Source organism: Azospirillum terrae, from assembly GCF_053470425.1.
In genome coordinates this window covers 443271-498707 of record NZ_JBPXMR010000003.1, presented here as the reverse complement: position 1 = coordinate 498707, position 55437 = coordinate 443271, and the positions used below count along the sequence as shown (strand labels likewise).

Sequence of the window (55437 nt, the reverse complement as noted above, 5' to 3'; positions counted from 1 at the left end):
TGGCGGTCACCCTTACGCCGAGGCCGCCGGAAAGCCCAAGCAAGATCGTTGGACTTCCGATGAAAAGGCGCTTGCAGAACTCCTGGTCCTTTGCGAGGAACGGGCTGCCGATCAAGAATCCCTTACGGCAGACGCAATTCGCAATCTCGGCAAATGGCCGTTGGAGCAGATTGCGGGCTTTCAGAACCTATTTGATTAGGCAGGGGAAAAGGGGGCGACTTCTCGGCTCTATTCCTGAGGACGCGGCTGAAGGCGGCGATGTGAAAGACATCTTCGGCTGAGGCCTCATCCTGCTCGAGGTTTCTGGCGAGGCGGCGGTAGCGGTTGGTCTGGGTGTCGAGGGTGGCCTCGACGCACCAGCGGATGGGCAGCGGCATAAAGCCGGAACTCTGCGGGGGCTTGCTGGACACCTGCACATCCATGCCATGACGGTGGGTGGCGGTTTCCATCCGCGGGCCAGCATAGATGCCGTCCACCTTGATGCGGTCGAAATCCCAACCATCCTCGGCCGCGCGCTCCAGCAAGATTCCGGCGCCCCCGGTGTCGTGAACGTTGGCGGCGACGACCAGTGCCGCCAGAACGAAACCGAATGAGCAGGTCAGGACATGGCTCTTGATGCCCGACCCGTTTGTTGTCGTCCACGCCGCAGTCAGATCCTCGCCGCCTTTGCCCACGAGGTCTGACCGGGGCGGACAAGCGCACCCTGCTGGTCCTCGATGGGGCGGGCTTTGGGGCCGCTGTGCTTTAATGTGGGTCAACGAAAGTGACAGAGGGATTCAGGGCAAAAAACCGATTCGCGCTGCAACCGACTGGCGAAAAAGGGTGCCCCGCAAGAAGGCTTGCGCCGATACACATGCCCGATACACACTGGGCCTGGACGCCGTTCCCGACGCCGGCTGACAGCGGCCAGAATCCTGGCTGAAAGATATATGGTGGAGGGAGAGGGAAGTTCAGCCGCGTCTTCGTCGTCCCTTTCTGGCGCCGTCAGAGCAGGCATGAACCCTGGAGTTTTGGGCCGTCTTGCGCTGAATTCAGTCAGTTTCCTTCAGAACATCGCCCCCGCCCGAGACTGCAGGATCGTCAGCGTCGGACTGATGCTCAGCCCGCTCCTGGCAACGATCGGGTCTCGCTTCGAGACGATGGCACAGGATCAGACATCCAGCCGTGCAACGTCGGCCAGATCCTGCCGGCGTTGCACTACCCGCCGATCGTAGCTGGCCTGATTCTTGATGGCGACCAAGCTATAGGGCCGGCCTCGCCGGTCGGTGGCGACGTCCAGATCGCTCCCCGCCCGCCGGATCGTCGCCTCGACATGGCTGCGCTGAGGCTCCGCCGCCTTGAAAACCCAGGTCTTCTGGATGGGGTCGGCAAGGAAGCTGCTGATCTCGCGGCATTGCGGACAGGAGCACGCCAGCACGGAGGTACGCCCCCAGTCCTGCGGCGGTTCCAGCGGTTCCGCGATGCGGGCGCGCAGATGCGCGACGCACGCGGTGCGCAGGCGTTCGACCGCCGGCAGGTAGCGGGTTGCTGCCGAGCCGACGAGTTGAATTGCGGCCGGAACAAGGACGCCGTCCAGATCGTACGTCGCAGGCCACGCCAGCAGATGCTCGGCGGCCCGCCCGGCCAGCGCCCCGTCGATCATCCCCAGCGCGGTCAGGAGACCGACCACGAAGCCCGATGACATGGCCGGCGACCGCCCCGTCCACGCATCGCCCGGCACCACACGGGCCGGTTCACCCGGAAGCGCTTCGAGCAGGACGCCGGCGGCACCGCGCAGACCGGACCGCAAGTCCGGGGGACGTGCGGCGGCGGCGCGCTCCAGCAAGGCACCGCACGCATCAAGCGACCGCCGCGCAGTCCCGGCGATGATGCCGGCGATCAGCGTTGCCGAGCGCTCCGGCGCCAACAGGCCCGCGGCGGCGACGACCGCCTCGGCGTCGTCGCGGGTGCAGGCGTCGCCCGCGGCGCTGCTTTCGAGAAAAGCGTCGATGCGCTCCCGGTCAGCGAGGCGGGTCAGCAGACCCAGCACCCGCGTGACGTCGCTCGCCTCCTTGTCCTGCCCCGGATACCAGCCCCAATGCGGCCACGTCGCCAGCATGTGACCGGCCAGATCGTGGGCCTGGAGCCAGAGCGGCGATTGGCGGTCGGCGCCAGCGGCGGCCCAGCGCTCCGTCAGATCCTCCAGGTACGGCAGGGTGGTCGGCAGCCCGGCCTGATTCAGCACCGCCAGGAGGCGGGCCTGCGGCCACAGCACCAGGGCGGCCCGCCGGTAGGTGCGCTCGAAGCTGGCCCCCTCGTTGCCGGTCGCTTCGCGGAAATGTTCCTCGTCCGGCTCCAGATCCTCCAGAGCCTCGGGCGGCGAAACCTCGTCCTCCTCGATCGGAATCTCGCCCAGCGGCGACGGCGTGCCGTCGGGCCGCCGCCAGTCGGTGAGGAGTTCGGACCGCTGGGTGACCTCGACCGCCTCGAACGCATCCTCGTCCGGCTCCGACCAGCGCCCGCCATAGCCGCCGCTGTATTCGGCGATCCCGATCTCCTCGATCGACAGGAGCGCCAGATGCAGTGCGCACCCGGCCTGCCGCGCCGCCGCAGCGGCCACGGCGGCCACCGCGGCGTCGGCCCCCTTGAGCGTCGCGAAGCCGAGTTCGGCCTGGGTGTAGGCGTGCTCCAGGGGATAGACGAGCTTTTCCGGGGTGTCGTCCTCCGGCCGGTCCTTGCCAGCCCCCCAGCCGTCCAGGAGCGCTGCGACGCGGGCGATCTCCTGGCCGTGGTCGGGTGGTTCGGGCGCGGGACCGGGCTCTCGGCGTGTCAGGTTGTAGATCAGCACCAGTCGATGGCCCGCGGTGACCGGCAGGACCTCATGGGGGCAGTCGGCGTAGAAGGCGGCGAACGCCACCTCCGCCGGGTCCTCGCAGCGCAGGTCGAACTCGGCCACGCGGTCCTTGTGCCGCACCACCAGCGCGCCGCCGGTCGACACCGACGGCAGGGCGATCACCAAGGTGGCGAACATGCCCGGCGCCTTCTCGGTGTCGCGATGGCTGACGAAGAAGTCGCCCTCACCGTAGAGCAGCAGCTTGTAAAGCTCCGCCGAGACCGGATCCACGACGCCCAGCCCCTCGGCTGCGCGCACCACGATGCCGTCCAGCATCCGCAGCCAATGCTGGCCGCCGATCCGAACCCGTTCGGCACCGATCTGCCAAGTCCGGCGCACCGCGGAGTCGTGCAGAGTCTCAGGCCCGCGGCCATAGGGCGCCCGTTCGGCGACGGCGATCAGCGCCGCGGCCTGGACGGGCAGCAGCGGCAACGCGAGAGGGCCGACGCCCTCGACCTCGAACTGCGGCACCGAGAGTTCGGTGGTGCCGAACGCGGCGAAGTCGCCGGGCCGGCGAACCGTGCCGAGCACGGTGGCGAGCTCCGTCGTGAGAAAGGCCATGCAATATCCCCAGGTTCCGGAGAACGATGCCTCATCGGCGCGCCGCAGGGAATGCCGCAAAGGCATCTTTGCCTCAGTCGCCGCGGCGGCGAGCCGTCAGGCGTTTGGAAACAACTTCGGGAACAGCGTCTCGACCGCGAGCACTGGGAACCGCAGAGAGACGGGACCCTTGGGCGTGTCGGAGCCGAGAATACCGTCGGCCAGCAGATCGGAGAGCAACGTGCGCGCCGTCCGCTCCTTGAGGCCGGACACCCGCGCGGCGTCGCCGCGCTGCAACTCGCCGCGCACCAGGACCTCGTCCAGGATGCGCACCGCCTCGGGTCGGAGGCGCCCGTTCAGCCGGACGTAAGCGTCGAGCCGGTCGGACAGCGCATCGAGGTCGAAGAGCGCCGACATGAAACGTACCTGATCCACCGAGACCTTCAGGAACCACGTCGCGAATGAGACGAGTGCACGCAACGACAGGTTCCCGCGACCGTCCAACGAGCCCTGACGCGGTTGATCGGCATGATCCATCATCATCTTGTATTCGCCGCGACTCTCCAACCCACGCGCCAGCCCGCGCGAGACCGACCACAGGCCATGCGCGCCGACTCCGGCCGCCAGCCCCATGGCGTGGCTCATGAGACGGCTGACGCGGCCATTTCCGTCCGGGAAGGGATGGATGTAGTTGAGCCGGTGGTGCGCCGTCGCCATGCTCAGGATCCGGACACCGCGCCCCATGCAAGCGAACCGGAAGCGGGCCTCGAAGTGGGCCATGAAGGCGGGAACCCGGTCGCTGGAGGGCGGCTGGTGCAAGCCGACCATCACGTCGTGACCGGGATCGCTGCGAAACGCGCCCGGCACCATGAGAAAGCTCCGGTCCCCCTGGCCGATCCGCAGCATCGCCTCGGGCGCATCGTGGTAGAACTCGCGGTGCAGCCAGCGGACGAAGTCGGTCGACGCCGGCTCCGGCAGGCCGCCTCCAGCGTGAAGATAGTCGAGTTTCTCCTGAAGCCGGACGTGAGCCGCGGCCTCGATCTGCAGGTTGCGTCGGCCTTCCTCGGCGTCGAGGTCGCGCTGGAGGGCCCGCTCGATGTCGCGGGGGCGGGTGTTGTGGCCTTCGATGAGGTTGCTGTAGTAGCAGTTCATGATCCGGACGAGGCCGGCGAGATTCGCCGCCGTGCGCGGGTGCAGACGGGCTCCGAGCGTCGCCGTCGCCGTCGACAGCTCCGCGATCAGGTCCGCCAACTCCTCGGTGGCCTCCTCGATGCGGCAGGGTTCGATCCGCCCCGGCGTCTCCAGCCTCTCATCCATGGCTTGCCGATCCAATCACACCCTAGAGTCTTGTCTTATATAATGAAATCCGGCATTCCGGCCAGAAGATTGCCGATCCCGCTGCCGATTGAGATGGTCTGCCCAAGCCTCTGAAATCACTGAGGAAACCGGGTGACAGCGGTCGATCATTGCCGATCCTCACCCCTGGCTATTTTCAACCAATCGCCTTTCCTCATCCTTGGCCCATCCCCGTTGGGACTGGCGCGGGCTTGGGAACGCCACGCCAAACCGGCTGCCTCCTTATCGAATCGTTAAATGTCCAGGAACACGACCACCCGGTCGGAAGCCGTGAACCCATCTCCGCCGTGCCGCGACATCGATCGGACATCCCGTCCGTTCGCCGGCGGACACGAGATCCTTCATGACGGTGCGGTTGGGCAGTGGCATCGGCGGCGCGAGCCAACAGACGCAAGGCATCTGTGGCGCTGGCGTGCATCGCCGGCTGACCCTGTCCGCTCAAGGCGCCCACGCCACCGCTCAGCGACTCCCCGCCGTTGAAGCCGCCGCTCATGGTCGGCGGTTCCGCCCCGCCTGCGCGAGGTTTGCGGCGTGAGGCACCTTTCCCCCTCGCGCCGACAACCCTCTGCCATTCAGGAGAACTCCTCCCCGAATGCGCCGACCGCTTCGCCGGAATCGCTTCTCGCCGATCTGATCCGAGCTCTTGCTCGTGCGGCGGCACGGGAAGATTATAGGAAGGAACAAAATGCCAGAAAAACGGGGGGCGTATGATGCGGGCCGCCATATACGCGAGATACTCGTCTGAGAACCAGCATGAGCGGTCCATCGAGGATCAGGTTCGCATCTGTCAGGACTTTGTGGAAAAGCAAGGCGGCACGGTTGTCGCCACCTATGCCGACTACGCGATTTCCGGCGCCAATCTGAAGACGCGCCCACAGACCCGGCAGCTCCTCGAAGACGCCAGGGGCGCTGTCTTCGACACGGTCGTTTCCGAGGGACTGGATCGACTGTCGCGCGACCAGGAGGACACCGCGGCAATCCACAAGCGCCTCACCTTCGCCGGCGTCCGCATCGTCACGGTTCAGGAAGGCGGCATCTCCGAGTTGCATGTCGGCCTCAAGGGCACGATGAACGCGCTGTTCCTGCGCGACCTTGCCGCCAAGGTCCGGCGCGGGCAAGCGGGGCGTGCCTTGGCCGGTAGCGTGCCGGCCGGCCTCTCCTACGGCTATGACATGGTGCGCGAACTCGACGCCCGCGGCGAACTCATCCGCGGCAAACGGCGCGTCAATCCCGAGCAAGCCGCGGTGATCCGGGAGATCTTCGACAAGGTCGCCATCGGCTTCAGCCCCCGTGCGATTGCAACCGACCTCAACCGCCGAGGCATTCCCGCGCCGGCCGGCGGCCAATGGAACGCCTCGACCATCAACGGCAACGCGGCACGGCGCAACGGCATTCTCTATAACGAAGCCTACATCGGGATCCTGATCTACAACCGTCTGGAGATGGTCAAGGATCCCGACACCGGCAAGCGGCTGCCCCGGTTGCGTCCTCCCTCTGACTGGATTGTGACCGAGGTGCCGACGCTCCGCATCGTCACCGACGAACAGTGGGACCGCGTACAGGCCATCAAGGCCGGCTTCGCCAACAAGCGCGGCCTGCACCATGCCCGCCGGCCGAAGCATCTGTTCTCCGGTCTCGTGCGCTGTAGCTGCTGCGGCGGAGCCTACACGGTCAAGTCCAAGGATCAACTTGCCTGTTCGACCCATCGCGAATCGAGCACCTGCTCGAACAACCGGACGATTCGGGTGACGGACCTCCAGGAAGGGGTGATCGCCGGCTTGAAGGCGCGCCTCCTGTCTCCGGAAGCGGTCGAGCTGTTCATCAAGACCTATGGCGAGGAACGCCATCGTCTTCGGTCCGAGGCCCGGCGTAAGCATGATGAAATCGAAAGCCGGTTGGCCAAGCTGACGCGCCAGATCTCCAACATCGTCGATGCCATCGCGGATGGCGCCGCGAGCCCGTCCATGCGGACGAAGCTGATGGAACTGGAAGCCGACAAGGCTGAGGCCGAACGCGAACTGGCGGCCGTCGTGGCGGCGGAAAGGGTGGACGATTCGGTGGTGGCTCTGCACCCGGCGGCGGTCGAAAGCTACCGCCGGCAGATCGAAGCGTTGCACAAGGGATTGTCGGACGACGACGAGGCACGCCAGGAATCCCAGAACGCCATGCGGGCGCTCATCGCGCGCATCGAGATCCACCCCGGCGAAGGCCGCGGCGAAACCCATGTCAAGGTGTTGGGGAAGATCGAGGAGCTGCTCGGCCTCACCCAGCCGAAACCGGGTGAGGCCTGCAGCACAGCCGCTAGGACTGTATCGATGGTAGCAGCGGAGGGATTTGAACCCCCGACCAAGGGATTATGATTCCCCTGCTCTACCACTGAGCTACGCTGCCGTCGTTCCCGTCCGTCTCCGGCCGGGGCCGCTTACATAGGCGATCAATTCGGAGGTGTCAACACCCTCCGCCATCAGGTTTCCGCTCCCGTGATCCAACCGCCGCCAAACACCCGGTCGCCCCGGTAGAACACACACGCCTGCCCCGGCGCCACGCCGTATTGCGGCTCCGCCAACTCCACCACCGCGCCGTCCCCAGCCAACCGCACGGTCGCCCCGGCGGGCGGCTGGGCGGAGCGCAGTTTGACCTCGGCTTCGATGCTCTCGCCCGGCGCCAACTCCGGCCCCAGCCAGTTCACCTCGCGCACGGCCACACGGGCACGCGCCAGATGGCGCCGCGGGCCGACCACCACGCGCCGCGTCGGCGCGTCGAGGCGGACGACGAACAGCGGCTCGTCCTCACCGCGGATGCCGCCGATGCCCAGGCCCTTCCGCTGGCCCACCGTGTAGTGGACAATGCCCTCGTGCCGGCCGAGCACGCGGCCGTCCACATGCACGATCTCGCCCGGCTCGATGGCGCCGGGCCGCAGCTTCGCCACCACGTCGGCGTAAGAGCCGTTCGGCACGAAGCAGATGTCCTGGCTGTCCGGCTTGGCCGCCACCTCCAAGCCAAAGCGCTCGGCCAAGGCTCGCGTCTCCGGCTTGGTCAGCCCGCCGAGGGGGAAGCGCAGGAAGTCCAGCTGCGCGCGCGTCGTGGCGAACAGGAAATAGCTCTGGTCGCGCGCCGGGTCGATGGCGCGGTGCAGCTCCGCACCGGTCTCACCGCCGACGCGGCGCACGTAGTGGCCGGTCGCCAGAGCCTCGGCTCCCAGGTCGCGGGCGGTGTTCAGCAGGTCGCGGAACTTGACGCGCTGGTTGCAGCGCACGCAGGGGATCGGCGTCTCGCCGCGCAGGTAGCTGTCGGCGAAATCGTCGATCACGTCCTGGCCGAAGCGGCTCTCGTAATCCAGCACGTAGTGCGGGATGCCGATGCGGTCGGCCACCTGGCGGGCGTCGTAGATGTCCTGCCCGGCGCAGCACGCACCCGGCTTCTGCACCGTCAGGCCGTGATCGTAGAGCTGCAAGGTGACGCCGACGACGTCGTAGCCCTCCTCGCGCAGCAGCGCGGCGGCGACCGACGAATCGACGCCGCCCGACATGGCGACGACCACGCGGGTGTCCTTGGCAGGCTTGGAAAAACCGAGGGAATTCATGGTGCCCCATATGGGCCGGCGGCGCCGGTACGGCAACGGGCCGCCGGGGCCAGATCAGCCCTTGTCCATCAGCCCTTGTCCATCAGCCCTTGTCCATCAGCCCTTCTGCGCGTTGCGCACACCGCCGGGGAGGCGCACGGTCAGGCCGTCCAGCTCCTCGGTGATGATGATCTGGCAGCCCAGGCGCGAGGTCTTGCTCAGGCCGAAGGCGAGGTCGAGCATGTCCTCCTCGTCCTCCGACGCCTCGTTCAGCACGTCGAACCAGTCCGGCTCGACGATGACGTGGCAGGTCGAGCAGGCCAGCGAGCCCTCGCACGCACCCTCCAGATCCAGGCCGTGCTTGTGCGCGACCTCCAGCACGGACAGGCCGAGCGGCGCGTCCACCTCCTTGCGGGTGCCATTGGGCTCGATGAAGGTCATCTTCGGCATGAAACGGAAACTCCTTGGGCGTCCTGGTGGTGGGCGTTTTTTTATTGGGTCGTGTCGGTGAAGCCGGCGCGGCGCTCGCGCGCGGCACCGGCGATGGCTTCCAGATCCTCCAGCCGGGCCAGCACGCGCGCGGCGTTGCCGGTCAGCCCGATGCGGAAGGCGATTGACAGGTCGCGGATGCAGGCCTCGATGCGGTGCACAACATCCAGCGCCACCCGGTCCACCGCGGCGGCGTCCGGGGCGGCGGCGAGATCGCCGCGCAGATCCATGGCGTCGGGGTCGTCGGCGGGCGAGACCTCGATCCGCTCGATGCCCAGCATGTCCAGCAGATAGCGCGCCCGGCGGACCGGATCGCGCAGCACCTCATAGGCCGCCGCCATCGCCTCGGTCTGGGCGCTGGCGTGCGCCTGCTGGCGCGCCCCGCGGGAGACGAAGCGCGCCGGGTCGAGCGCGCGGGTCAGCCCGGCGTGCTGGCGGCCGAGCTGCTCCAGGTCGATGTCGAAGCGGCATTCCAGGTTGAGGCGCGCGAAATGGTCCAGCTCCTGCGGCGGCAGGACCGCTCCGCAGCCATGGCAGAACAGCGCACGCGCCGACACCGAACCGCCGCACAGCCAGCACGGATGCATGTCGCCGGCAATGCTGCCGGCGATGCGAGGACCGTTGCCGTTGTCCGACTGGGTCATGCGGAACTTCCGTTGGACGCACAGGCACGGGCAACCGCCCGTTTCCGGCGCGTCATACCGACAACGGCGGCGCGACGCAACACCGCGATATGCATGGCGCGCGCGCAAGCCCCCGTACAGGCCATCGCAGCGCCTACTCCGCGGCCGGGCACAGGCGGCGCGCCATGGCGGTCCAGGCTGCGACGAAACGTTCCACGTCCCCGGCCGTGCTGCCCCAGCCGAGGCTGACGCGCACCGCCGACCCGGCCAGCGCCGGCCCCGCCCCCATGGCCGCCAGCACGTGCGACGCCTTGACCTTGCCGCTGGAGCACGCCGAGCCGGCGCTGACCGCGACGCCCGCAAGGTCGAGCGCCATCACCTGCGTCTCGCCGGGCACGCCGGGCAGCGCCAGACAGGTGACGTTGCCGACCCGCGGCGCCCCGGCGCCCATCACCCGCGCCTGGGGCATCGCGGCCAGCGCGCTGGCTTCCAGGCCGTCGCGCAGCGCGGCGAAGCCGCCAGCGGCGGGAAGGTCCGCCACGGCCAGCGCCGCCGCGGCGCCGAATCCGACGATGCCCAGCAGGTTCTCGGTGCCGGCGCGGCGCCGCCGCTCCTGCCCGCCGCCGCGCAGCAGCGGCTCCGGCTCGACGCCTTCGGCCAGAGCCAAGGCGCCGACGCCGGCCGGTCCGCCGATCTTGTGCGCCGACAGCGTCAGCAGGTCGGCCCCCAGCGCGCCCACATCAAGCGGCAGCCGCCCCGCCGCCTGCACCGCGTCACAATGCAGCAGCGCGCCGCGCGCGTGCGCCAGCCGCGCCGCTTCGGCCACAGGCTGCACCACGCCGGTCTCGTTGTTGACGAGCATCAGCGACACCAGCGCCGGCCCGCCCTCCGTCAGCAGCCGCTCCAGCGCCGCGAGGTCGGCGACGCCGTCCGGATCGACGGGGAGCCGCACCGCGTCGGGGGCGGCGGCCAGCACCGAGTCGTGCTCGATCGCCGAGACGATCACGCGCCGGCCGGGGAAGCCGCGGAGCGCCAGATTGTTGGCTTCGGTGCCGCCGGCCGTGAAGACCACGCGGGTCGGAGCGGCGCCAGCCAGGGCGGCGACCTTGGCGCGCGCCTCTTCCACCGCCCGCCGCACGGCGCGGCCGTTCCCGTGCACCGACGACGGGTTGCCGACGAGGTCGAGCGCTGCGGCGACGGCGTCCTTCACGCCCGGCTTGATCGGCGCGGAGGCGTTGTAGTCGAGATAGACGCGGCCGTCAGGCACGCTCACTCCGCCGCGACCGCCGGGTCGGAGCGTTCGGCGTGGGCGGTGATGCTGGTGCCGATGACGCGCTTCTCCACCACGTCGGCGATGGTGACCGAGCTGAGGTACATGTGGATCTGGTTGCCCAACTCCTCCCACAGATCGTGCGTCAGGCAGCGCGAACGGTTGGTGCGGCAGCCCTGCGGCGTGATGTTGGCGCAGCGCGTGGTGCGGATTGGCTCGTCCACCGCCAGGATGATGTCGGACACCCGCGTGTCGTCGGCGGTGTAAGCCAGCAGATAGCCGCCGCCGGGGCCGCGCACGCTCTTGACCAGCCCGCCCTTGCGCAGCTTGGCGAACAGCTGTTCCAGGTAGGAGAGCGAGATCTCCTGCCGCTCGGCGATATCCGCCAGGGCAACGGGGCTGCCGTTGCTGTTGGCCGCGAGGTCGACCATCGCCATCACGGCGTAACGCCCCTTGGTGCTCAGTCTCATCTCAAACTCTCCCTTTTTCTTCTTCCGGCGCGCCGTCAGCAGTCCAGCGGCCGGTTCTCAACAGGGCCCCGGTGGACCGGAGTCCACTGCGGCATGTTCACGCATCTTGACCTGCGCCTGGATCTGCGCTGGGGCATCCGCCCGCACCGGCCGGGGCTCCTCCGCCAAGGGCGTGTCGGCGTGCGTGCGCTCCAACTCCTCCACTCGCTGGCGCAAGGTGGCCACCTGATCCAGCAGACCGCTCAGCGCCCGCGCCACCGGGTCGGGAATGTCGCCGCACGGCGTGCCGTACGGCAGGAACTTGTCGGCCTCGGCCTTGTCGCGCGACACCACCACGCGGGCGGCGACGCCGACCATGCTGGCGCCCACCGGCACGTCCTTCACCACAACCGCGTTGGAGCCGATGCGCGCCCCCTTGCCCACAGTGATGGCGCCCAGAACCTTGGCGCCGGCGCCGACGACGACGCCGTCCTCCAGCGTCGGGTGGCGCTTGCCGTGGTGCAGCGCCGTGCCGCCCAGCGTGACGCCGTGGTAGAGCACCACATCGTCGCCGATCTCCGCCGTCTCGCCGATCACCACGCCCATGCCGTGGTCGATGAAGAAGCGCCGGCCGATGGTGGCGCCGGGATGGATCTCGATGCCGGTGAGCGCGCGGGCAGTCTGCGACAGAACCCGCGCCGACAGCTTCCACCCGCGGTCCCAGCAATAATGGGCGATGCGGTGCATGAGCAGGGCGTGCAGCCCCGGATAGCACAGCGCAACCTCCAACCGCGAACGCGCGGCCGGGTCGCGTGCCATGATCCCGTCGATCTCTTCGCGAAGATGCTTGAACACACTGTCACCCGCCGTGGTATAGTCCGCGCTCTTGCCGCATTCCTTCGGTCCGAGCTTCGCCGACGAGCGGGGCCGGTTGCGCGGGTTGCCCCGGACGATATATCGACGCATATATGATGACCAAGCAAAACGGTCAAGAATTGTGTTGGCGAAAAACGTGGCGTGCCGCGCGAGTCCACATTAGCTTGTCCAGCGCCGCCGGGACCAACCCCTGCGGTCGTTCGTACCATTCCGAGTTCGCGCCAGGATCGTCGCCCCAATGCCTGAAGTGATCATCAACGGTCCGGCCGGACGATTGGAAGGTCGCTACACCCACGGCAAGGCGCCGAACGCGCCGGTCGCCCTTTTGCTTCATCCGCACCCGCAGCATGGCGGGACGATGAACAACAAGGTGGTGTTCACGCTGTATCAGGCGTTCACCAAGCGCGGCTATTCGGCCTTGCGCTTCAATTTCCGCGGCGTCGGGCGCAGCCAGGGAACCTACGACAAGGGCGAGGGCGAACTGGCGGACGCCGCGGCGGCGCTCGACTGGTTGCAGACCTACAACCCCAACGCTTCGCTGTGCTGGATCGCCGGGGTGTCGTTCGGCTCGTGGATCGGCATGCAGCTTCTGATGCGTCGGCCGGAGATCGACGGCTTCGTCACGGTGTCGCCGCCGGCCAACCTGTTCGACTTCTCGTTCCTAGCGCCGTGCCCGTCGTCGGGCCTGATCATCAACGGCGAGAAGGACGAGCACGTGCCGCTGGTCGCGGTGACCAAGCTGGTGACCAAGCTGTCGCACCAGAAGGACATCCGCATCGACCACCGCGTGGTGCCCGGCGCCAATCACTTCTTCGTGAACCGCACCGACGACCTCGCCGTGCAGGTGGACGACTACCTCGACCGCGCGCTGGGCAACCCGCTGACCGCGGCGGCGGGGTAAGGACGGGCGGACCCGAGCCGACGGCCCAGGCCCGCCGAACAACCCGACCCCTCAGGCGATCTTCTGGACCGTGCCGTCCAGGGCCATCAGCAGCAGTTCGACCTCAAGATCGGGGTGCTTTTCCCGGATCTTCGCACCGAGCCTGCCAAGCACCTCGCCGTGCACGGCGGTCTCCTTGGGGGGATCGTCCTTCAGATCCTGGCCGAGGAAAACCTTGTAGGCGCCGCAATCGCGGTGATCCAACACGATCACCTTCTTGACGTGGTGCAGTGCCTTGGCGACCTCGACGTGCTTCCAGAAGGTCTCGCCCCAGGCCGGCTCCTTGTCGGTGATGGCGCCCAGGCTGGCGCCGGCCAGCACCACGTGGTCGTAATTGTTGGTCATGCCGCGGCCGTCCATGTAGCGAACGATGTCGTCCACCAGCCGGTAGTCCATGCAAGACAGCAGCAGCGCCTCGACGTTGCCGGCGGCGGCTGCGTGGCGCAACGGCGTGGCGCTGAGCAACATGGCGCCGCCGCCCAACGCGGCGAGCTTCAGGAACGAGCGACGATCACCGGTGGTTGGGCGGCGGCAAGAGCAACCGTGTTCATCATTGTGCATGGCGTCTTCGCGGATAGCGGTTATGGAACCGCCACGATACGCCAGCACCCTCCGTGAGCATTAATACTTTCGCGCGTTCCGCAGTGATGTCACGCCGCGTGGTACCGCCCGCCGGTCACCGGGGCCGGCACGCCGGTCGTCGTCGGCAGGCTGAGCGGCAGGCCGAGGCGGGAACGCACCGCCAAGTACGCAAACGCCTGCGCCTCCAGCGCGTCGCCGTCCCAGCCAACGCTCTCCACCGGTTCGACCGGGGCGCGCAGGCGGTCGGCCAGCATCTCCATCAGCGTCGCGTTGTGCCGCCCGCCACCGGTCACCAGCCAGCGCAAGGGCGGTGCCGGCAGGTGCGGCAGCACGCGCTCCACCGAAAAGGCGGTGAAGGCGGTCAGCGTCGCCGCCCCGTCCTCGGGCGACAGGTCGCGCACCGGGGCGGGGTTGAAGGCGTCGCGGTCCAGCGACTTGGGCGCCGGGCGGTCGAAATAGGGGTTGTCCAGCAATTCGGTCAGCTCCAGCGCGTGCACCCGGCCTGTGCGGGCAAGGCGGCCGCCCTCGTCATAGCGCGCCCCGGTCTTCGCCAGCACCCAGTCGTCCACCAGCGCGTTGGCCGGGCCGGTGTCGCAGGCGATCACGTCCGCTTCACCGGAGCCGATCCAGGTGACGTTGCCGACGCCGCCGAGGTTCAGCACCGCCAGCGGCTTCGGCAGGCCAGACGCCAGTGCCCGGTGGTACAGCGGCGCCAGGGGAGCACCCTGCCCGCCCGACGCCACGTCGGCGGTGCGGAAATCGTCCACCACGGCGATGCCCGTGCGTTGCGCCAGCAGCGCGCCGTTGCCGATCTGCCAGGTCCGGCGCTCCTCGGGGGCGTGCAGGATGGTGTGGCCGTGGAAGCCGATCAGGTCCACCGCGGCGGCCGGCACCCCGGCCTCGGCCAGGAGGCGCAGCACCGCGGCGGCGTGCGCCTCGGTCAGGTCGTGCTCGACGTCGGCCACGTCGCCCTTGCCACCCAGGCAAGCGCGCAGCCGGTCACGGAAAGCGTCGTCGTAGGGGGTCGAGAGGAAGGCCAGCGGCTCCACCCGGTTCACGCCGTCGGTGCGCACCAGCGCGGCGTCGATGCCGTCCATGGACGTGCCGCTCATCAGGCCGATGACCGTGTGCATGCAACCTCTCCCTGCAAGGACCGGGGGAGCATAGTCCCTGCCGCCGGAATTGTCCGCACCGGCGTTCCGTGCTAACAGACGCGGCCCTCCCCTCTGTCAGACGAAGACCGGCCATGACCACGCTGAAATCGGATTTCCTGCGCACCTTGCAGGAGCGCGGCTTCATCCACCAGTGCACCGACATGGAGGCCCTGGACAACAAGGCCGTGGCCGGGCCGGTCGTCGCCTACATCGGCTTCGACTGCACGGCCGACAGCCTGCACGTCGGCAGCCTGTTGCCGATCATGATGCTGCGCTGGCTCCAGCGCACCGGGCACAAGCCGATCGTGCTGATGGGTGGCGGCACCACCAAGATCGGCGACCCCTCGGGCAAGGACGAGAGCCGCCAGCTCCTCACCGAGGAGATCATCGGCCGCAACATGGACGGCATCAAACAGGTCTTCGCCAAGTACCTGACGTTCGGCGACGGTCCCACCGATGCGGTGATGGTGAACAACGCCGACTGGCTGGACAAGCTTCACTACATCCCGTTCCTCCGCGACATCGGCCGGCACTTCACCATCAACCGGATGCTGAGCTTCGAGTCCGTCAAGGTGCGCCTGGAGCGCGAGCAGCCGCTGACGTTCCTGGAATTCAACTACATGATCCTCCAGGCCTACGACTTCATGGAGCTGTCGCGGCGGCTCGGCTGCGTGTTGCAGATGGGCGGCTCCGACCAGTGGGGCAACATCGTCAACGGCGTCGAGCTGACCCGCCGGGTGGATGGCAAGGAGGTGTTCGGCCTGACCACGCCGCTCTTGACCACCGCGTCGGGCGCCAAAATGGGCAAGACGGCGGCGGGGGCGGTGTGGCTCAACGCCGACAAGTTCAGCGCCTACGAGTTCTGGCAGTACTGGCGCAACACCGAGGACGCCGACGTCGGCCGCTTCCTGCGTCTGTTCACCGAACTGCCGCTGGACGAGGTGGCGCGGCTCGAATCGCTGGAGGGTGCCGGCATCAACGAGGCCAAGAAGGTTCTGGCGACCGAGGTGACCGCGCTGGCGCATGGCCGCGCCGCCGCCGAGGAGGCCGCCGAGACCGCGCGCCGCACCTTCGAGCAGGGCGCCGCGGCCGAGGGCCTGCCGACCATCGAGGTGCCGCGCGCCGAGCTTGAGGCCGGTCTGCCGCTGCTCGACCTGTTCGTCACCGCCGGCCTGACGGCGTCGAAGGGCGAGACCAAGCGCAAGATCAAGGAAGCGGCGCTCAAGATCAACGACGCCACGGTAACCGACGAGGCCGCCAAGGCGACCGCGGCGGATCTCAACGCCGAGGGCGCGATCAAGCTGTCGTTCGGCAGGAAGAAGCACGCGCTGGTTCGCGCGGTGTGAATGCCTGAAGACCCTCCTCCGGCAGAGCCGGGGGAGGGATTGGATGCTTGCTCAATTCCTGTGCTGGTAATCCGGCGGCGTGGCTTGGCCATCGGTCTTCCCGTCCGTCATTCCCCGCCCCATGAAGAACAGGTTGCGCAGGAAGCCGGGGGCCAGCACGGCCAGCGGGTTGACCGACACGTTCGGGTCGGCGAACGGCCCCTGCACGTGCCACGTCGCGGCGAAGATGCCCTGCCCCGCCCCGCCGCTCAGCGCGTCGCCCAGCAGCGGGATCTGGCCGATGATACGGTTGATACCGTAGACCGGCACGATGGTGCCGCGCAGGTTCGCCGTGTCGGTCGCGATGTCCACCTCGCCCTCCGCCGTCAGGCCGAGCGCGCTGCCCGACGTGCGCAGCTCCTTCAGTGTCAGCAGCCGGCCTTCCTTGCGGAAATTGCCGGTCAGCCGGCCGAAATGGATGCCCGGACCGCCGCCCAGCAGTTCGGCGAAGCCGCTGGGTGAGATGGCGTTGAGGATGCGCGCCAGCGTCGGCGCGTTGACGAGGGTGTAGTCCAGCATCTCGACCTGGCCCTCGATGACCGCGTCCGGCCGCGGCTCGGTCGTCAAGCCGGTGATGTTCAGCTGGCCGCCCTGGACGCGGTCGGTGACGTCGAGCATGCGCAGCACCGTCCCGGCGTCTTCGCCGACGATGGCGAGTTGGTGGCGCTTGCCCGGCTGCGGCCCGTAGGTGACCGTCAGCGCGCCCTTCTCGCCGGCCTTCGCCTTGATGTCCAGCTTGCTCCACGCCGTGCCGTCGTTGCGCATGTCGGCGACCACCTGGGTGAGCTGGCGCCCCTCGCCGAACACCACGCGGCCCAGCTTGGCGTTAACCGCCAGCGGCGTGCGCTTGGGCTCCGCCGCATCGGAGCTGCCGCGGGTCTTTTTGAGGAACGCCTCGACGTCCAGGCTGTCGCCGGTGAGCGTCACCGCATAGCCGCCGTCGCGCGGCACCAGCTCGCCGCGGGCACGGGTGTTGCCGACCGACAGGTCGCCGACCAGGATGCGCGCCAGCGAGGTCGTCGCCGGCACCAGCTCGACGGTGCCGGCCGCCTTGAGGCCGCCGCCTTCAACCGTGATGCCGGTCACCTTGGCGACCTTGTCCTTCTGGAACTCCAGCGCGAAACGGCCGGTGGCGGCGGTGCCCGGCGGCTTGCTCCAGCCCAGCTCGGGGATGGCCAGCGTCGTCTTGGCCAAGTCCAGCGTGCCGCTGAGGCCGAGGCGCTTGCGCTGGTCCACGGTGAACAGGATGTCGGTGCCCACCGGCCCACCGGCGTAGCCGGCGGGGTTGGGGATGAAGCGGGCGAAGTCGGCGGCGTTCGGCGTCGCTTTCAGCGCGATCCGCGTTCGCGGGCCCTTGGCGTCGGAAACGAAGTTCTCCCGCCAGTCCACGCTGGCCGGAACGCCGTCCAGTTTGGCGGTGCCCTTCACCGCCATGCCCTTGACGTCCAGATTGAGGTCGAGGGTGCCATCGGTGGCGTCCAGCCCGGCCGCCACCTTCTCGATGCCGACACCGGTCAGCTTGGCGCCGACGCCCACCTCGATCTGATCGACCTTCAGGTCGACCAGCAGCGGGAAGTGCAGGCGCAGCCTGGCGTCGGCCATGCCGGTGGTGCGCCGCGGGTCCATGTCGAGACGCTTCGGGTACTCCAGCGGCGGGTTGTTCAGCACGGTCAGGATGGTGCGCACCGGCCCCTGGATCGGGAGGTCGATGTCGATCTTCTCCTTCCCGCCAAGGTCGTGGATGACGATGGTGCCGTCGCCCATCTTGGCATCCTCGACCCGGCCGCCCTGGGTGTGGATCGTCATGGTTCTGCCGGTATCGACCGTGGCGCGCACGCGGCTGACGCCGGTTACCGGCGGCAGCGGCCGGAAATATTCGACGTCCATGTCCGTCCCCTCCATCGCCACATCGACGAGGGTCGGCGTGAAGGCGTCGGGGTTATCGCGCGGCGCCGTCCCGGCAACGGTCGCCCGCGCCTCGTGGACGATGCCCTTCGTCAGATTGCTGCTCACCCAATTGCGGGCGTTGGGCGACATCTTGAGCGGCCAGAAGAGGTGCAGATCGCTAAGCGACACCCCGCGCGCCGTCGCCTCGGCGTTCAGGGTCAGGTCGTCGCCGCGCAGCCCGGCCTGAGCCGTCGCCTGAATCGTCGGCCCGCCGAGATCGACGGACAGCGCCTCCACCGCCAGCCGGTCGGCGTCGCGGTCGCCGGAGGCCCGCAACGCCACCGACGCCAGGGCCAGCGGCGCCTCGAACATGCCCGGCACATCGACGGTGCCGGCCCCGGCGGAGAGATCCACCCGGCCGCTGCGCGGGCGGAAATGGCGGTCCAGATCCACCTCCACCGAGCCGGCGATGGGCAGCGTCACCGCGGCGAACGGCGCCAGATCGGGCGCCAGCCCGGCCAGCGCCGCCGGCTCCAGGCCCTTGACGTCGGCCACCACGCGCGGCCCGCCATGGCCCGGCGTGGCGGTGGCGTGCAGCGCCGCGGTGCGCCCGCCGGCCGTCAGCGTCAGCTTCGCCTCACCGATGGGGCCGTCCGGCTCGTCCATCAGCGTGCCGTTGCCGCTCACCTGCGCCTCGGCCAGTGCCAGCGCGAGGTCGTCGAGGGTCAGGCGCCTGGCGCTCAGGTCCAGCTCGCCGCGGACATGGGCCGAGCGCACGGCGTAGGGCTCCGGCCGCACCGGCAGGCGCAGGCTGCCGACGCCGGCATTGAGGTCGAAGCGGACCCGCGACGGGCGGAAGTCAGGGTCGAGCACCGCCGCCAGCGAGCCGCCCACGGGCACCTCGGCGTCGCGCAACGGCTCCAGCACCGGCGCCACCTGCGCGAGGCTGGCGAGGTCCAGGCCGTCCACCCGCACCAGGGCGCTCGTCGTGCCGTCCTGTGTCCGGTAGGCGCCGGTGGCCTCCACCGCCGTGGGCCGGCCGCCGAGGTCCAGCGTCAGGCGCGCGCGGCCTTCGATGCCCTCGGCACCCCGGTGCAACGCGATGTCGGCGCGGGAGGCGTGCCACGCGAGGCCGAATTGCCGGTTGTCCACGCGCAGGTCGGCACCGACGACGGTGAGCCGCCGCAGCAGGCCGAGCGGGCGCTTGCGGTCCGGTGCCCGGCGCAGCGTGTCGAGGACGCCGCTGGCCACCTCGGAGCCGGACTCAGGCTCCGGCGCCACCTCGGCGTCGCGGATGTCGAAGCCGAGGTGGCCATCCTTGTGGCGGATCACCCTGAGCTGCGGGCGGATGAGGTCGAGCCGGGTCGGCGCCAGCCGGCCGAGCAGCAGTTCGCGCAGCGACAGGCCGATGCCCATCTCCGGCACCGCGGCGATGGGGGCGCCCTCGGCGCTGGAGGCGCGCACCTGCTGGGCGCGCAGGTCGAGGATGCTGCTGCCCGTCTCGGTCTCGTTGGTCCAGCTCAACACCAGCGAGCCGATGGAGACCGTCACGCGGCCATCGTCGCCGGCGAGTGCCTGTTCGATGTACGGCGTCAGCGGGTCGAGCGCGACCGGCCCCTGCCCCAGCCGCCAGACCAGCGCGCCGCCCGCGGCAAGCACCGCCGCGACGGCGAGGCTCACCGTCCAACTGAGGATTTTTGCCGTGCGGCGGATCATAAGCCCCTCTCCCGCCCCGGGAGAGGGTGGCCGGCGGCAGCCGGCCGGGTGAGGGTGCCGGCAAGGATCCTTGGATTTGCCCTCACCCTCCCGCTCTGCGAGCGGGCCCCTCCCTCTCCCGTCCCGGGAGAGGGGTAATCACCGTTGACCAAGGCTGCCGAGATGCGCAGTCTGCCAATCTGCACAATCCGTGAGCAAGCCCCCGCCATGCCCGTCGCGTTCTCCGCCCCGCTGCCGAAGCCCTTCGACCCCGCGCAGGCCCAGTTGGGCCGCGAGCGCTGGCGGGAGGAGGCGGCCCGCGGAGGGCCGGAACTGTCCGCCTGGGCCGAGGCGTTCGCCGCCGATCCACAGGGCGGGGCGCTGATCGACGCGGTGTGCGGCAACAGCCCGTACCTCGGCCAGTCGCTGACCCGCGAGCTGCCCTTCGTCCGAAGCGCCGTCGAGGAGGGCTTCGACGCCAGCTTTACCGCGCTGATGGCCAACCTGACGCGCGACTTCGCGGCCGAGCGCGACATGGACCGGCTGATGACCGGGCTGCGCATCGCCAAGCGCCGCGCCGCGCTGCTGATCGGCTTGGCCGACATCACGCAGGCGTGGACGCTGGAACAGGTGACGGGGGCGCTCAGCGACACCGCCGAGACAGCGCTCAGGCTCGCGGCCAACCATCTGCTGCGCAAGGCGGCGGAGGCTGGCACGCTGACGCTGCCCGATCCGGAGCGTCCGTGGGTTGGGTCTGGCCTGATCGTTCTGGGCATGGGGAAACTGGGCGCGCGCGAGCTCAACTATTCCAGCGATATAGACTTGATCGTGCTGTACGACGACGCCGTCGTGAAGACGGCCCAGCCGGACAACCTCGCCCGGACCTTCATCCGACTGGCGCGCGATCTGGTGCGCATTATGGATGAACGGACCAAGGACGGCTACGTATTCCGCACCGATCTGCGCCTGCGTCCCGACCCCGGCGCCACGCCGCTGGCGGTCTCCGTCACCGCGGCCGAAATTTACTACGGCAGCGTCGGCCAGAACTGGGAACGCGCCGCCATGATCAAGGCCCGCCCGGTGGCCGGCGACGCGGACGCGGGCGCCGCGTTCGTGCGGTTCCTGGAGCCGTTCGTCTGGCGCCGCCACTTGGACTTCGCGGCGATCCAGGACATCCACTCGATCAAGCGGCAGATCAACGCCCACAAGGGCCACCGCGAGGTGACCGTCAACGGCCACGACATCAAGGTCGGCCGCGGCGGCATCCGCGAGATCGAGTTCTTCGCGCAGACCCAGCAGCTGATTTTCGGCGGGCGCGACACCCGCGTGCGGCCCTCCCCCACCATCAAGGCGATCCAGGCGCTGTGCGACGTCGGCCGGGTGCCGCAGTCCACCGTGGACGAGCTGGCGGTGGCCTACCGCTTCCTGCGCCAGGTCGAGCACCGCATCCAGATGACCGAGGACCGGCAGACCCATCAGGTGCCGGCCGACGACCACGGGGTGGCCCACCTCGCCGCGTTCCTCGGCTACGACGACGCCGATGCCTTCCGCAGCACCCTGCTGGCCCAGCTCGGCCACGTGGAGGACCGCTACGCCGAGCTGTTCGAGGAGGCGCCGTCGCTGTCCTCCGGTGCCGGCGGCAATCTGGTCTTCACTGGCACCGACGACGACCCCGGCACCGTGAAGACACTGACGGAAATGGGCTACGAGGACCCCAGCCGGGTCATCGCCGTGGTGGCGGCGTGGCACCGCGGGCGCTACCGCGCCACCCGCTCCGGCCGGGCACGCGAACTGCTGACCGAACTGGTGCCGGGCCTGCTCCAGGCGCTCGCCAGGACGCCGCAGCCGGACGGCGCGCTGATGAACTTCGACGGCTTCCTGGGCAAGCTGCCGGCCGGCGTCGGCCTGTTCTCGCTGTTCTATTCCAACCCGGCGCTGCTCGGGCTGGTGGCGGAGATCATGGGCAACGCCCCGCACATGGCCGAGGTGCTGTCGCGCAACCCCTCGCTGCTGGACGCCGTGCTGTCGCCCGACTTCTTCGACCCGCTGCCGGGCCGCGACGTTCTGGCGCCGGAGTACGCCCGCGTCATCGCGGGCGCGCGCGACTTCGAGGATTCCCTGGTGCTGGCGCGGCGCTGGACCAACGACCAGCGCTTCCGCGCCGGGGTGCACATGCTGCGCAACATCACCGACGGCGACCGCTGCGGACCGTTCCTGGCCGATCTCGCCGACATCGTGGTGCCCGACATCGCCGCGCGCGTCGAGGAGGAGTTCGCCCGGCGCCACGGCACGGTGCCGGGGTCGGACTGGGTGATCGTCGCCATGGGCAAGCTGGGCAGCCGGCAGCTCACGCTCACCTCGGACATCGACCTGATCGTCATGTACGACGCGGCCGGCGCTGTGACGATGTCCGATGGCGCCAAGCCGCTGGCGGCGGGCGAGTACTACATCAAGCTGACGCAGCGCCTGACCAACGCCATCACCGCCCCGATGGGCGACGGGCGCCTCTACGAGGTCGACATGCGCCTGCGCCCGAGCGGCAACGCCGGGCCGCTGGCGACCTCGCTGGACAGCTTCGTCAAGTACCAGCAGCAGGACGCCTGGACCTGGGAGCACATGGCCCTGACCCGCGCCCGCGTGCTGGGCGAACGCACCCCGTTCGCCGAACGGGTCGGGGCGGCGATCCGCGCCGCGCTGGTGCGGCCGCGCGACCCGGACAAGCTGCTGTGGGACGTCGCCGACATGCGCCGCCGGATCGACAAGGAGTTCGGCACCGACAACCCGTGGAACGTCAAGTACGCCCGCGGCGGCCTGATCGACATCGAGTTCGTGGCGCAGTACCTCCAGCTCCGCCACGCCGCGGCGCACCCGGAGGTGCTGAGCATCGGCACCGCCGAGGCGCTGGAGAACACCGCGCGCGCCGGCCTGCTGGAGCCCGCCGTGGCGAAGGAGCTGGTGGACGCGCTGACGCTGTGGCGGCGGGTGCAGGGGTTCCTGCGGTTGACGACGGACGGCGTGGTCGATCCGCAGCAGGTGTCGGAGACACTGTTCGCCGGTCTGGCGCGAACCGCTTTCCCCAACGCCGAGCCGCCGGTTGACTTCCCGGCGCTGGACGCCAGAATCCGTGCCGTCGCCGCGCGGGCTCACGCCCACTTCCGCACCCTGGTGGAGGAGCCGGCGGCGACCCTCCCCCCGCCCGCCCAGAACGAGGAAGCGAAGATCCCATGAGCGTCGATGCCGGAACCCCCGCCCCCGACTTCACCATGCCGACCGACGGCGGCGGCAGCGTCACGCTGTCGGCGCTGCGCGGCAAGCCGGTGGTGCTGTACTTCTACCCGAAGGACGACACCTCGGGCTGCACGGCGCAGGCCTGCGGCTTCCGCGACCAGCTGCCGGACTTCCAGGGCGTGGACGCCACGGTGATCGGCGTGTCCAAGGACGGCGTCGCCAGCCACGACAAGTTCAAGGCCAAGTACGCCCTGCCCTTCACGCTGGCCTCCGACAAGGAGACCGGCGTGGCCGAAGCCTACGGCGTGTGGGTCGAGAAGAGCATGTACGGCCGCAAGTACATGGGGCTGGAGCGCTCCACCTTCCTGATCGACAAGGACGGCGTGGTGCAGAAAGTCTGGCGCAAGGTCAAGGTGCCCGGTCACGTCCAGCAGGTGCTTGAGGCGGTCAAGGCGCTGTAAGGCTCGCTCCACCGACAGGACATCGCCCTTCTGCGCGGAGGCGGCCCGCGGAGTCCCCGCCGGGATATTCCTCCGGCAGGAAGGACTAAGTCCGACGCACGCTTAGCGGGCCGACTATGATTTTTGTAAAGTCGGCTCGAAACACTTGCGGCTCACCCTTGCGTAACGGCGAGGAGCCATCCATGAACGTCGCCAACATTGCCCGGCGGCTCGCCGCCGGAGAGTTTCATTATGCGCTCGGCCGTTTCGGAACCGTGCGCCGTGGCTACAGCCTGATGCGAGGGCTGAGCCGCCGGGACGAGCCACCGTTGCCTCCGGCGTCTCCGCCCACGCTGTTCCCGAAAATCGACGCGAGCGAAGCGGCCAGGACCGTGCAGCGCGACTCCGTGGCCTTCGGCTTCGACCTGCCGGCGCCGCTGGTCGAGGAGCTGAACGCCTTCGCCCGCGCCGCCGCGCTCTACGACCGCGGCCTGCCGCGCCCCTTTCACCACGACGAGGTCACCGATGGGCGGCTGAGCGACGGCACCCCGGTCGTCCTCGGCCTGATCCCGGAACCCAGGCAGTGCGCCGGCGTGCGCCGCATCTGCGGCGACCCGGTGCTGCTGGAGGCGATCACCGACTGCCTCGGCTACCGGCCGACGAAGCTGATCCCGCGCCTGTTCTGGAGCTTCGCCACGGCGATGGACGAGGACGAGCGGCGCCGCCGCGGCCAAACCATCGACTGGCACTTCGACGTGCACGACTTCAACTTCTGCTCGGCCTGCTTCTACCTGAGCGACGTGACCGAGCGGACCGGGGCGCACGCGCTGGTGCGCGGCTCGCACCACAGCAAGCCGCTGCGCTTCCTGGTGGGCTCGGCCAACGTGCCGCAGGACGAGGTCTTCGCCCATTTCGGCGCCGAGCGCGCCATGATCATCGAAGGCCCGGCCGGTACCGGCTTCATCGAGGACACCTCCTGCTTCCACCGCGCCATGCCGCCGATGGAGGGCGAACGCCTGATGATGCAGATCTGGTTCAGTTAGAGCGAATGCCTGTCCGAGATGAAACGCCGTGTTGCATTGGGGCTTCGGCGGCGGTCCATGGGTTTTGTTGAACATCAAGGACTTGGCCGAGCCTTGCGGCGGCGGATGAAACGCTGTGAAACGCTATGAAACGCGATCCCGGTGAGTGTTGCATCCGTTCGGCGGTGTCGGATGAGACGTTGTGAGACGCATTTTTGCCAGGCGTCTCATCCGCTCGGCAGCGTGCGGACACGCCTCGCCAACGAAGACTTTTATCCTATGCCAAACTGCTGGCGAGAGCAAGCGCACCGTTCGAATCCGCACGCAACCCGCCGTTGGGGTGTGGCTTACCCGTGCCGCAGGATCTCGGTCGCCAGCGTCTGCATCTCCGCCGCCGCCTGGGTCCGGCGGGCGGCCTCGGTCACCGACAGCCCGGTCAGCAGCGTGCCCGCGTAGGCCGTGCGGTTGCCGATCTGCGCCTCGGCCAGATCGATGTCGGGGCGGTCGATGAGGTCGCGCACCTTGCCGATCAGCTCGTCCGCCAGACGGGTGCGCGGCGGCACGCGGTTGAGCACCAGGAACAGCCGGCGCTTCTCCTGGCGGGCGAGGTCGATGGTCGGCTGCACCGCCCACAGATCCATCGGGCTGGGCTGCACCGGGGCGATCACCAGACTGGCGGCGCGGACGGCGATGCGCGCCTCGGTCTGGGCGTGCGGCGGGCTGTCGATGACCACCACGTCGTGGTCGCGGGCCAGCCGCTCCACCTCCGCCTGGGTGCGCCAGCCGGTGATCTGCGAGTGGGTGAAGCCGGGCTCGCCGCCGGTGGCCTCGTTGCGCACCTCGAACCAGTGCGTCAGGCTGCCCTGCGGGTCGATGTCGACGGTGGCGACGCGGTAGCCGAGCTGCATCCAGGCGATGGCCAGATGGGCCACCAGCGTGGTCTTGCCGGCCCCGCCCTTCTGCTGCGCCACGGTGAAGACCTTGCCCGCCATGCCCGCACCCATCATTTGTTCTGAATTGCGCGTATTCCTCATAACCCCCAGGACGACTCCGCGCAACCGCACGCTTTGACTTCCCCGCCAGACCCGCTTAAAACGCCGAGCCGTGACCCAAAAACGCCCCGAAGTCCTTCCCCCCAAGGCCCCCGCGCTGGCCCGCGCCGGCGAGCTGCTGCGCGCCGGTGAGCTGGTCGCCTTCCCGACCGAGACGGTGTACGGCCTGGGCGGCGACGCCACCAACGACCGCGCGGTGGCGGCGATCTTCGCCGCCAAGGGCCGGCCGCACTTCAACCCGCTGATCGTCCATGTGCCGGACGCCGCCGCCGCCGAACAGTGCGCCGTCTTCGACGACCGCGCCCAGGCGCTGGCCGAGCAGTTCTGGCCGGGGCCGCTGACCCTGGTGCTGCCGCGCCGGCCGGAGGCCGGGCTGTCGCTGCTGGTGTCGGCCGGGCTCGACACGGTGGCGGTGCGCGCACCCAACCACCCCGTGGGGCAAGCGCTGCTGAGGGCCGCCGGCCGGCCCATCGCCGCCCCCAGCGCCAACCGTTCCGGCGCCGTCAGCCCGACCACGCCGATGCACGTGGTCGAGAGCCTGGGCGAGCGCATCGCCGCGGTGCTGGCCGGCGGGCGCTGCCCGGTCGGGCTGGAGTCGACGGTGCTCGACCTCTCGACGGAAACCCCGGTGCTGCTGCGCCCCGGCGCCGTGCTGCGCGAGGAGATCGAGCGGCTGATCGGCGCGATCGAGGTGTCCACCGGCAACCCGGACGCGCCGAAATCGCCCGGCCAGTTGGAGAGCCACTACGCCCCCGCCGCCGCGGTGCGCCTGGACGCGCAGGGCGCGGCCGACGACGAGGCGCTGCTGAGCTTCGGCCCCGACCGCTTCGTGCGCGGCGGCATCGAGAAGCTGAACCTGTCGCTGGACGGCGACCTCAACGAGGCGGCGGCCAACCTCTTCCACCATTTGCGGGCGCTGGACAAACCTGGCGTGCGCGGCATCGCCGTGATGCCGATCCCCGACGAGGGGTTGGGCGTCGCCATCAACGACCGCCTGCGCCGGGCGGCAGCGCCGCGAGGATAATCGCACCGCCGGCACCACCGTTCTTCCCATTACGGTAGCCAGTCGATACCATCCAGTTTCGCCAAGCCTGAACGTTGCCGTCCGCCTTTACCCCCGATGCTGCCGAACACCATCGACCATTCCCTGCCGGAAGGGACCCAGGAAACGCCCACGCTGTCGGGGAGCGAGCTGCTGCACGCCACGGCGGCCCACAAGGCGTTTCTGGAGGGGCGGCCGAACGGCCGGCTGTTTGCCTTCAAGGGCGTGTCGCTGACCGCCCGCGATCTCAGCAACCTGACGCTGCCGCGCGCCATTCTGGTCGGCGCCGATCTCAGCGCGGCGCGGATGGGCGGCATCGTCCTCGACTTGGCCGACCTGTTCGGCTCCAACATGGCCGGCGCCGACCTGAGGCGTGCCAGCCTGCGCCGCGCCGACCTGCGCGGGGCCAACCTGATGGGCGCCAAGCTGACGGATGCCGTGCTGCGCGGCGCCGACCTGCGCCCCGGCCAACTTGTCTTCTGGCTGGGCGCCGAGCGCCGGACCCGCGACCGGCCGGTGTCGCTCGCCGGTGCCGACCTGTCGAACGCCGATTTCGAAGGCGCCGACCTGTCCCAGGTCAATCTGTCCGGCGCCAACCTCCGCTGCGGCAACTTCCGCGAAGCCAAGCTGTTCAGCGCCAACCTCGCGGGCGCCGACGTCTCCGGCGCGGACTTCACCGACGCCAAGCTGAAGGGCGCCATCCTCGACAACGCCCAGGTGGCGCAGGCGGTGTTCCGCCATGCCGACCTCCGCGACGCCGAGATGCGCAACGTCCCGCTGTCCGACGCCGACTTCCAGGGGGCGCAGCTCGACGGCGCCATCACCCGCAGCCGCGGCAACCGCCTGCCCGAGCGCATCGAGGCGATGCTTGGCCGGCACGTGCTGTGGATCAACAGCAACGGGGCGGACGGCGACCGCCTGATGCTCGACGGCGAAGCGCTGGAGGGGCTGAGCTTCGAGGCCTGCGATCTGCGCGGCGCGGTCTTGAGGAATTGCGAGCTGGCGAAGGCCAGCTTTCGGCAAAGCGTGCTGCCGCTGGCCGACCTGTCCGGCTCGCGGATGCGCGGCGCCGATCTGGATCGTGCCAACATGCCGGGGGCGAACCTGTCGTCCGCCGACCTGACCGACGCGCGCTGCACGGCGGTGAACCTCGGGCCGATGGATTTGCTGGACGCCGCGGGACGGACGACCGGACGCCGCTGGCCGGCCGATTTGCGCGGCGCGACGCTGACCGGCGCGGACTTCCGCAGCGCCGACCTGCGCGAGGCCCGGCTGCAAGGCGCCGACCGGACGGACTGCAACCTGACCGGCGCCCTTCTCGACGGGGCGCTGCTCGATTAGCGCTCGTTCTGGAAAACCCGGGCGGGAGACGCTAGTTTGCGGCTTCCGCACATCGATCCAGCCCGGACGCAGACCATGACCGCCCTTCTCGACCGCATCCGTTCCATCGTCGGCCCCAACGGCCTGATCACCGAACCGGCGGACATGGCGCCGTACCTCGCCGAGTGGCGCGGACGCTTCAAGGGCAACAGCCCGGCGGTGGTGCGCCCGGCGAACACCGAGGAAGTGGCCGCCGTGGTCAAGGCGTGCGCCGAGGCGGGGCAGCCCATCGTGCCGCAGGGCGGCAACACCTCGCTCGTCGGCGGCTCCATCCCCTACGAGGCGGGGCAGGAGATCGTGCTGAGCCTGTCGCGGATGAACCGCATCCGTGACCTCGACCCGCTGAACTACACCATGACCGCCGAGGCCGGCGTCGTGCTGAAGACCGCGCAGGAGGCCGCCAAGGACCAGGACCGCCTGCTGCCCATGAGCCTGGGCGCGGAAGGCACCTGCCAGATCGGCGGCCTGATCTCCACCAACGCCGGCGGCATGAACGTGCTGCGCTATGGCAACATGCGCGACCTCGTGCTGGGGCTGGAGGTGGTGCTGCCGGACGGACTGATATGGAACGGCCTGCGCCGGCTGCGCAAGAACAACACCGGCTATGACCTCAAGCACCTGTTCATCGGCGGCGAGGGCACGCTGGGCATCATCACCGCGGCGGTGGTGAAGCTCTACCCGCGCCCGCGGCAGGTCGAGACGGCCTTCATCGCCGTGCCAGATCCGGCCTCGGCCATCGCGCTGCTGGCGCGGCTGCGCGGGGCGTCCGGCGACGCGGTGGCGGCGTTCGAGCTGATGTCGCGGCGCTGCCTGGAGTTCGCGATGAAGCACGTCGCCGGCACCGTGGACCCGCTGTCGGAGCCGTCGCCCTGGTACGTGCTGACCGAGCTGACCGCCGGCACCCAGAGCGACGCCTTCCGCGAGAACTTCGAAGCGGCGCTGGGCGAGGCGTTCGAGGAGGGCCACGCGACGGACGCGGTGCTGGCGTCGAGCGAAAGCCAGGCCAACCAGCTGTGGTTCATCCGCGAGGCCATCGTCGAGGCGCAGAAGTTCGAGGGCGGCTCGATCAAGAACGACGTGTCGATCCCGGTGAGCCGCGTCGCCGAGTTCCTGGAGCGCGCCACCGCGGCGGTCGAGGCGGCCTGTGCGGGGATTCGGACGACGCCGTTCGGCCATGTCGGCGACGGCAACATCCACTTCAACCTCAGCCAGCCGGAGGGCGCCGACACCGCGGCCTACATGGACCGCTGGGAGGAGATCACCCACGTGGTGAACGAGATCGTGCTGGATCTGGACGGCTCGATCTCGGCCGAGCACGGGGTCGGGCGCTTCAAGAAGGACGACATGCCGCACATCAAGAGCCCGGTGGAACTGGACCTGATGCGCGCGGTCAAGGCGGCGCTCGATCCGCAGGGGATCATGAATCCGGGGAAGCTGCTGCCCTGAACGCCGGTTCCGCCAACCGGCGCGCGTGGTCGCGCAGGTCGGCGGGCCACGGTCCGGTGAGGTCCCGGAAACGCGCGCCGTCGCCGGCATAGAGGGCGCGCGACGCGTCCTCCCACCCCGGCTGGTTGCCCAGCATCGCCATCATGAAGCGGTCCGCCGCCGATTGCGCCTGACGCGCACGGCCGGCGGCCGAACCTTGGGCGCGCGCTGCGTCGATCAGCCGGCGGATCGCCGCCGAGGCGCCCTCAGGCTGATCGGCCAGCCATTCCCAATGGCGCGGCAAAAGCGTTACCTCCCGCGCGACGACACCGAGCTTTGGCCGGCCGCGTGGCCGTGCCGCCTCACCTGCCGACTCCGGGGGGCGCAGACGTGCCGCCACCTCATCGTCGCTCCCACTCAGGTCGAAATCGATCTGGCGGCCGGTGCGGTCGTCGAAGATCAGGATGGACGGGCCGCCGGCCAGGATGGCCCGCTTGGCGGCGAGCGCCACCTCCCACGGCACGCCAGACGCCAGCCGGGTCTCCCCCAGGAAAGCGGTGCAGGATGGTTCTTCGGTCATGATGGCCTCTCGCTGGAGTGTCACTCCGCTTTATACCCGGATAAAATCATTGAACACAATATCGTCCGGGTATAATTCTCCCACCCCACACGCGACGACCCAAGGGGAGTGGTTATGAAAGGTGACGACAGGAAGGCGGCTCTGGCCGCCTACAAGGAGCGGGCGGTGTCCGCCGGCATCTACGCGGTGCGGTGTGCGGCGGCCGATGCGGTTTGGGTCGGCGCGGCGCCGGATTTGAGCACGATCCAGAACCGCCTGTGGTTTCAACTGCGGCTCAAGGGTTGCCCCTGCCGCGCCCTGCAGGCCGCCTGGGACGCGCATGGCGCGGACGGCGTCACCTTCGAAGTGCTGGAGCGGCTGGAGGACGAAGAGATCGCCTACGCCCGTACCGCCGCGCTCAAGGCCCGAGCCGCGCACTGGGGCGAAGCGCTGAACGCGCCGGTGATTTGACGTGCCGGTGATTTGACCCGTTCAGGCCGCCCGCATGCTTGCCAAGCCCAGCCCCACCCCCGTCTCCGGGGTCTGGTCGGAGCGCACGGGCTGGTCGCGCATGCGGTGGTGGTCGGACTTGGGCACCGCCTTGCGGCCACCGGGGCGCATCGTGTTGGTGTCCGCCTCGTCCGGGGTCTCCAGGGCGTTCAGCGCCAGGATCTGGTACATCGACAGCGGGTTGGTGCCGAGGCCGCGCGACGAGAAGCTCGGCATCTGCGTGGTGAAGCCGTCGGGCATGTCCTGCCGGCGCACGCGGTCGGTCGCCGCCGTGGCGGGCGCCCCGCCGATCTCGTTGAACTTCGCGGAGAACCGGTCGTAGATCTCCTTCAGCGTCTTGCCGCGGCCGGTCTCCTTGTCGATGAACACCGCCTTGTTGGCGGCGGCGGCCTCGGGGAACAGGTCCTTGGCCTGACGGTTCGGGCTCTCCTGCATCGCGTTGAGGAACTTGGTCGCCCCGCCGGCGCCCAGGAAGTGCGCCATGTACAGCTCGGTCGAGCCGATCTTGCCGCCCTTGACGTTCTCTTCCAGGTAATCCTGGTTGTCCTTGGTGAACTCCGCCGCCATCAGCGCCGAGGTGTTCGGGTCCTTGCGCAGGTCGAGGATCTTGTTCCGCATCTCCGGGTCGGCCACGTAGGGGCGGCCGTCCGGGCGGGTCTGGATGGCGTCGGCGTACTTGCCCAGGCCATGGTCGCCGCCGTGCTCCTTCAGCGTGGTCAGCCACGTGGAGTCGAGGAACTGGTAAAGCCCGGTGGCGCTGGAGGAGGAGGACTTCACGTCCGTGCGGAACCCGCTCTCCACGGAAGCTTTTTCCATCAGGTAGGCAAAATTGACCCCGGTCTTGGCGCTGGCGTTGCGCACCGCGGCTTCCACATCGGCGGGCCCACGCGTCGTCTTGACGTTCTGGGCGGCCGTTTGGGCGGTGTTGGCGAGAGCGGATGCGAAGGTCATGGCGGCAATCCCTGCTGGGGTTCGCCACTAGCTTTGCAATGGGTGTGCCAGAGCCACGGTGAGCGGCGCGCCGCTGAAGGACGCCAGCAGCGTGCGGGTGGCGTCGGCGTGGCTTGACTTGGCCGGATGCTCGACCAGCGCCGCGGCGGTCACCTCTTCGATGCGCCGGCCGCTGAGGACGAATTGCGCCACGGCGGCCTGGAGCGGCGCCATGCCGGGGTTGAAGGCGGCGTTCTCGGCATAACGGCCCTGGAACACCGCGCCATCGGCGGTGCGCAACGCCACCCCGGCGTGGGCGCCGGTGTAGGGGGCGTAGCTGGCGTTGGCGGCGGCCAGCGCCGCCTGCACCAGCGGGTCGGCGTCGGGGATGACCAGCCCATGGTCCGCCGGCTCCATCAGGCCGCCGGCCACGCCGAGGTCGCGCGGGCCGAAGGCGTCCGGCAGGAGCGCGGCGAGCGGCACGGCGGGCCGGTTGGGCAGGAGGATGCCGGGCGGGTTCGCCAGCTCGTTCAGGAACTGGCGGCAGTACCCGCAGGGCGCGGCGGAGACCGCCAGGGCGGACAGGCCGCGTTCACCGTTCGCCCAGGCGTTGGCGACGGCGGCCTGCTCGGCGTGGACCGAACAGCTCAAGGCCTGGCCGGGGAATTCGATGTTGGCGCCGAGGTACAGCGCGCCCGACAGGCCGAGCGCCACCGCGCCGACCCGGAAACCGGAGATCGGCGGCCGGGCGTACAGCGCGGCCAGCGGCAGCAACGCCGCCGGCCCGGAAAGCCGTTCCGCATCCGCGATGGCTCCGCGGAACTCTCCCGAGGCGATGAGCCCCCGCAGCGCGTCGGCCACATCCGCCGGCAAGCCGGCCAGCGCCGGGTCCAGGGCCGCGGGTGTCGGGTGCATGGCATCGCCTCTTGCGGAATGGTTGTCGGACAGGCGTGCGTTCGCCGCATGCGGCCTTGCGCCTAGGGCGTATCGCCAAGAAGCATACGGCGCGGTATCCTGCCCGGCCAGAACAACCAACAACACACAACCAACGACACACACACCGGTCTCGGGAGGACCGCACGCCCCATGAGCCTCTACACCGCCCCTGTCGCCGATTTCCGCTTCCTGCTCAACGAGGTGGTCGGCTTCGACCGCGTGGCCGCGCTGCCCGCCCACGAGTCCGCCACGCCCGATCTGGTCGACGCCATCCTGGAGGAGGGCGGCAAGTTCGCCGCGGGCGTGCTGGCGCCACTCAACGTCGTGGGCGACCGCGAAAGCTCGGTGCTGGAGAACGGCGTGGTGCGCACGCCCACCGGCTGGAAGGAAGCCTACGCCCAGTTCGTCGAGGCCGGCTGGGGCAGCCTGCCCTTCGAGCCGGAATTCGGCGGCCAGGGCATGCCGTGGACCGTGCAGTTCGCCGCGCAGGAGATGTGGCAGTCGGCCAACCTGTCCTTCGGCCTGTGCCCGCTGCTGACCCAGGGTGCCGTGGATCTGCTGACCGAGCACGGCAGCGCCAAGCAGAAGGCGCTCTATCTGCCCAAGATGGTGACCGGCGAATGGACCGGCAGCATGAACCTGACCGAACCGCAGGCCGGCTCCGACCTCGCCGCGGTGCGGACCAAGGCGGTGCGGGCGGGTGACGGCACGTACCGGATCACCGGGCAGAAGATCTTCATCACCTACGGCGAACACGATGTGGCCGAGAACATCATCCACCTCGTGCTGGCGCGCCTGCCGGACGCGCCGGCCGGGGTGAAGGGCATCTCGCTGTTCATCGTGCCGAAGTTCCTCGTCAAGGAGGACGGCAGCCTGGGCGACCGCAACGACGCCCGCTGCGCCAGCCTGGAGCACAAGCTGGGCATCAAGGCCAGCCCGACCGCGGTGATGGCCTTCGGCGACCACGAGGGCGCCGTCGGCTATGTGGTGGGCGAGGAGAACCGTGGCCTCGAATACATGTTCACCATGATGAACAACGCCCGCCTGGGTGTCGGCATCCAGGGCATCGCGGTGGCCGAGCGCGCCTACCAGCAGGCCCGCGACTACGCCAAGAGCCGCGTGCAGAGCAAGGATCTCGCCGATCCGAAGGGCTCGGCGGTGTCGATCATCCATCACCCGGATGTGCGCCGCATGCTGCTGGAGATGCGCGCCAAGACCGAGGCGGCGCGTGCGCTGGCGCTGTACGCCGGCACGCAGATCGACCTTGCCCGCGGGCACGCCGATGACGAGGTCCGCCGGGGCGCGCAGGCGCGCCTCGATCTGGTAACGCCCATCGTCAAGGCGTGGTCCACCGACATCGGCTGCGAGGTCGCCTCCACCGGCGTGCAGGTGCACGGCGGCATGGGCTTCATCGAGGAGACCGGGGCGGCCCAGCATTACCGCGACGCCCGCATCCTGCCGATCTACGAGGGCACCAACGGCATCCAGGCCAACGATCTCGCCTTCCGCAAGATCGGCCGCGACGGCGGGGCCGCGGCGCAGGCGTTCATGGAGGAGATCCGCGCCACCCTGACCGAGCTGGAGAGCGCGCCCGGCGACGACATGGCGGCGATCCGCGCCAATCTGGCGACGGCGCTGGCGGCGCTCGATCAGGCGACCGGCTGGATGGTGCGCACCCAGCAGGAGGGCAACGCCCGCGCAGCCGCGGCCGGTGCGGCGAACTACCTGCGCCTGTGGGGCACGGTGGCCGGCGGCTGGATGATGGCGAAGGCGGCGGCCAAGGCCATGGAGGGCTTGCGCCAGCCCGGCGGGAACGCGCCGTTCCTGGAGGCCAAGCTGGTCACCGCGCGCTTCTACGCCGAGCAGATCCTGCCCTCCGCGCAGGGCCTGCTGGTGCCGATCCTGACCGCCCAGCGCACCGTCATGGCGCTGAGCGAGGATCAGTTCTAGGCCCTCCGCGCATCGTCCGCCACGCGCACACCGCGACGTACCAGGCGCTCGCCCCCAGCCACACGGCGAAGGGCAGCGCCGGGCGGGCGGGGTGCTCGGCCACCAGCCACGCGGCGGATGCCAGCCACGCCGTGGTGACGAGGACGTTCAGCGGCAGCATTGCCCGCACCCGCAACGGGTGCAGGAACGTCACCTTGGTGAAGGTCAGCACCCCCAGCGCCAGCACCACCGCGGCGTTGATCCACGGGTCGAGGCCGAGCAGCCACAGGCACAACACCACCACGTTCCAGATCGCCGGGAAGCCAACGAAATAGTGATCGGCGCTCTTCATGCCGGTGTTGGCGAAGCAGTACAGCGCGGTCACCAGCATCCACGCCGCCCCCGGCGTTCCGAGGCCGCGCGGCAGCAGGTCGTAGAAGATCACGAAGACCGCCGGCACCAGTACATAGGTGAGGTAGTCGACCACCAGATCGAGCACCGCGCCGTCGATGCCCGGCAGCACCTCGCGGACACGGGCGCGGCGCGCGAAGGTGCCGTCGACGCCATCCACCACCAGCGCCACCCCGAGGAAGGCGAAGCACAACGCCGGCTCCCCCTGCCCGGCCGAGAGCAACGCGCCCAGACCGAGCACCACGCCGCTGGCGGTGAAGCCATGCACCGCCCAGGCGGTGAGTTGGCGCCCGATGCGCTGGACGCCGGACACCCCCTACTCCGCCGCCCGCGTGTGCGCGGCGGTGGGCCAGCCGGCGAAGGCTTCGCTCTCCTCCAGCGCGCGGGGCAGCGGGCCACCGGTCGCCCAGTCCAGCAGTTCCACACTGTGCAGGATCGGGATGCCGGTGCCGGTGGCGATCTGGGTGATGCAGCCGAGATTGCCGGCGGCGATGGCGTCGGGCCCGATGCTCTCGATGTTGCGCACCTTGCGGTCGCGCAGCGCTTCCGACAGCTCGGGCTGGAGCATGTTGTAGGTGCCGGCCGAGCCGCAGCAGATGTGCCCCTCGGGGATCTCGCGCACCTCGAAGCCGGCGGCGCGCAGCAGGGCGCGCGGCGGGTCCTTGATGCGCTGGCCGTGCTGCATGGAGCACGCGGAGTGGTAGGCGATCACTTGGCCGGTGCGGTGCACGGGTTCGCCCAGCCCGATCTCCGTCAGGAACTCGGTGATGTCGCGGGCCAGCGCCGCCACGCGCATGGCGTCGGTCCTGACCGCCGCGTCCTCGGCGAACATATGGCCGTAGTCCTTCACCGTCGTGCCGCAGCCGGACGCGTTGATGATGATGGCGTCGAGTCCCTCCCCGTCGATCTCCTGCGCCCAAGCGGCGATGGTCCTGGCGGCGGTCGCGTGCGACTGGTCGGTCTTGCCCATGTGATGGGTCAGCGCGCCGCAGCAGTCGGCACCCTTGGCGATCACCACCTCAACGCCGCGGCGGGTCAGCAGACGGACGGTCGCCTCGTTGATCTCCGGTGCGAGCACCTGCTGGGCGCAGCCGACCAGCAGCGCGACGCGCTTGCGGCGCGGCCCCTGGGCGGGGTGCACCTGCGGCACGTCCACCGGGCTGGGGCCGGGGACGGACTTGGGGGCGAGGTGCAGCATGGCGCCGAGGCGGCCGGGCACCAGATTGCGGAACGGCCGCGCCACCCAGGCGGCGAGCAGCGCCAGACGGAACAGCCGCGGGTTCGGCAGCACCTTCGCCAGCACGGCGCGCAAGGCGCGGTCGAACGCCGGGCGGGTGTAGGTCTGCTCGATGTGCGTGCGCCCGCGGTCCACGAGGTGCATGTAGTCCACGCCCGAGGGGCAGGTGGTCATGCAGGACAAGCAGGAGAGGCAGCGGTCGATGTGCTTGACCACCTTGGGCGAGGGCGCCCCGCCCTTCTCGAACATGTCCTTCATCTGGTAGATGCGGCCGCGCGGGCTGTCCAGCTCGTCGCCCAGCGTGATGTAGGTCGGGCACGTCGCCGTGCAGAAGCCGCAGTGCACGCACTTGCGCAGGATGCGCTCGGCCTCCTGGATTTCGGTCTGGGCGAGTTGGGCGATGGTGAAGTTGGTCTGCATGACGCTCACACCCCCGCGTAGAGTCGGCCGGGGTTCAACAGGCGTTTGGGGTCGAAGCTCTCCTTGACGCGCGCGGCCAGCGCGGCCAGGGGCTCGGGTTGCGGGTGGTAGACGGGCACGGAGGCGCGCACATCGTCCGGGGCGCGGATCAGCGTGGCGTGGCCGCCGATGCCGTCCAGCGACTCGCGTATGTCGGTGTCGGTGGGTTCTGCGGCAACCCACAAAAGGCCGCCGGCCCAGTCGAAATAGATGTCCGCCTCAGTCAGCGCGCGGATCGCGGCGGCGACGCGCGGGCCCCCGGAGGGGGGGACGGAGAGTTTCCAGATGAGGCGGTCGGCCGGCTGGGCAAAGTACGCCACGTCGCGGATTTCCCGCCACAGCGCCAGCGAGCCGTCGCGCTCCAGCACGGCGTCGGCGCCCAGTTCGTCCTTCAGCGCGGCGACGCGCGCCGCCACGGACGGGCCGAAGCCCTCCAGGCGAATCGCCGTCACCGACGCCCCCACCCCCGCCACCACACCCGACCGCGCCGCCACGGAGGCCGGCAGGTGCGCGGCGCCCGATACCTCGTGCGGGCTCTGCATCGCCAGGGTCAGCGCACGCACCGCCTGCGCGTCGTCGCGGCCGGCGAGGATCAGCGTGCGCACGTCCTCCGGCGCCGGGAGCACCTTCAGCGTCACCTCGGTCATCGCCGTCAGCGTGCCCATGGAACCGGCCATCAGCTTGGGCATGTCGTAGCCGGTGACGTTCTTCACCACCTTGCCGCCGCCCTTGTAGACCTCGCCGCGCCCCGACACGCCCTCGATGCCGAGGAAATGGTCGCGCGCCGAACCGGCCTGGATGCGCCTGGGGCCGGTCAGTCCGGCCGCCAGCATGCCGCCCACCGTGCCGCCGCCGGGGGGCAGGCCGTACAGCGGCCCAAGGTCCTGCGGCTCGAAGGCGAAGTGCTGACGCCGTTCGGCCAGCATGGGCAGGACTTCGGCCAGGGGGGTACCGGCCTTGACGGTCAGCACCAGCTCGTCCGGCTCGTACGCCACCACGCCCGTGATCGCGGAGAGGTCGAGCGCGTAGCCGGCCTGCACCGGGCGGCCCAGGGCGCGCTTGCTGGCGGTGCCCAGCACCTCCATGGGTTCGGCGTTGGACAGCGCCCACTGCACCGTGTCGGCGAGTTGCTGGGCGGTGTCCGGCTTGAACGTGGTGATCGCCATGAACGCCCCTCAGAATCGCGGAATGTCGGGGAACGGCAGCTTGCCGCTGGAAATGTGCATGCGGCCCAGCTCGGCGCAGCGATGCAGTTCGGGGAACACCTTGCCGGGGTTCAGCAGGCCGTCCGGGTCGAAGGCGCACTTCACGCGCTGCTGCTGCTTGAGGTCGGCGTCGTTGAACTGGTGGGTCATCAGGTCGCGCTTCTCCACACCGACGCCGTGCTCGCCGGTCAGCACGCCGCCGACATCGACGCACAGGCGCAGGATGTCGTTGCCGAACTCCTCGGCGCGCTCCAGTTCGCCGGGGTTGTTGGCGTCGTAGAGGATCAGCGGGTGCAGGTTGCCGTCACCGGCGTGGAAGACGTTGGCGACTCGCAGCCCGTGCTTTTCCGACAGCTCGCGCATGCGCTGGAGCACCCGCGGCAGCATCTTGCGCGGGATCGTGCCGTCCATGCAGTAATAGTCGGGGCTGATGCGGCCCACCGCCGGGAAGGCCGCCTTGCGGCCGGCCCAGAACACCAGCCGCTCCTCCTCGCTGTTGGAGATGCGGGCGTAGACCGCGCCCTTGTCCTTGGCGATGCCTTCCACGAGGCCGATGAGGTGGTCCACCTCGGCCGCCGGGCCGTCCAGCTCGACGATCAGCAGCGCTTCGACGTCGAGGGGGTAGTTGGCGTGGACAAAGTCCTCGGCCGCGTGGATGGCCGGCTTGTCCATCATCTCCATGCCGCCGGGGATGATGCCGGCGGCGATGATCGCGGCGACGCAGTCGCCGGCCTGCTCGTTGGTGGGGAAGCCCAGCAGCACGGCGCGCGCGGTGGCCGGGCGCTTGAGAATGCGCACGGTCACCTCGGTGACCACGCCCAGCAAGCCTTCCGAGCCGGTGACGATGCCCATCAGGTCGTAGCCGCCGGCCTCCAGATGCTTGCCGCCAAGGCGGACGATGGAGCCGTCCATCAGCACCATCTCGACGCCCAGGACGTTGTTGGTGGTCAGCCCGTATTTGAGGCAGTGCACGCCGCCGGAGTTCTCGGCGATGTTGCCGCCGATGGTGCAGGCGATCTGGCTGGACGGGTCGGGCGCGTAATAGAAGCCCTTGTGCGCCACCGCGTTGGAGATGCCGAGGTTGGTCACGCCGGGCTGCACCGTGACGCAGCGGTTGTCGTAGTCGATGTCCAGGATGCGGTTGAACTTGCCCATGCCGAGCAGGACACCGTCCGCCAGCGGCAAGGCACCACCGGACAGCGAAGTGCCGGCGCCGCGCGGCACGATCTTGACGCCCATCTCCTTGCAGGCCGCGAGGACTCGCGAGACCTGGGCGGTGGTGCTGGGGAGGACGACGACGAGCGGCGGCTGGCGGTAGGCGGTGAGGCCGTCGCACTCGTAGGCGCGCAGCTCCTCCTCATCGACGATGACGCCTTCGCCTGGGACGATGGCGCGCAGGCGCTCGACGATCTCGCGGCGACGGGACACGATTCCCGCGTCCGGCGTGGGCATCTTCATGCCGGCATCCCTCCCCTTTGCGTTCGCCTTATCAGAGCTTTGCGGCCCAGGGCGTTTCAGCAAGGGGTAACACCGGCAAAAGCGGCTCGGCAAGAGGGGATGCGGCAAAACGCAAAGCCGCGCCGAATGAACGGCGCGGCCCAAACACGCTCTGCTGTGTCGCGGCCGGTTGTCGCCGGCCGGCGACCGGTATCAGCCCTGGCGGGCCTTGAAGCGCGGGTTCGTCTTGTTGATGACGTAGACGCGGCCCTTGCGGCGGATGACGCGGCAAGCCTTGTGGCGGGTCTTCATCGACTTGAGCGAGTTCACGATCTTCATGATACGAATTCCTGGTACGTGGTCAGCGGCGTGTTCACAGGGCGCGGACCATAGTGCGGCGGTTTCGGCCTGTCAACCGGAAGGAACGGCCTTCAGGAGGCAAAAACCGAGGAAATGCGCCGTCCCGATTCGGGTTTCGCCGCTGAATGCCTGTCCCGTCAGATCCGAATCGGGGGCAACATTCACACGGATTGCACGGATTTGAACACGGATTACACGGATTTTTTTGATGCTTGCGGCGCACGGGTCATCCCGAAGGCCGTTGCTGTGCACGAATAAGAAAAATCCGTGTAATCCGTGTCTAAATCCCCAAAATCCGTGTGAATTCTTGCCCGCGACTCCACGCCCTCCGGGCAGGCAACCCGTCCCCTACTCCGCCGGCTTCAGCGCGTAGAAGCGGTAGCAGCGCAGGCCAGAGTTCAGGGCGGTGACGCGGCGTGCCCACAGCTCGATCTCATCCATCACCGCCACCTTGGTGTCGTGGGCCAGGGCGTACTGCTCCAGGTACTGGGTGAAGCCCTGCAACGCGGTGAGGATCAGGTGCCGGTGGGTGTCGGTGATGTCTTCGTTGATGCGCAGGTCGAGGTTGCGCTGGGCGAAGGCGTTCTGCATCTGCTCCAGCGACCAGAGGTTCGGCTCCAGCGGCTCCTTGTCGGCCCAGGCGGCCACCGCCGCGCGATTCGCCGTGGGGCCGAGGATGTAGTCGGTGAGCAGCAGGTGGCCGCGCGGCTTCAGCGCCACCTCGATCGCGTCGAACAGCTGGTCCTTGTCGCGGACGGTGAACAGCCCTTCCTTGTAGACGATGCCGTCCACGCGCTTGGGATAGCTGAAGTGCTCGGGGTCGTAGCGCTCTATGGGCGCCCGCTTGTCCAGCCCGGCCATGTGGGAGCGCTCCATCCCCTCCTTGGCGAGCAGCGGCGAGGCTTCCAGCCCAGTGACCCAGCAGCCGAACTGTTGCGCCATGGTGCGGCTGGCGCCGCCCAGCCCGGCCGACAGGTCGAGCGCGCTCATGGCCGGGTTGAGGCCCATGGGCTTCACCAGATAGGCGATGTGCTCGGCTCCGCCCGGCGTGCTGAAGCCGTTGCCCCACAGCCGCTCGGCCACCTCGATTCGGGTGGCGTTCCACAGCGGCTTGTTCCAGCGGTTGTGGCCGACCTCGGGCGCCTTGCCCTTGCCTTGCTGCGCCGGGGCGGAGTCGCCGGCCGCATCCTCCTCGCCCTTGCGGCGCTTGAGGCCGGACAGGTCATAGCCTTCCCACCACGCGTGCAGGCGGGTCTTCAGATTGACGGGCGGGGCGTCAGCGGAGTCGGGCTTGTCGGTCATCGCACCGCGCGCCAGTGCGCTGGGCCAGGGGTTGACGGCATGATGTCCTAATGTACCGCAACGCTACCGGTTGCCGCCAATCAATTGTCGTTCCATCAGTTTTCGTCGCGGGCCGGGCCGATTCCCGGAGCCGAGGCGACGCGCGTCCCGCCGGAGCGCAGCACCGCCTGACAGGCGGCCGGCAGGCGCGGGTTGCGCGGATGCGCCCTCTCCGGCGGGGTGTCCTGCACCGGCACCGCCTTGCGGAGCCACGATTGCAGATCGCCGCCGCAGCCGTCGCCGTCCGGCAGTTCGCGCTGCTGCTCGCACTGCGGGCTGCCGGGCGGGCAGCTCAGGCGGATGTGCATGTGGCCGTCGTGGCCGTGCCAGGGGCGCAGCTTGCCCAGCCAGTCGCGGCTTTTCCAATCCTTGACGCACAGCGCCAGCTTGATGGCGGGGCTGACGAAGATGCGGGCGACGCGCGGATCGGTGGCGGCGATGCGGATCATCTCCGCCTGCTTGCTCGACCAATCGCCGGTGACGCTGGGGCCGTCGTAGTCGACGTACTTGATCTCCTCAAGGTGCTCGCGCGCGTTGCGGCCCATGGGCGGCAGGTCGAGGCGCAGCCAGACGTCGGCGTCCAGGCCGATCTGGTGGCTGGCGTGGCCGAAGCTCATCGGCCCGCCGCGCGCCTGCCCCATGTCGGCGATCAGCGCCGTGCCGAGCCCGGCCGTCGCCACCTTCGCGCCGAAGCCCTTGAGGAAATCGACCAGCGCGGGGTGGCCGTAGTTGCGGTGCCGCGACAGGCGGATCACCTGATAGCCGGTGCCCTCCCCCGGCAGCGCCACGGCGCCGGACACGCAGCCCGCCGCGTAGCCGCCGATGGCCTGCGCCGGCCCCCGCGCCGGCGCGTCGGCGCGGCTCCAGGCGATGGGATCGACGCCGGTGGGCGCGTGCTTGCGGGACTTGCGCTGTTTGGCATCCGCGTCCGTGGCCATGAGCGTGAGCGCACACGCCGCCACCAGCAGTCCCCCGAGCATCCGCCGCATCGCACCGACCCCCGCCGATCCACGTTGAACGCGATGGGTCGATTCAAACTTAACACCCGTTAACGAAACGTAGCGCCCGCGGGGGGCGAGCTCATTTGTCTCAGGGGCTAATCGAGCGTCTGGCGGTAGCGCTTCAGCGCGATCACGGTGACCACCACCAGGAAGGCGGTGAGCGGCCACAATTCGCCGAGGATGTCGGTGAAGCCGTTGCCCTTCAGCAGAATGCCGCGGACGATGCGCAGGAAGTGGGTCAGCGGCAGCACCTCGCCGATGGTCTGCGCCCAGTCCGGCATGCCGCGGAACGGGAACATGAAACCGGACAGCAGCATCGACGGCAGAAAGAAGAAGAACGACATCTGCATGGCCTGCAACTGGTTCTTCGCCACCGTCGAGAAGGTGAAGCCCACCGCCAGATTGGCGGCGATGAACAGGATCATCACCGTGGACAGCAAGAACAGGCTGCCGACGATGGGCACGCCGAACAGCACGCGCGCCGACAGCACGATGATGACCACCTGCACGTAGCCGACGCCGATGTAGGGCAGGATCTTGCCCAGCATCACCTCGAACGGGCGGACCGGCATGGCGAGCAGGTTTTCCATGGTTCCGCGCTCGCGCTCGCGGGTGACGGCGAGCGCGGTCATCATCACCATGGTCATGGTGAGGATCGTTCCCATCAGCCCCGGCACCACGTTGTACTGGGTGATGCCCTCCGGGTTGTAGCGGCGGTGGATGCGCAGTTCGATCGGGTCGGGCGTGGAGCGCAGCGTCACCAGCGGCCCGGTCAGATCACGGTCGAGCGCCGAGCGGGCGATCTGCGTCAGGCTGTTGAGCGCGTTCGACGTCGCCGCGGGGTCGGTGGCGTCGGCCTCCACCAAAAGCACCGGGCGAGTGCCCCGTTGCAGGTCGCGGGCGAAGCCGGCGGGGACGGTGACGGCGAACTGCACGCGCCCCTCGGTCAGCAGCTCATTCAGCTCGGCTTCGGTGCGGGCGGTGCGGATCATCTCGAAGTAGCCGGAATTGACCATGGCGGCCACCAGCGTGCGGGCGAACGGGCTGTCGTCGGCGGCCAGCACCGCCGCCGGCAGGCGCTTGGGATCGGAGTTGATGGCGAAGCCGAACAGGATGAGCTGCATGATCGGGATGGCGACCATCATGGCGAAGGTCAGCCGGTCCCGGCGCATCTGAATGAACTCCTTCACCATCACCGCCACGAAGCGGCGGGGGGAAAAGCGGTTGCCAGTCATCGGAAATTGTCCGTGCTCTGGTTCATCAGGTGGATGAAGACATCCTCCAGCGTCGGCTCCACCGCGGCGACGTGGATACCGGGGGTGTGCGTCCAGGGCTCCAGCGTCGTTTGAACCGCGGCGGCGTCGGTGCCGCTGACGTGCAGGCGGGTGCCGAAGACGGCGACCATTTCGATTCCGGGCTTGCCCTCCAGATCCCGCGCCACGTCGGCGAGGTTGGGGCCGGAAATCGCCCCCGAAATCGCCCAGGTGCGCAGGTTGGAACCGGCGATCACCTCCTCCACCGTGCCGCGGGCCATCAGCTTGCCGTAGGCGATGTAGGCGATGCGGTGGCAGCGCTCGGCCTCGTCCATATAATGGGTGCTGACCAGCACGGTCAGGCCGGCGTGCGCCAGCTCGTGGATCTCGTCCCAGAACTCGCGCCGCGCCTTGGGATCGACGCCGGCCGTCGGCTCGTCGAGCAGCAGCAGCTTGGGCTCGTGCAGGATGCAGGCGGCCAGCGCCACGCGCTGCTTCCAGCCGCCGGACAGCTCGCCGGCCAGCTGGTCGCGGCGGTTGGTGAGGCCAAGGCGGTCGAGCGCCTCGCGCACCCGGCGCCTGCGCTCGGGCAGGCCGTACATGCGGGCGACGAAGTCCAGGTTCTCGGCGATGCTCAGATCCTCCCAGAAGCTGAACTTCTGGGTCATGTAGCCGACCTGGCGCTTGATGGCGGCGCTCTGGGTGCGGATGTCCAGGCCGAGGCAGGTCCCCTCCCCCGCATCGGCGGTGAGCAGCCCGCAGAGCATGCGGATCGTCGTCGTCTTGCCCGAGCCGTTCGGCCCCAGGAAGCCGTAGATCTCGCCGCGCGGCACCTGGATCGAAAAGCCGTCCACCACGGTCTTGGTGCCGAACCGCTTGACCAAGCCGCGCACGTCGATGGCCAAGTCGGTTTCGGTCATGGCCCCAACTCCACATCCACCGGCAGGCCCGGATTGAGGCTGGCGCCGTCCTCGGGCTTGGCTTCGATGCGGAAGACCAGCTTTTCGCGGCTGCCGATGCTGTAGATGACCGGCGGCGTGTACTCGGCGCGCGACGCGACGAAGCTGACCCGCGCCGTCAGCCCGGCCGGGCAGCCGTCGCAGCGCAGGGACACCCGGTCGCCGGGGTGCACGCCGGCCATCAGCGGCTCCGGCACGAAGGCGATCACCTTGACCCGCCCCGGCGGCAGCAGCGACACCACCGGCGAGCCGGCCGGCACCCATTCGCCGGGGTTGTAGAGCGTGTCGTCCACCCGCGCATCGACCGGCGCCGCGGGCGCCATCTCGGACAAACGCCGGTCCTGCTGGGCCAGCGCCGCCTCGGCCATCGCCACGGCGTCGCGCGCCGCCTGGATCTGGTCGGGGCGCGCCGGCAGCCGGCTGACCGCCAGTTGCGCCGTCAGTTCGGCCAGCCGCCCACGGTCGCGCTCGAAGGCGCTGCGCGCCGCCTGGAGCTTTTCCGGCGAGCTGACGCGCGCCTGCACCAGATCCTCCTGGCGCTTCAGATCGGCCTCGCTGTAGCGCAGGCTGGCCTCGGCCTGATCCCGCTGGGCGGCGACCACCGCCAGCTCCTCCGGCCGCTTGCCGGTCAGCAGGTCGGTCAGCAGCGAACGCGCCTGCGCCAGCCCCGCCGCCAGCCGCGCCCGCTCGGCCTTCGCCGCCATGAGGTCCAGGGCGAACAACGGCTCGCCCGCCTTCACCACCTGCCCGCGCGTCACCGAAAGCGTCTCCAGCGTGGCGGCGATGGGCGCGGCGACGCGCAGGTACTCGCCCTCCACATAGCCCTGCACCCGGTGCCCGGACGAACCCGACGCAAGCCCCAGGGTGACGGCCAGCGCCGCCAGGGTGTCGCCGATCCAGCTCATGGCTCGCCTCCGGGGTCCAGAGCACGCTTCAGATGGTCGAGGTGCTCGGCGATCAGCCCGGCCACATCGAGCGGTTTGCCCTCCACCGGCTCGAACGAGGAACGCCACAGCGCGACCATCAGCATCGGCGCGATGATCAGCCGCACGGTGTGGTCCACGTTCACCGGGCGGAACTCGCCGCGGGCGATGCCGCGCTCCAGCACCGCGCCCAGCACGCGGAAGCCGCGGCCGATCACCTCATCGTAGTAGAAGCGGGCGAGGTCGGGGAAGTTGCCGGCCTCGGCGATCATCAGCTTGGGGATGCCGCCGACCTTGGAGGCCATCACCCGGCCGGCGATCCCCTCCAGCATCTGGCGGAGGATCTCCATGGACGGGCCGGGGAAGCCGCCGAGCAGGCGTTCCGCCATCTCCAGGTTCGGCACGATGGCCGAGCGGATCACCGCCTTGAACAGCTCTTCCTTGTTCGGGAAGTACAGGTACAGCGTGCCTTTGCTGACCCCGGCGCGGGCGGCGATCTCCTCCAGCCGGGTCGCGGCGTAGCCACGCTCGGCGAAGATATCGAGGGCGGCGTCGACGATCTCCTGCGGGCGGGCCTCCTTGCGGCGGCGCCAGCGCGGCGGCTGCGGAGTACCGGAATCGGGAACGGACTCGTCGGCCATGGGCGGCCCCATAGATAACTGACCAGTCAGTTATTAACACGAACGGGGTGGAATCGCCAAGCGCTTCCGCATCACCACGCCAATGTGCACAAGGAGGCGGCAAACAGCCCCCGGCGCAGGCAACGCCATGCCGGAACCGCATGGCCGGAGCTTGGAAGTCGCGCAAATCGCGCTGGCTGGGCCCCGGCATCGTGTTTGCATATGCGAAACCGGGTAGTCAGAGGATGTCGGGCATGTCCGCGCGTCACGCCACGTCGAACCTGGAACTGCTGGCGATCTACGAGGTGAGCAAGATCCTGGGGTCGTCCCTGGATTTGCAGCAGACGCTGCGTGAAGTGCTCCGCCTGTTGTCCTATCAGCTCCAGATGCACCGCGGCCGGATTTACCTGCTGGGCGACGACAGCGTCATGCGTTTGGTCGCCGTCAACGGCCAGTCCGTCGATCAGGCCGATCAGGTGGAGTTCCGCGAGGGTGAAGGCATCATCGGCCGCATCCTGAAGACCGCCATGCCCGCGGTGGTGCCCAACCTTGCCGAGGAGCCGCTGTTCCTCAACCGCACCGGCGGGCGCGAGGATATGGACGAGCAGGTGGCTTCGCTGGTCGGCGTGCCGATCAAGGCGGCCGGCAACGTCATCGGCGTGCTGACCATCGACCGCATCAGCGACGACGGGCCGACGACGCATTTCGGCACCGACGTGCGCTTCCTGACCATGGTGGCGAACCTGATCGGCCAGACCGTGCGGCTGCACCGCACGGTGGCCGAGGAACGCCGCTTCATGATGCGCGAGACGTTCCGCGCGCAGAAGGAACTGCGCACCGCGCAGCCGATCTCCGACGTTGTGTGCTCCAGCGCCCCGATGACCGAGGTGCTGGCCCAGGTGCACCGGGTGGCGCCGTTCAAGTCCACCGTGCTGATCCGCGGCGAGAGCGGCACCGGCAAGGAGCTGATCGCCCGCGCCATCCACAACCTCAGCCCGCGCAAGGACGGCGCCTTCATCCGGGTGAACTGCGCGGCGCTGCCGGAAACGCTGCTGGAATCCGAGCTGTTCGGGCATGAGAAAGGCGCCTTCACCGGCGCCCAGAAGGACCACAAGGGCCGCTTCGAGCTGGCGGCCGGCGGCACGCTGTTCCTCGACGAAATCGGCGACATCTCGCCCAACTTCCAAGGCAAGCTGCTGCGCGTGCTGCAGGAGCAGGAGTTCGAGCGCGTCGGCGGGTCGAAGACCATCAAGACCGACGTGCGGCTGATCTGCGCCACCAACCTGAACCTGGAAGAGGCGGTCGGGCACGGCAAGTTCCGCGCCGACCTGTACTTCCGCATCAACGTGGTCAGCATCTTCCTGCCGCCGCTACGCGAGCGGCGCGACGACATCGCCGCGCTGGCCAAGCACTTCGTCGCCAAGTTCAACAAGGACAACGGCCTGACCCTGGCGCTGGCGGCCGATGCGCAGGACGTGCTGAACCGCTGCCCGTGGCCCGGCAACGTGCGCGAACTGGAAAACTGCATCGAGCGCGCCGCCACGCAGTGCCGCGACGGCGCCATCCGCGGAGCGGACCTGTCGTGCAGCATGAACCTGTGCAACTCGTCGATCCTGTTCCAGTACAGCACCATGGGCGCCGCCGTCGGCGGCCTCGCCCCGGCCACCGCGGCGCACGCGGCGGCGACGGCCGGAGCCGCTTCGGCGTCCGGTCCAGCGGTGGCGAAGCCGCCGGCGTTGCCGGTGCTGCCGCCGATCCTGCCCTCGACCATTTCCGCAACGCCTTCGGGCTGCTCGACCTGCACGAACGCTCCGGGACCGGCCGGCGTGCTGGCGGCGGCCAGTGCGCCGGAGCCGGTTGACGGCGGCGACGAGACCTTACTGGACGAGCCGGAGTCGGGCAGCTTGCGCGACCGCCTGATGTGGGCGATGGAGCGCACCGGCTGGGTCCAGGCCAAGGCGGCACGCCTACTGGGCATGACGACGCGTCAGGTGAGCTACGCCCTGCGCAAGTACAACATCGAGATCAAACGCTTCTGAGGTTCCCCACCACTGCGGCAGTATGTCCGCAGCGGCGTGGTTGCCCGTTCCGGCCGCACCATCTTAGACTCGTTCCGGACCATCGCCTGGATACGAAGGAGGACGGGGCAATGTTGCAACGGCATGACCTGGAAGGCGAATTTCCCGAGCACCGCGGCAAGCTGGAATCGATCCGCGCCGCCGACGAGCGTTTCCGCACGCTGGAACACGAGTATGCCGGACTCGACAAGGAAATCCTGACGGCCGAGGAGAACGGCATCCCGCTCACCGACGAGCATTTCACAGCGCTGAAGCGGCGCCGGCTGGCGCTGAAGGAGCAGTTGGAGTCCCTGCTGAAGGCGTGGCAGCCCGCCTGACCGGCCATCATCCCCATGGGCATCCACCCCTAGGCCGGCGGGCCGGTTCCGTGGTATGCAGCCTGACTGGCATGCCCGCCCGAGCCCGACCGGCCCACGTATGGAAACACCCCTCGCCATCCTGTTCGTGGACATCGCGGATTCCACGCAACTCTATGAGCGGATCGGCAACGTCGAGGCCGCCGCCCTGACGCAGAAGATGCTGCGTCACCTGCGCATGGTGATCGAGAGCAACCACGGGCAGGTCATCAAAATGCTGGGCGACGGCCTGCTCGGCGCCTTCCCGGCCGCCGAGGAGGCGGGCTGGGCCGCCATCACCATGATCGACAGTCAGGCGGTGTTCCGCCTGCAACTGCGAGTCGGCCTGCACTATGGCCCGGTGGTGCAGCGCACCGACGATCTGTACGGCGACGCCTGCAACGTCTGCGCCCGCGTCGAGGCGCTGGCCAAGCCCGGCGAGATCCTCGCCACCGAAGACTTCACGCTGCTGCTGTCCGAACGGCTGAAGCGGCGCACCAAGCCGCTCAACAACATCTCGGTCAAGGGCAAGTCGGCGCCGCTGCACATCCACCAGCTCTGCACCACCGAGGTCGCCGACCAGCCGATGGACAGCATGACGGTGGCGGCCATCTCGCTGCCGGACTTCCAGGCGCCGAGCCGGCTGACGCTGCACGTCGCCTACAAGGGCGCGGTCCACACGCTGGACGCCGCGCACCCGCGACTGAGCGTCGGGCGCGAGGAAACCAGCGCGCTGCGCATCCTGTCGCGCCGGACCTCGCGCCAGCACGCGGTGATCGACTTCAGCCGCGAGAGCTTCATCATCACCGACCAGTCCACCAACGGCACCTTCATCCGCAGCGGCCGCTCGCTGCCGGTGGCGCTGAAGCGCGATTCGACCAAGCTGGTCGGCACCGGCCTGATCGGCTTCGGCGCCGAACCCGACGATGCCGAGCAGGACCACGTGGCGGCGTTCCGCTGCGAGCTGGCCTGAGGCCGGCTCAGCGCCGCCAGAACGGTTTGCCGCTTTCCCGCATCGCGTCCGCCCGCGTCAACCCGACATCGCGCAGCAGGCCGGGACCAAGCGCCGCCAACGCGCGCCGCTGACGCCGGCGCTGCGCCCAGGCGGACAGCATCGCCACCGCTGCCGTGATCCAAGGCGGGGCCGCGGCGGTTCGGATGGTCTGCGGCTGGGATGAGGGGCGGTGGGTTGCGGGCATGGCGTTCTCCGTGGCAACTGGACAAACCTTGCCAACGCCCAACCCATAAGGCAAATTTGGAGTTCTTTCGCGTCCCATAAGCGTTTCTTTGATTCAGGCCCATGCGCAGCCTCAATCCCGACCAGCTCCACACCTTCCTGTCGGTCGTCGAACTCGGCAGCTTTTCAGCGGCGGCGCGGCACCTCAACCTGACGCAGCCGGCAATCAGCCTGCAAATCCGCGAGCTGGAGGGGCGTCTGGGCGTGACGCTGCTCGAACGCGTCGGACGGCGGACCACGCCGACCACAGCGGGGGAGACGCTGGTCGTCCATGCCCGGCGCATCGGCGCCGAGATCGACGCCGCGTTGGAAGCGTTGCGCCGCCATCGCGACGGCACACTTGGCCGCGTGCGGCTGGGATCGGGCGCGTCGATCGCCACCTACCTGCTGCCCGGCGTGCTCAAGCGGTTGCGGGACCGGTGCCCGGATCTCGACGTCACCGTTGCCGTCGGCACTGCCGAGGACATCGCACGCCGCCTGCTCGCCAACGATTTCGACTTGGCCGTGGTCATCTTGCCGGTGGACAGCCGCGGGCTGGAGGTGGAGCCGCTGCGCCAGGAAAACGCGGTGGCCGTCTTCCCGGCCGGCACGGCCCTGCCCGACGCGATCACCCCCAACGACATGGCACGTTTCCCGCTCATCCTCGACGAGCGGCGCAGCCGTCTCGCCACGCTGACGGCGGCGTGGTTCGAGGCCGGCGGCGTCACGCCGAAGCCGGTCATGGAACTCGGCAGCTTTGCGGCGATCCGCTCGATGGTCGCGGCGGGCATGGGCGCCTCCATCGTCATGCCGAACACCGTCGCCGACATCGCCGACCGCGTGGTGACCCGGCCGCTGGACCCGCCGCTGGTGTTGCGGTTCGCCATCATCCAGCGGCAGGGCCAGCCGGACGACCCGGCGCTGGAACACACCCGTGCGGCGTTGCGCAGCCTCGCGAACGCCTGACCCGACGCCCGACCCAACACCCGACACAGTGTCGTGTCCCTGACACCGGCACGTCTTTGTCGCATTGCCGACACGCGTCGGAATCAGGCAAGCCGTTGATTCAGCGCAATCTTCCAATGTGGCCCGCTCCTTGCTTTTACCCAGGCGTCCGACAAGGACCGCTGGAACGAGGAGCTGGTCATGAGCAACGTGGTTTCGCTGGACGGCATCCTGGGGGTGGGCGAGCTGAAGGCCGCGCCGGTTGCGTCGGGCTCGGGCTGCGCCTCATCCTCGTGCGGCTCCTCCGATGGGCCGGGCGACCTGCCGGCCGAGGTGTGGGAGAAGGTCAAGAACCATCCCTGCTACAGCGAAGAGGCTCACCATTACTTCGCACGCATGCACGTCGCCGTGGCGCCGGCCTGCAACATCCAGTGCAACTACTGCAACCGCAAGTACGATTGCTCGAACGAGAGCCGCCCCGGCGTCGTCTCGGAGAAGCTGACTCCCGAGCAGGCGGTGAAGAAGGTGCTGGCGGTCGCGCAGGAGATCCCGCAGCTCTCGGTGATCGGCATCGCCGGTCCCGGCGACAGCCTCGCGGCCGGCGGCAAGAACACCTTCAAGACCTTCGAGGCGCTGGCCAAGCTGGCTCCGGACCTGAAGCTCTGCCTGTCGACCAACGGCCTGGCGCTGCCGGATTACGTCGACACCATCAAGAATTTCAACGTCGACCACGTGACGATCACCATCAACATGATCGATCCCGAGATCGGCGAGCGGATCTACCCGTGGATCTTCCACGACCACCGCCGCTGGACCGGCCGCGACGCCGCCAAGATCCTGCACGAGCGCCAGATGCTCGGCCTGGAGATGCTGACCTCGGCCGGCATCCTGGTGAAGATCAACTCGGTGATGATCCCCGGCATCAACGACGAGCACCTCAAGGAGGTGAACGTCCAGGTCAAGAAGCGCGGCGCCTTCCTGCACAACATCATGCCGCTGATCTCCGACCCGGCGCACGGCACGCACTTCGGCCTCATCGGCCAGCGAGGCCCCACCGCGCAGGAGCTGAAAGCGATCCAGGACGAGTGCGAGGGCGGCGCCAAGCTGATGCGCCACTGCCGCCAGTGCCGCGCCGATGCGGTCGGCCTGCTGGGCGAGGACCGCGGCGAGGAGTTCACCACCGACAGGATCGAGTCGATGACCGTGACCGTCGACGACGAGGCGCGCCGCGCCTACCGCGAGCACGTCGAGGCCGAGCGCGCCGAGCGCCACGCCTCCAAGGCCGCCGCCCGCGAAGACGTGGCGGAAAGTGTGGATGCCGGCGTGGCGCCGATCCTCATCGCCGTCGCCACCAAGGGCGGCGAGCGCATCAACGAGCACTTCGGCCACGCCACCGAGTTCCAGATCTACGAAGCCGGCCCGATGGGCGCCAAGTTCGTCGGCCACCGTCGCGTCGACACCTACTGCGAAGGCGGTGCGGGCGACGAGGACGCGCTGGAGACGGTCATGAAGGCCATCGCCGACTGCACCGCGGTGTTCGTCGCCAAGATCGGCGGCTGCCCCAAGGACAAGCTGACGGCGGCGGGCATCGACCCGGTGGACCGCTTCGCTTTCGAATACATCGAGGAATCGGCATTGACCTACTTCAAGGCGCACGCCGAGCGCGTGGTGCAAGGTACGGCGCAGTTCCGTACCGGCCGCGACGCCGTTATCCGCCCGGCAATGCGCGCCTGAGTTTTTTCTTACAAACCGACCCGACCAAACAGAGGAGTCCCGATCATGGCTTACAAGATCAAGGGTGCCGATTGCACCGCCTGCGGCGCTTGCGAGGCCGAGTGCCCGAACAACGCCATCAGCTTCAAGAAGGGCACCTACGTGATCGACCCGGCCAACTGCACCGAGTGCGAAGGCAAGTTCAGCAGCCAGCAGTGCGCCGCGGTCTGCCCGGCCGACTGCTGCGTGCCGGCCTGACCCTCCCGCCTCCGGCCCTTCCGCAGCCGCGGAAGGGCCGGGGGACACGATCCAACCCCGACCCGGGGACGTCCATGCTGGCGGAGCTGGATGAAACGTGGCTGGCGCGCCGTTACTACGGCGGCGACCTGCCTGCCGAAGCGGAGCGGTGCCTGCATCTCGCAGCCGCGCACTTCGCCGATGCCGCGACGGCCGAGGGTTTCCTCGCGCACGCCGCCGCCGTCGCTCCCGGTCACCGGCTGGTCGATCTCGGCCTCTACAAGTTCCATTTCTACAAGGCCAATCTGGCCGAAGCGCTGGAGTACGCCCAGCGCATGGTCGTCCACGCGCTGGCCGGCCTCGGGCTGAACAGCCCGGACTGGCGCGACGTCACCCCGGCCGCCGCCGACTTCGACTCGCTGGAACCGCCGCCCCGCTTCTTCCTATTCGCGCTCACCGCCGTCGGCTATCTGCAACTGCGCCTGCGCCTCTTCGACGAGGCGCGCGAATCCCTGGGCAAGGTGAAGGCGCTCGACACCGCCGGCCGCATGGCCGCCGAGCGCCTGCTCGACCTCGTGGACCGGATTGGTCAGAGCGAGGAGGACGAGGAATGAGCGACGACGGTCTCGACGCCGCCTTCGACTGGCTCGGCCGCCCGGTGGAGTGCGCCGCCTGCCCGTTCCATGATTTGCTCAGCCAGGGCCGCTGCGAGCCGCTGCGCGCCTGCGTGCAGGACCGCTACGCCAAGCGCATCCAGCGCTTCTTCGAGTGGAACCCGGACAGCGCGGCCGAGCACCTTGACCACCCCTATTTCGAGGTCCGTGCCATCGCCGTGCGCGTGGCGCCGATCTTCCTGATCACCCGGCTGATGGACGACCCGGACGAGACGGTGCGTACCAGCGTGGCGCGCCGCCTGCCCCGCCGGCTGCTGCTGCGCCTGCGCAACGATCCCGACCGCGAGGTGCGCATCGCCGTCGCCTCGCGGCTGGAGGAGGCCGACCTCGCCCCGATGATGCGCGACGCCGACTATGGCGTTCGCCTGCGCGTCGCCCGGCGCGTGCCGGAGGGCATGCTGCCCGCCATGATGCACGACGAGGATTCCGAGGTCCGGCTGGAGGTGGCTCGCCGCGTCGGCCTGGAGTGGCTGATGAGCATGGCCTGGGACGACAGCGCCCGCGTGCGCATCGTCGTCGCCCAGCGGCTCGCCCCGGAGAAGCTGGCTGCCCTGGCGCGCGACACGGACTGGTGCGTGCGCTACGCGGTCGCCAGCCGCATCCACCCCGACTATCTGGAGCCACTGACCCACGACCCTGTGGACGAGGTGCGCACCGCCGCGCTGGAACGCCTGGGGTCCACGGTTTCCCCCCTGCCCACGGCCAAAGACCGAGGTGAGCCATGACCACCGTTTTGCGTTCCTCCTCCCGCCGTTGCGCCGACGATGTGGTCGAGCTGATCCATCCCCCCGCCTTCGAGTTGGGCGACAAGGTCCGGGTTCTGAACGACGTGCGCAACGACGGCACCTACCCCGGCCGCCCGGTCGGCGAGGTGCTGATCAAGGCCGGCGACATCGGCTACGTGCAGTCGGTCGGGACGTACCTTCAGGTCTATTACATCTACGGCATCGACTTCTTCGAGCGGCGCATGATCGTCGGCATGCGCGCCAAGGAGCTGGAGCTGATCGATGGTTCCTGCAACGCCCCGCAATGATCGGAGCCTCCCCCATGAGCGACGTCGCCGAGAAGAAGCCTGCCTTCATACCGCCGCGCGAGCCGATCTTCGACTGGGGCATGCGCATCACCGCGGCCGTGGACCTGTTCAACGACGGCAGCCACCCGCACGCCCCGGAAGGCGCCCTGTTGGCGCCCATGGGGACGCCGGGCGAGATCGTCCGCGTCGGCCATGCCGGCGAGCCGCCGGTGCCGGTCTATCTGGTGGAGTTCCCCGGCAGCGTGCTGGTCGGCTGCCTGGAAGAGGAACTGGCGCCAACCCACGCCACCCGGCTGCCGCAACCGGGGGTGATGGGCTGATGGCCTACCTGGACCACAACGCCACCACGCCGCTGGCGCCCGAAGCGCTGGACGCCATGCTGCCCTTCCTGGGCGCGCATTTCGCCAACCCGTCCAGCCCGCACGCCGCGGGCATGGCGGCGCGGCAGGCGGTGGGCGAGGCGCGGGGCGCGGTGGCCGGGCTGATCGGCGCCAAGGCGGCGGAAATCATCTTCACCGCCAGCGCCACCGAGGCCAACCATTTGGCGATCCTCGGCACGCTGGGCGCGCTCGCCGAAACCGCCCCGGCGCGCCGCCACGTGGTGACCACGGCGGTCGAGCACCCGGCCACGCTCATGCTGTTCGCCGATCTGGAGCGGCAGGGCTGGCGGGTCAGCGTGCTGCCGGTGGACGGCGCCGGGCGGATCTCGCTGAACGACCTGCGCGCGGTGGTGGACGGCACGACGGCGCTGGTCTCCATGATGTGGGCCAACAACGAGACCGGCGTGCTGATGCCGGTGGCGTCGGCCGCCGACATCGCCCAGGCGCGCGGCGCCCTGTTCCACACCGACGCCGTGCAGGCCGCCGGCCGCACGCCGGTGGATGTGGACATGGCCAATGTCGATTTGCTGACACTGTCGGCGCACAAGCTGCACGGCCCCAAGGGGATCGGCGCCCTGTACGTCCGCAAGGGCACGCCGCTGGCGCCGCTGCTGCACGGCCATCAGGAACGCGGGCGGCGCGGCGGCACCGAGAACGTACCGGCCATCGTCGGCTTCGGTGTCGCGGCGCTGCTGGCGCAACGCGCGCTGACCGCCTGCGCCGGGGCCGAGATGGCGATCCTGCGCAACACGCTGGAGCGCGGCATCCTCGAACGCTGGCCGGGCAGCCGGGTCAACGGCGGGGCGGCCGAGCGGCTGCCCAACACCTCCAACATCCGCTTCGCCGACCCGCACGGCCGGCCGATGGACGGCGAGGAACTGCTGATGCGGCTGGACCGCGCCGGCATCCAGGTGTCCATGGGCGCCGCCTGCGCCACGGGCGGCAACAAGCCCAGCCACGTGCTCACATCCATGGGGCTGTCGGCCGCGGAGGCGGCGGCGTCCCTGCGCTTTTCCCTGGGCCGCGACACCGGCATGGCGGAGGTGGAGGCGGCGCTGGACGCGCTGCTGCCGCTGCTCGCCCGCGTGGCGGCCTGACAGACACGAACAACAAAAACGAACACGAACAGGAGAGTTTCATGAAGGTGATGATCCGCAAGGTCGGCGAGCAGTACACGATCTACGTCGCCAAGAAGGACCTGGAGGAGCCGATCGTCGCCATGGAGAAGCCGACCCTGTGGGGCGGCTGGGCGAAGATCGCCAATGGCTGGACGCTGGAGCTGCCGGAAATGCCGGCGGACACCCGGCTGCCGATCACCATCGAAGCCAAGAAACTGAGCGCGGAGTGACGGCCATGGCCCTGTCGGCGGAGCGGATCGAGAACGTCGTCGCCCTTGCCAGCGGGCATTTCGCCGCCGGCGAGACGGTCAGCGCGGTGGTGCAGGCGGTCAAGGCGGCGCATCCCGGCCTGACCGTCACCGGCACCTT

General features: G+C 69.3%; 52 protein-coding genes, 1 tRNA gene and 1 pseudogene (2 of these 54 running past the window's edge). 25 read left to right on the top strand and 29 right to left on the bottom strand.

What is annotated here, in order from left to right:
- A protein-coding gene (locus ACSVDD_RS12290; protein ID WP_448189639.1) for a Wadjet anti-phage system protein JetD domain-containing protein crosses the window boundary here: on the top strand, positions 1–199 show its end. The gene continues 947 nt to the left of window position 1, outside the view; the window shows 199 of its 1146 coding nt (coding positions 948–1146); the start codon falls outside the window, past its left edge; the stop codon is at positions 197–199.
- Between the two features lie 34 nt (positions 200–233).
- Here the strand turns inward: ACSVDD_RS12290 and ACSVDD_RS12285 are convergent.
- From ACSVDD_RS12285 to ACSVDD_RS12275, 3 genes and pseudogenes are all read right to left on the bottom strand, one after another.
- Positions 234–620, bottom strand: a pseudogene (locus ACSVDD_RS12285) (transposase family protein); the annotation flags it as partial.
- 530 nt (positions 621–1150) lie between these two features.
- Entirely contained in the window at positions 1151–3433 is a 2283-nt protein-coding gene (locus ACSVDD_RS12280; protein ID WP_448189638.1) for a 2OG-Fe(II) oxygenase, read from the bottom strand.
- A 96-nt stretch (positions 3434–3529) separates the two neighbouring features.
- Positions 3530–4729: a Fic family protein gene (locus ACSVDD_RS12275; protein WP_448189637.1), complete on the bottom strand. Its 1200-nt coding sequence runs from the start codon at positions 4727–4729 to the stop codon at positions 3530–3532.
- Between the two features lie 746 nt (positions 4730–5475).
- Between ACSVDD_RS12275 and ACSVDD_RS12270 the strand changes: the two genes are divergently transcribed.
- On the top strand, positions 5476–7128 hold the full coding sequence (locus ACSVDD_RS12270) for a recombinase family protein (protein ID WP_448189653.1): 1653 nt from the start codon (positions 5476–5478) through the stop codon (positions 7126–7128).
- Here ACSVDD_RS12270 and ACSVDD_RS12265 read toward each other — a convergent pair.
- The 7 genes from ACSVDD_RS12265 to cysE all read right to left on the bottom strand — a co-directional run bounded on the left by ACSVDD_RS12265 (position 7085) and on the right by cysE (position 12016).
- Positions 7085–7159: transfer RNA gene (locus tag ACSVDD_RS12265), tRNA-Met, on the bottom strand. The genes ACSVDD_RS12270 and ACSVDD_RS12265 overlap by 44 nt on opposite strands.
- Before the next feature lie 73 nt (positions 7160–7232).
- Entirely contained in the window at positions 7233–8351 is a 1119-nt protein-coding gene (gene mnmA / locus ACSVDD_RS12260) for a tRNA 2-thiouridine(34) synthase MnmA (RefSeq protein ID WP_448189636.1), read from the bottom strand.
- A gap of 96 nt (positions 8352–8447) precedes the next feature.
- Entirely contained in the window at positions 8448–8780 is a 333-nt protein-coding gene (locus tag ACSVDD_RS12255; RefSeq protein WP_448189635.1) for a ferredoxin family 2Fe-2S iron-sulfur cluster binding protein, read from the bottom strand.
- A 41-nt stretch (positions 8781–8821) separates the two neighbouring features.
- Positions 8822–9463 (bottom strand): molecular chaperone DnaJ, encoded by a 642-nt coding sequence (locus tag ACSVDD_RS12250; protein WP_448189634.1) that lies wholly within the window; start codon positions 9461–9463, stop codon positions 8822–8824.
- 133 nt (positions 9464–9596) lie between these two features.
- On the bottom strand, positions 9597–10709 hold the full coding sequence (locus tag ACSVDD_RS12245; protein WP_448189633.1) for a cysteine desulfurase family protein: 1113 nt from the start codon (positions 10707–10709) through the stop codon (positions 9597–9599).
- A 2-nt stretch (positions 10710–10711) separates the two neighbouring features.
- Entirely contained in the window at positions 10712–11182 is a 471-nt protein-coding gene (locus ACSVDD_RS12240) for an Rrf2 family transcriptional regulator (protein WP_448189632.1), read from the bottom strand.
- 57 nt (positions 11183–11239) lie between these two features.
- The gene (gene cysE / locus ACSVDD_RS12235; RefSeq protein WP_448189631.1) at positions 11240–12016 is read right to left on the bottom strand and encodes a serine O-acetyltransferase; all 777 of its coding nucleotides are present in this window, start codon (positions 12014–12016) and stop codon (positions 11240–11242) included.
- 259 nt (positions 12017–12275) lie between these two features.
- Here cysE and ACSVDD_RS12230 point away from each other — a divergent pair, with 259 nt between their 5' ends.
- Positions 12276–12938, top strand: a complete 663-nt coding sequence (locus ACSVDD_RS12230; protein ID WP_448189630.1) for an alpha/beta hydrolase — start codon at positions 12276–12278, stop codon at positions 12936–12938.
- A 51-nt stretch (positions 12939–12989) separates the two neighbouring features.
- Here the strand turns inward: ACSVDD_RS12230 and ACSVDD_RS12225 are convergent, their stop codons facing one another.
- Both ACSVDD_RS12225 and ACSVDD_RS12220 read right to left on the bottom strand, forming a co-directional pair.
- Positions 12990–13538 (bottom strand): carbonic anhydrase, encoded by a 549-nt coding sequence (locus ACSVDD_RS12225; protein WP_448189629.1) that lies wholly within the window; start codon positions 13536–13538, stop codon positions 12990–12992.
- An 89-nt stretch (positions 13539–13627) separates the two neighbouring features.
- Positions 13628–14692: an anhydro-N-acetylmuramic acid kinase gene (locus ACSVDD_RS12220; protein ID WP_448189628.1), complete on the bottom strand. Its 1065-nt coding sequence runs from the start codon at positions 14690–14692 to the stop codon at positions 13628–13630.
- A gap of 113 nt (positions 14693–14805) precedes the next feature.
- Between ACSVDD_RS12220 and tyrS the strand changes: the two genes are divergently transcribed.
- Positions 14806–16059 (top strand): tyrosine--tRNA ligase, encoded by a 1254-nt coding sequence (gene tyrS / locus ACSVDD_RS12215; RefSeq protein ID WP_448189627.1) that lies wholly within the window; start codon positions 14806–14808, stop codon positions 16057–16059.
- A gap of 51 nt (positions 16060–16110) precedes the next feature.
- Here the strand turns inward: tyrS and ACSVDD_RS12210 are convergent, their stop codons facing one another.
- Positions 16111–19701, bottom strand: coding sequence for a YhdP family protein (locus ACSVDD_RS12210; protein ID WP_448189626.1), 3591 nt, complete (start codon positions 19699–19701; stop codon positions 16111–16113).
- Between the two features lie 207 nt (positions 19702–19908).
- On the opposite strand from ACSVDD_RS12210, the gene ACSVDD_RS12205 reads away from it, so the two are divergent.
- The 3 genes from ACSVDD_RS12205 to ACSVDD_RS12195 all read left to right on the top strand — a co-directional run bounded on the left by ACSVDD_RS12205 (position 19909) and on the right by ACSVDD_RS12195 (position 24391).
- On the top strand, positions 19909–22908 hold the full coding sequence (locus ACSVDD_RS12205; protein WP_448189625.1) for a bifunctional [glutamine synthetase] adenylyltransferase/[glutamine synthetase]-adenylyl-L-tyrosine phosphorylase: 3000 nt from the start codon (positions 19909–19911) through the stop codon (positions 22906–22908).
- Positions 22905–23369 carry a thioredoxin-dependent thiol peroxidase gene (bcp, locus tag ACSVDD_RS12200; protein ID WP_448189624.1) on the top strand — a complete coding sequence of 155 codons (465 nt, stop codon included), beginning with the start codon at positions 22905–22907 and terminating at the stop codon, positions 23367–23369. The genes ACSVDD_RS12205 and bcp overlap by 4 nt, the downstream gene beginning before the upstream one ends.
- 182 nt (positions 23370–23551) lie before the next feature.
- Complete coding sequence (locus tag ACSVDD_RS12195; RefSeq protein WP_448189623.1) at positions 23552–24391, top strand: phytanoyl-CoA dioxygenase family protein; 840 nt, start codon at positions 23552–23554, stop codon at positions 24389–24391.
- Between the two features lie 326 nt (positions 24392–24717).
- Here ACSVDD_RS12195 and parA read toward each other — a convergent pair whose 3' ends face one another.
- Entirely contained in the window at positions 24718–25362 is a 645-nt protein-coding gene (gene parA, locus ACSVDD_RS12190; protein ID WP_448189622.1) for a ParA family partition ATPase, read from the bottom strand.
- A 112-nt stretch (positions 25363–25474) separates the two neighbouring features.
- Here parA and ACSVDD_RS12185 point away from each other — a divergent pair, with 112 nt between their 5' ends.
- The 3 genes from ACSVDD_RS12185 (at position 25475) to ACSVDD_RS12175 (ending at position 29290) form a co-directional block, all read left to right on the top strand.
- Positions 25475–26446, top strand: a complete 972-nt coding sequence (locus tag ACSVDD_RS12185) for an L-threonylcarbamoyladenylate synthase (RefSeq protein ID WP_448189621.1) — start codon at positions 25475–25477, stop codon at positions 26444–26446.
- A gap of 96 nt (positions 26447–26542) precedes the next feature.
- On the top strand, positions 26543–27805 hold the full coding sequence (locus ACSVDD_RS12180) for a pentapeptide repeat-containing protein (RefSeq protein WP_448189620.1): 1263 nt from the start codon (positions 26543–26545) through the stop codon (positions 27803–27805).
- 75 nt (positions 27806–27880) lie between these two features.
- A complete protein-coding gene (locus ACSVDD_RS12175) occupies positions 27881–29290 on the top strand; it encodes an FAD-binding oxidoreductase (protein WP_448189619.1) in 1410 nt (469 codons plus the stop codon).
- Here ACSVDD_RS12175 and ACSVDD_RS12170 read toward each other — a convergent pair.
- A complete protein-coding gene (locus ACSVDD_RS12170) occupies positions 29262–29849 on the bottom strand; it encodes a DUF2239 family protein (protein WP_448189618.1) in 588 nt (195 codons plus the stop codon). The genes ACSVDD_RS12175 and ACSVDD_RS12170 overlap by 29 nt on opposite strands.
- Before the next feature lie 114 nt (positions 29850–29963).
- Between ACSVDD_RS12170 and ACSVDD_RS12165 the strand changes: the two genes are divergently transcribed.
- Complete coding sequence (locus ACSVDD_RS12165; protein ID WP_448189617.1) at positions 29964–30299, top strand: GIY-YIG nuclease family protein; 336 nt, start codon at positions 29964–29966, stop codon at positions 30297–30299.
- Between the two features lie 21 nt (positions 30300–30320).
- Here the strand turns inward: ACSVDD_RS12165 and ACSVDD_RS12160 are convergent, their stop codons facing one another.
- The gene (locus ACSVDD_RS12160) at positions 30321–31289 is read right to left on the bottom strand and encodes a lysozyme family protein (RefSeq protein ID WP_448189616.1); all 969 of its coding nucleotides are present in this window, start codon (positions 31287–31289) and stop codon (positions 30321–30323) included.
- 27 nt (positions 31290–31316) lie between these two features.
- Positions 31317–32183 (bottom strand): cytidine deaminase, encoded by an 867-nt coding sequence (gene cdd / locus ACSVDD_RS12155; protein WP_448189615.1) that lies wholly within the window; start codon positions 32181–32183, stop codon positions 31317–31319.
- Between the two features lie 171 nt (positions 32184–32354).
- Between cdd and ACSVDD_RS12150 the strand changes: the two genes are divergently transcribed.
- Positions 32355–34154, top strand: a complete 1800-nt coding sequence (locus tag ACSVDD_RS12150; protein WP_448189614.1) for an acyl-CoA dehydrogenase — start codon at positions 32355–32357, stop codon at positions 34152–34154.
- Here the strand turns inward: ACSVDD_RS12150 and ACSVDD_RS12145 are convergent.
- The 11 genes from ACSVDD_RS12145 to ACSVDD_RS12095 form a co-directional block, all read right to left on the bottom strand.
- Entirely contained in the window at positions 34126–34857 is a 732-nt protein-coding gene (locus ACSVDD_RS12145) for a CDP-alcohol phosphatidyltransferase family protein (RefSeq protein WP_448189613.1), read from the bottom strand. The genes ACSVDD_RS12150 and ACSVDD_RS12145 overlap by 29 nt on opposite strands.
- A 3-nt stretch (positions 34858–34860) precedes the next feature.
- Complete coding sequence (glcF, locus tag ACSVDD_RS12140; RefSeq protein WP_448189612.1) at positions 34861–36201, bottom strand: glycolate oxidase subunit GlcF; 1341 nt, start codon at positions 36199–36201, stop codon at positions 34861–34863.
- Positions 36202–36206: 5 nt separating this feature from the next.
- The gene (glcE, locus tag ACSVDD_RS12135; protein WP_448189611.1) at positions 36207–37406 is read right to left on the bottom strand and encodes a glycolate oxidase subunit GlcE; all 1200 of its coding nucleotides are present in this window, start codon (positions 37404–37406) and stop codon (positions 36207–36209) included.
- 9 nt (positions 37407–37415) lie between these two features.
- Positions 37416–38903, bottom strand: coding sequence for an FAD-linked oxidase C-terminal domain-containing protein (locus ACSVDD_RS12130; RefSeq protein WP_448189610.1), 1488 nt, complete (start codon positions 38901–38903; stop codon positions 37416–37418).
- 192 nt (positions 38904–39095) lie between these two features.
- Positions 39096–39221, bottom strand: coding sequence for a type B 50S ribosomal protein L36 (ykgO, locus tag ACSVDD_RS12125; RefSeq protein ID WP_448189609.1), 126 nt, complete (start codon positions 39219–39221; stop codon positions 39096–39098).
- A 369-nt stretch (positions 39222–39590) separates the two neighbouring features.
- Positions 39591–40544: an SAM-dependent methyltransferase gene (locus tag ACSVDD_RS12120; protein WP_448189608.1), complete on the bottom strand. Its 954-nt coding sequence runs from the start codon at positions 40542–40544 to the stop codon at positions 39591–39593.
- A gap of 95 nt (positions 40545–40639) precedes the next feature.
- Entirely contained in the window at positions 40640–41563 is a 924-nt protein-coding gene (gene mepA, locus ACSVDD_RS12115) for a penicillin-insensitive murein endopeptidase (RefSeq protein ID WP_448189607.1), read from the bottom strand.
- 116 nt (positions 41564–41679) lie between these two features.
- Positions 41680–42819, bottom strand: a complete 1140-nt coding sequence (locus ACSVDD_RS12110; protein WP_448189606.1) for an ABC transporter permease — start codon at positions 42817–42819, stop codon at positions 41680–41682.
- Complete coding sequence (locus ACSVDD_RS12105) at positions 42816–43757, bottom strand: ABC transporter ATP-binding protein (protein ID WP_448189605.1); 942 nt, start codon at positions 43755–43757, stop codon at positions 42816–42818. Before ACSVDD_RS12105 ends, ACSVDD_RS12110 begins: the two co-directional genes overlap by 4 nt.
- The gene (locus tag ACSVDD_RS12100) at positions 43754–44701 is read right to left on the bottom strand and encodes an HlyD family secretion protein (RefSeq protein ID WP_448189604.1); all 948 of its coding nucleotides are present in this window, start codon (positions 44699–44701) and stop codon (positions 43754–43756) included. Before ACSVDD_RS12100 ends, ACSVDD_RS12105 begins: the two co-directional genes overlap by 4 nt.
- The gene (locus ACSVDD_RS12095; RefSeq protein ID WP_448189603.1) at positions 44698–45360 is read right to left on the bottom strand and encodes a TetR/AcrR family transcriptional regulator; all 663 of its coding nucleotides are present in this window, start codon (positions 45358–45360) and stop codon (positions 44698–44700) included. The genes ACSVDD_RS12100 and ACSVDD_RS12095 overlap by 4 nt, the downstream gene beginning before the upstream one ends.
- 233 nt (positions 45361–45593) lie before the next feature.
- Here ACSVDD_RS12095 and nifA point away from each other — a divergent pair, with 233 nt between their 5' ends.
- From nifA to ACSVDD_RS12080, 3 genes are all read left to right on the top strand, one after another.
- Complete coding sequence (gene nifA, locus ACSVDD_RS12090) at positions 45594–47378, top strand: nif-specific transcriptional activator NifA (protein WP_448189602.1); 1785 nt, start codon at positions 45594–45596, stop codon at positions 47376–47378.
- A 110-nt stretch (positions 47379–47488) separates the two neighbouring features.
- Positions 47489–47734, top strand: coding sequence for an HP1242/YdcH family protein (locus ACSVDD_RS12085; RefSeq protein ID WP_448189601.1), 246 nt, complete (start codon positions 47489–47491; stop codon positions 47732–47734).
- 100 nt (positions 47735–47834) lie between these two features.
- A complete protein-coding gene (locus ACSVDD_RS12080) occupies positions 47835–48725 on the top strand; it encodes an adenylate/guanylate cyclase domain-containing protein (protein ID WP_448189600.1) in 891 nt (296 codons plus the stop codon).
- A 7-nt stretch (positions 48726–48732) separates the two neighbouring features.
- On the opposite strand, the gene ACSVDD_RS12075 is transcribed toward ACSVDD_RS12080, so the two are convergent.
- Positions 48733–48951 carry a YjiS-like domain-containing protein gene (locus tag ACSVDD_RS12075; RefSeq protein WP_448189599.1) on the bottom strand — a complete coding sequence of 73 codons (219 nt, stop codon included), beginning with the start codon at positions 48949–48951 and terminating at the stop codon, positions 48733–48735.
- A gap of 101 nt (positions 48952–49052) precedes the next feature.
- On the opposite strand from ACSVDD_RS12075, the gene ACSVDD_RS12070 reads away from it, so the two are divergent.
- The 10 genes from ACSVDD_RS12070 to ACSVDD_RS12025 all read left to right on the top strand — a co-directional run.
- Positions 49053–49934, top strand: coding sequence for a LysR family transcriptional regulator (locus tag ACSVDD_RS12070; protein ID WP_448189598.1), 882 nt, complete (start codon positions 49053–49055; stop codon positions 49932–49934).
- A 180-nt stretch (positions 49935–50114) separates the two neighbouring features.
- Entirely contained in the window at positions 50115–51647 is a 1533-nt protein-coding gene (gene nifB / locus ACSVDD_RS12065; RefSeq protein ID WP_448189597.1) for a nitrogenase cofactor biosynthesis protein NifB, read from the top strand.
- A 45-nt stretch (positions 51648–51692) separates the two neighbouring features.
- A complete protein-coding gene (locus ACSVDD_RS12060) occupies positions 51693–51884 on the top strand; it encodes a 4Fe-4S dicluster domain-containing protein (RefSeq protein ID WP_448189596.1) in 192 nt (63 codons plus the stop codon).
- 74 nt (positions 51885–51958) lie between these two features.
- On the top strand, positions 51959–52477 hold the full coding sequence (locus ACSVDD_RS12055; protein ID WP_448189595.1) for a hypothetical protein: 519 nt from the start codon (positions 51959–51961) through the stop codon (positions 52475–52477).
- A complete protein-coding gene (locus ACSVDD_RS12050; protein ID WP_448189594.1) occupies positions 52474–53262 on the top strand; it encodes a 4Fe4S-binding leucine-rich repeat protein in 789 nt (262 codons plus the stop codon). The genes ACSVDD_RS12055 and ACSVDD_RS12050 overlap by 4 nt, the downstream gene beginning before the upstream one ends.
- Positions 53259–53570, top strand: a complete 312-nt coding sequence (locus ACSVDD_RS12045; RefSeq protein WP_448189593.1) for a nitrogen fixation protein NifZ — start codon at positions 53259–53261, stop codon at positions 53568–53570. The genes ACSVDD_RS12050 and ACSVDD_RS12045 overlap by 4 nt, the downstream gene beginning before the upstream one ends.
- Before the next feature lie 14 nt (positions 53571–53584).
- On the top strand, positions 53585–53890 hold the full coding sequence (locus ACSVDD_RS12040; protein WP_448189592.1) for a nitrogen fixation protein NifZ: 306 nt from the start codon (positions 53585–53587) through the stop codon (positions 53888–53890).
- Positions 53890–55047 (top strand): cysteine desulfurase family protein, encoded by a 1158-nt coding sequence (locus ACSVDD_RS12035; protein WP_448189591.1) that lies wholly within the window; start codon positions 53890–53892, stop codon positions 55045–55047. Before ACSVDD_RS12040 ends, ACSVDD_RS12035 begins: the two co-directional genes overlap by 1 nt.
- Positions 55048–55088: 41 nt before the next feature.
- Positions 55089–55298 (top strand): putative nitrogen fixation protein NifT, encoded by a 210-nt coding sequence (gene nifT, locus ACSVDD_RS12030; protein ID WP_448189590.1) that lies wholly within the window; start codon positions 55089–55091, stop codon positions 55296–55298.
- Between the two features lie 5 nt (positions 55299–55303).
- A protein-coding gene (locus ACSVDD_RS12025; RefSeq protein ID WP_448189589.1) for a hypothetical protein crosses the window boundary here: on the top strand, positions 55304–55437 show its start. The gene runs 145 nt beyond the window's last position; the window shows 134 of its 279 coding nt (coding positions 1–134); its start codon is at positions 55304–55306; its stop codon lies beyond the right edge, outside the window.

What these genes read in the sequence shown, in the direction of transcription:
- bcp (WP_448189624.1), top strand. Translation starts at nt 22,905, where the DNA reads ATGAGCGTCGATGCCGGAACCCCCGCCCCCGACTTCACCATGCCGACC.
- ACSVDD_RS12170 (WP_448189618.1), bottom strand. Translation starts at nt 29,849, where the DNA reads ATGACCGAAGAACCATCCTGCACCGCTTTCCTGGGGGAGACCCGGCTG.
- ACSVDD_RS12250 (WP_448189634.1), bottom strand. Translation starts at nt 9,463, where the DNA reads ATGACCCAGTCGGACAACGGCAACGGTCCTCGCATCGCCGGCAGCATT.
- nifA (WP_448189602.1), top strand. Translation starts at nt 45,594, where the DNA reads ATGTCCGCGCGTCACGCCACGTCGAACCTGGAACTGCTGGCGATCTAC.
- glcE (WP_448189611.1), bottom strand. Translation starts at nt 37,406, where the DNA reads ATGGCGATCACCACGTTCAAGCCGGACACCGCCCAGCAACTCGCCGAC.
- ACSVDD_RS12060 (WP_448189596.1), top strand. Translation starts at nt 51,693, where the DNA reads ATGGCTTACAAGATCAAGGGTGCCGATTGCACCGCCTGCGGCGCTTGC.
- ACSVDD_RS12105 (WP_448189605.1), bottom strand. Translation starts at nt 43,757, where the DNA reads ATGACCGAAACCGACTTGGCCATCGACGTGCGCGGCTTGGTCAAGCGG.
- ACSVDD_RS12075 (WP_448189599.1), bottom strand. Translation starts at nt 48,951, where the DNA reads ATGCCCGCAACCCACCGCCCCTCATCCCAGCCGCAGACCATCCGAACC.
- ACSVDD_RS12175 (WP_448189619.1), top strand. Translation starts at nt 27,881, where the DNA reads ATGACCGCCCTTCTCGACCGCATCCGTTCCATCGTCGGCCCCAACGGC.
- ACSVDD_RS12220 (WP_448189628.1), bottom strand. Translation starts at nt 14,692, where the DNA reads ATGCACACGGTCATCGGCCTGATGAGCGGCACGTCCATGGACGGCATC.
- cdd (WP_448189615.1), bottom strand. Translation starts at nt 32,183, where the DNA reads ATGCACCCGACACCCGCGGCCCTGGACCCGGCGCTGGCCGGCTTGCCG.
- ACSVDD_RS12180 (WP_448189620.1), top strand. Translation starts at nt 26,543, where the DNA reads ATGCTGCCGAACACCATCGACCATTCCCTGCCGGAAGGGACCCAGGAA.
- ACSVDD_RS12255 (WP_448189635.1), bottom strand. Translation starts at nt 8,780, where the DNA reads ATGCCGAAGATGACCTTCATCGAGCCCAATGGCACCCGCAAGGAGGTG.
- ACSVDD_RS12160 (WP_448189616.1), bottom strand. Translation starts at nt 31,289, where the DNA reads ATGACCTTCGCATCCGCTCTCGCCAACACCGCCCAAACGGCCGCCCAG.
- glcF (WP_448189612.1), bottom strand. Translation starts at nt 36,201, where the DNA reads ATGCAGACCAACTTCACCATCGCCCAACTCGCCCAGACCGAAATCCAG.
- mnmA (WP_448189636.1), bottom strand. Translation starts at nt 8,351, where the DNA reads ATGAATTCCCTCGGTTTTTCCAAGCCTGCCAAGGACACCCGCGTGGTC.
- ACSVDD_RS12230 (WP_448189630.1), top strand. Translation starts at nt 12,276, where the DNA reads ATGCCTGAAGTGATCATCAACGGTCCGGCCGGACGATTGGAAGGTCGC.
- nifB (WP_448189597.1), top strand. Translation starts at nt 50,115, where the DNA reads ATGAGCAACGTGGTTTCGCTGGACGGCATCCTGGGGGTGGGCGAGCTG.
- ACSVDD_RS12240 (WP_448189632.1), bottom strand. Translation starts at nt 11,182, where the DNA reads ATGAGACTGAGCACCAAGGGGCGTTACGCCGTGATGGCGATGGTCGAC.
- nifT (WP_448189590.1), top strand. Translation starts at nt 55,089, where the DNA reads ATGAAGGTGATGATCCGCAAGGTCGGCGAGCAGTACACGATCTACGTC.
- ACSVDD_RS12225 (WP_448189629.1), bottom strand. Translation starts at nt 13,538, where the DNA reads ATGCACAATGATGAACACGGTTGCTCTTGCCGCCGCCCAACCACCGGT.
- ACSVDD_RS12130 (WP_448189610.1), bottom strand. Translation starts at nt 38,903, where the DNA reads ATGAAGATGCCCACGCCGGACGCGGGAATCGTGTCCCGTCGCCGCGAG.
- ACSVDD_RS12080 (WP_448189600.1), top strand. Translation starts at nt 47,835, where the DNA reads ATGGAAACACCCCTCGCCATCCTGTTCGTGGACATCGCGGATTCCACG.
- ACSVDD_RS12095 (WP_448189603.1), bottom strand. Translation starts at nt 45,360, where the DNA reads ATGGCCGACGAGTCCGTTCCCGATTCCGGTACTCCGCAGCCGCCGCGC.
- ACSVDD_RS12150 (WP_448189614.1), top strand. Translation starts at nt 32,355, where the DNA reads ATGAGCCTCTACACCGCCCCTGTCGCCGATTTCCGCTTCCTGCTCAAC.
- ACSVDD_RS12275 (WP_448189637.1), bottom strand. Translation starts at nt 4,729, where the DNA reads ATGGATGAGAGGCTGGAGACGCCGGGGCGGATCGAACCCTGCCGCATC.
- ACSVDD_RS12070 (WP_448189598.1), top strand. Translation starts at nt 49,053, where the DNA reads ATGCGCAGCCTCAATCCCGACCAGCTCCACACCTTCCTGTCGGTCGTC.
- ACSVDD_RS12210 (WP_448189626.1), bottom strand. Translation starts at nt 19,701, where the DNA reads ATGATCCGCCGCACGGCAAAAATCCTCAGTTGGACGGTGAGCCTCGCC.
- ACSVDD_RS12085 (WP_448189601.1), top strand. Translation starts at nt 47,489, where the DNA reads ATGTTGCAACGGCATGACCTGGAAGGCGAATTTCCCGAGCACCGCGGC.
- ACSVDD_RS12100 (WP_448189604.1), bottom strand. Translation starts at nt 44,701, where the DNA reads ATGAGCTGGATCGGCGACACCCTGGCGGCGCTGGCCGTCACCCTGGGG.
- mepA (WP_448189607.1), bottom strand. Translation starts at nt 41,563, where the DNA reads ATGCTCGGGGGACTGCTGGTGGCGGCGTGTGCGCTCACGCTCATGGCC.
- ACSVDD_RS12045 (WP_448189593.1), top strand. Translation starts at nt 53,259, where the DNA reads ATGACCACCGTTTTGCGTTCCTCCTCCCGCCGTTGCGCCGACGATGTG.
- ACSVDD_RS12040 (WP_448189592.1), top strand. Translation starts at nt 53,585, where the DNA reads ATGAGCGACGTCGCCGAGAAGAAGCCTGCCTTCATACCGCCGCGCGAG.
- ACSVDD_RS12280 (WP_448189638.1), bottom strand. Translation starts at nt 3,433, where the DNA reads ATGGCCTTTCTCACGACGGAGCTCGCCACCGTGCTCGGCACGGTTCGC.
- ACSVDD_RS12110 (WP_448189606.1), bottom strand. Translation starts at nt 42,819, where the DNA reads ATGACTGGCAACCGCTTTTCCCCCCGCCGCTTCGTGGCGGTGATGGTG.
- ACSVDD_RS12120 (WP_448189608.1), bottom strand. Translation starts at nt 40,544, where the DNA reads ATGACCGACAAGCCCGACTCCGCTGACGCCCCGCCCGTCAATCTGAAG.
- ACSVDD_RS12050 (WP_448189594.1), top strand. Translation starts at nt 52,474, where the DNA reads ATGAGCGACGACGGTCTCGACGCCGCCTTCGACTGGCTCGGCCGCCCG.
- tyrS (WP_448189627.1), top strand. Translation starts at nt 14,806, where the DNA reads ATGACCACGCTGAAATCGGATTTCCTGCGCACCTTGCAGGAGCGCGGC.
- ACSVDD_RS12270 (WP_448189653.1), top strand. Translation starts at nt 5,476, where the DNA reads ATGATGCGGGCCGCCATATACGCGAGATACTCGTCTGAGAACCAGCAT.
- ACSVDD_RS12165 (WP_448189617.1), top strand. Translation starts at nt 29,964, where the DNA reads ATGAAAGGTGACGACAGGAAGGCGGCTCTGGCCGCCTACAAGGAGCGG.
- ACSVDD_RS12035 (WP_448189591.1), top strand. Translation starts at nt 53,890, where the DNA reads ATGGCCTACCTGGACCACAACGCCACCACGCCGCTGGCGCCCGAAGCG.
- parA (WP_448189622.1), bottom strand. Translation starts at nt 25,362, where the DNA reads ATGGCGGGCAAGGTCTTCACCGTGGCGCAGCAGAAGGGCGGGGCCGGC.
- ACSVDD_RS12195 (WP_448189623.1), top strand. Translation starts at nt 23,552, where the DNA reads ATGAACGTCGCCAACATTGCCCGGCGGCTCGCCGCCGGAGAGTTTCAT.
- ACSVDD_RS12055 (WP_448189595.1), top strand. Translation starts at nt 51,959, where the DNA reads ATGCTGGCGGAGCTGGATGAAACGTGGCTGGCGCGCCGTTACTACGGC.
- ACSVDD_RS12205 (WP_448189625.1), top strand. Translation starts at nt 19,909, where the DNA reads ATGCCCGTCGCGTTCTCCGCCCCGCTGCCGAAGCCCTTCGACCCCGCG.
- ykgO (WP_448189609.1), bottom strand. Translation starts at nt 39,221, where the DNA reads ATGAAGATCGTGAACTCGCTCAAGTCGATGAAGACCCGCCACAAGGCT.